The following is a 56,934-nucleotide window of genomic DNA, read 5'->3' as shown; positions in this document are numbered from 1 at the left end:
TGAATAAGGAAGCGTAAAATGTGGTGTGAGTCAGATCTTGCTCACAAGATACTATTTTGTGACTTTTCGGGCTTATGTTTAGATACTTCGATGTATCTGGTTTCTATTGACTGCTTGAATAGCCTATAATGACACTGTATATAAAAACAGTTGATGTGGGTTGTTACTTACAGATTGGCGAGGGTAGAGGAAATAAGTGTCCAGCGTAGAGATCGAACAGCGTAAAATTATTCATGTTGATATGGACTGTTTTTATGCAGCCGTTGAAATGCGTGATAACCCTGCCTTGAAGAATATCCCTATTGCGATTGGTGGTCGTTCAGAGCAACGAGGTGTGATCAGTACATGTAATTACTTGGCGCGTAAATACGGTGTGCGTTCAGCCATGCCTTCGGGGCAAGCCATGAAGCTATGTCCTCACCTTACTCTCGTTCCGGGACGTATGTCGGTCTACAAGGAAGTCTCGCAGCATATTCGCGCCATCTTTCAACGCTATACCGATAAGATTGAGCCATTATCGTTAGATGAAGCCTATTTAGATGTGACTGAGTGTGAAATGTTTTACGGCTCAGCAACACTCATAGCACAAGATATTCGGCGAGCAATTCAAGATGAACTGAATTTGACGGCGTCTGCAGGCATAGCGCCAGTAAAATTTATCGCTAAAGTGGCGTCAGATTTAAACAAGCCCAATGGTCAATATGTTGTAACACCCAATGAGGTGGCCGATTTTGTCGCTAACCTAAAGTTAGAAAAAATCCCAGGAGTAGGGAAGGTCACCATTCAAAAGCTTCACGAAAAAGGATTATTCGTCGGGCGTGACGTACAGGCTTATGATCAACATTTACTATTGCAGCAGTTCGGAAAATTAGGCCAATCTTTGTGGTCGAGAGCACAAGGTATCGATAACCGAGAAGTCGTTGTCGAACGTTTACGTAAATCTGTGGGAGTAGAAACAACGTTCTCGCAGAATATTTGTGAGTATGACGAATGCTGGCAAGTCATTGAAAAGTTATACCCTGAACTTGAACGAAGATTGAAGAAAGAACGTCCGGCACTGAATATATCGAAACAAGGCGTTAAAGTTAAGTTTGCCGATTTTCAACAAACAACGGTTGAGCATACATTAGGCGTATTAGATAAAACACAGTTTGTTGGATTACTCAAAGAAGCTCTTACCCGTCAAAAGGGGAGAGAAATTCGTTTGATAGGCATCAGTGTTGGGCTTGATCATGGGATGAAAGCGCAGCAATTAACGTTTGAGGGTTTTTAGTTTTAAGAGCGGTATATGGCCAAGAGATCTTATGGATAAGCGAAGAGCTTGATTTTTATGCTAGTTAGAAAAACTGGCCTGCAGAACTTAGGTACAAAAAGGCGAGTCCCAATGAACTCGCCTCTCGCATCTTTTTACTCGTTATTTCTTAACTGGAATGTTCTTCAGGATAGCAACCATTTGCTCCCAGAATAGATCAACAGTCGCGATCTGTACTTTCTCATCAGGTGAGTGAGGGAATTTAATGGTTGGGCCAAAAGAAATCATATCCATAGTTGGGTATGGTTCTTTGAATAGACCACACTCAAGGCCCGCGTGAATAACCATGATATTAGGTGTATTACCGTAGATATTCTTGTAGGTTTCACGGAATAGACGCATTACTTCAGAATCCGCATCGGGCTTCCAGCCTGGGTATGCGCCAGAGAATTCACACTGTGCACCTGCTAGATCAGCAATGGCTTTCAACATGCCTTCAACATTGCTTCGACCAGAATCCATCAACGAACGTATCAGACATAAGATAGTCACACTGCTAGATTCTGTAGTGATAACACCTACGTTCAGTGAGGTTTCAACCACACCTTCGATGTCATCACTCATGCGGATAACACCATTAGGGCACGCATTTAGTACAGCATTAAAACGGGTCTGTGTTGCTGCGGCGAATACATCTACAGGCAGCTCAGCAGGCTCAATAAACAGATTGATATCAGTTTCAACTTTACCTAGCTCTGCCACTAAAATTGAGTGGTAGTACGAGAATAGCTCGTTTAGCTTGTCAACGTTGGCTGCTGGTAATGTTGCGATGGCAAATGCTTCACGAGGAATCGCATTACGAAGGCTACCACCGGTAAATGTTGCTAGGCGAAGACCCAGTTCTTGAGCATGAGCGAACAAGAAGCGACCCAGTAGCTTATTGGCATTACCACGACCAGTGTGAATATCACAGCCAGAGTGTCCGCCTTTCAGGCCTTTAACAACTAGCTTAACGGCGGCGTGCCCTGCTGGAACAGCTTCGCGCTCAAGTTCTAGTGTGATTGCGCTATCTACGCCGCCAGCACAACCCATGTACACTTCACCTTCTTGTTCAGAATCCGTGTTTAATAGGATGTCGCCTTCAAGCCAGCCTTCTTGAAGACCGAAAGCACCAGTCATGCCAGCTTCTTCGTCGATAGTCAGTAAGACTTCAAGTGGACCATGCTCAACGTCTTTTGCTGCTAAAACAGCAAGACATGCAGCCATACCCATACCGTTATCGGCACCTAGGGTTGTTCCTTTTGCTGTAACCCATTCGCCATCAATAAACGGCTGAATAGGATCTTTTGTGAAGTCATGGTCAGTATCTTCATTTTTCTGCGGCACCATATCAATGTGCGCTTGCAGAACAACGCCTTTACGGTCTTCCATTCCTGGTGTTGCTGGCTTTTTAATGAATACATTGCCAACATCATCACGACGAACTTCTAATCCTTCGCTTTCAGCGAATTTGATGATGTGTAGAGCCAATGGCTCTTCGTGCTTTGATGGATGAGGAATAGAACAGATTTGATCGAAGAATTGCCACACAGGTTGTGGTGATAGTTGACTAATCTCAGACACAGCAGACTCCCTTTATACAATCTTGGGCTAAGGTTGTTATCCAGTATAATTGATGGATAAACGACCAAAATGATAGCAGAATTAACTATCATGGTTAACTCAAGCATACCATTGTGCAATTGGGTGAGGTAGCTAAATCTTAAAATGTGAAATGTGGGTATTCAGACTGTGACCACTCGCAAGAAGCTGTTCACTGGTAGCTGCAATATGCTCGCCTTGTTGCATGGTATTTAGGCTGTTCGTCTTTATCTTTACATGATAAACGTTGTGTTAGGTTCGCTTTTATCTTCATGACTGCCTTTATTCGTTATTTAATATAGAAGCGCCTAAAGGTGGCAACAAATTAACAATGCCAGCGTTACGATTTGGTCGCGTGCCAGTAACCTTTGGGATGCTTGTGCTGTAATAAACTTTCAATATAAGGTGATCCACAAGAGCTTTTGTCGAAAAGTGTGACGAGCTTAAAGAAAATGCTTGTAATTAAATTACGATGAGTTTATAGTTTGTTCATCTTCTAGAGAAGACAAATAAAACACACTAACTGCTCAGGATGAGCCCGATATATTGCCTCCAAGGAACCGAGATTAAGTGAGACCAACGACGGTCTAAATGCTCCAAGGAATTGAGCCATGCTAACTGTTGCATGTGTTTGGACTAACTTATGATTAAGGTAATTAAAATGAAAGCTTTTGACTCTATTGCATACTTCTGGAATAACCGCTCTGTTTACACGAGTAATTTCAGCTACCCGAGCTCTTTCGGTTATTAATTTTGCCGAGTAGTGTTGCCGACACTACTTAGCCGAACATATTGTTCACCCCAAATATTAAGAATATTTAAATAATCAAATCTGGTTATTTGCCCAAATTCTGCCGCCATCTCTTTTTGAGATGGCGTTTTTTTTGCCTCACGTTTAGGGGCCCCTCTGGATAATAGTAAGTAACTGATTAATCTGCATTCATCTCATTTATTTAATATTTCCCATGTAATGGCCGTATTTTTTGTTGTTAATATGATGAAAATATACCGAAGAGTGTGTATTCGATTACATATTGTCGTGAAGCGTTATTTTAACAAAAATGTTAGGGATATTAACGTTTGCCTATCGATAATAATTTTATATTGATGAAAAAGTGCACTTCGAAGCTAGTGCTTAAGTCTTTGGTTTTATATGATTTTATTTTTAGCTAGGAACTGTTGGGTGCTTTTTTGCTCGTTTGGTTAGTTTATTTACTGATGATTTGGTTATTTTCTGGAAATTGTGTTTTGAGAAGCATATAATCGCCCCCAAAATCGGACACGCAAACGTTTCCTATTTTAAAAACTTTTTTGAACTGCTGCGTACTATCTCCAAGGAATTGAGAGCAATGCTTGAGAAACTATTCAAACTGAAAGAGCACGGTACGGATGTTCGTACTGAATTGTTAGCCGGTCTGACGACTTTTCTAACGATGGCTTACATTATCTTTGTTAACCCAACGATGTTATCCAACGCGGGCATGGATCACGGCGCAGTTTTTGTTGCGACTTGTTTAGCGGCAATGGTTGGCTGTTTCATCATGGGGTTTGTTGCTAACTATCCTGTTGCTCAAGCGCCAGGCATGGGATTGAACGCATTCTTTACCTATACCGTTGTATTAGGCATGGGGCATACGTGGCAAGTTGCTTTGGCTGCTGTGTTTATTTCAGGCCTATGTTTTATCGTGCTTAGTTTATTGAAAGTACGTGAATGGATCATTAATGCGATTCCTTTAGCACTACGTACCGGCATTTCTGCGGGTATCGGTTTATTTTTGGCATTTATTGCACTACAAAGCTCTGGCATTGTTGTCGATAACCCAGCAACGCTAGTACATATCGGCGATTTAACCAGTTTCCCTGCAGCAATGGCAGCATTGGGTTTCTTCTTAACGATTGCACTGGTTCACCGTGGTTATAAAGCGGCTGTCTTAATTGCGATTATAGCGGTGACTGTACTGAGCGTGTTATTTGGTGAAGTGTCATACAATGGCATCATGTCAATGCCACCAAGCATTGCACCTACTTTCTTGCAACTGGATTTTTCTGGTGCAATGGAAGTTGGTCTTATTTCAATTGTTTTTGCTTTCTTGTTTGTCGATCTTTTTGATACGGCAGGAACGTTAGTCGGTGTGGCAACGAAAGCCAACTTAATCGATAAAGATGGTAAGCTACCTCGCCTAAATCGCGCTCTTTTAGCGGATAGCACAGCAACATCGATTGGTGCATTATTAGGTACATCAAATACCACATCTTTTGTCGAAAGTGTTTCTGGTGTGGCTGTTGGTGGACGTACTGGTTTAACGGCTGTTACTGTCGGCGTACTATTTTTATTAGCTTTATTTTTTGCACCGTTAGCGGGTATGGTTCCACCGTATGCGACTGCGGGTGCATTGTTCTATGTTGCTATTCTGATGATGTCGGGTTTAGTTAGCATTGATTGGCGCGACTTAACAGAAGCTGCGCCAGTGGTTGTTGTTTGTTTGCTTATGCCGCTAACATATTCAATTGCAGAAGGTATTGGCTTAGGTTTTATCACTTATGCTGCAGTAAAAGTAATGAGTGGCAAGGGACGTGATGTGAATATCAGTGTATGGGTGATTTCTGCTCTTTTCCTTGCTAAAATTATTTTTTTATAACAGTTTATAAACGTTTTTGGCGATAAATTCGCTGAATTTAGAGGTTCATTGGATATGAGTAATAAGTTCGTTATCACATGGGATAACATGCAAATGTATACACGTCAGCTAGCTGAAAAATTGCTACCAGCTGATCAGTGGAAAGGTATCATTGCTGTTAGTCGCGGTGGGCTAGTACCTGCAGCGATTCTTGCACGTGAGCTTAACATTCGTCATGTTGATACAGTGTGTATTTCAAGCTACGACCACGATCATCAGCGTGAAATGAAAGTACTTAAACAAGCAGACGGCGATGGTGAAGGTTTCATCGTAATCGATGATCTTGTTGATACTGGTGGTACTGCTGAACTGATCCGTGCAATGTACCCTAAAGCAAAGTTTGTAACTGTATGTGCTAAGCCTGCTGGTAAGCACCTTATTGATGACTACGTTGTTGATATTGCACAGGACACATGGATCGAGCAACCTTGGGATATGGCTGTTACGTTTGTTGAGCCTATCTCAAAAAAATAATTATTGATTAGCTGATTACAGTTAATTTCGCTAAAAAAGGTACCAGTGATGGTGCCTTTTTTTTTATCTGTTTTTTTGCAATATTGGTATTACAGATTGCTATCAAAGTAATGAAGGATTGAGTGATATACTATAAATTATATGCTGATCCTACGTGTTTTCATCGGCAGTCTTAAACCTATCATGACGGTAGTGTCTTGTTTTGTTTTTGCTGGCTTTAATGCGTAGCTTGATTTTAAATATCGGAGTCCATTGTGTCTGATACATCAAAAACAAATTTATCCGAACAGTTATTTGCACCTCGAATGAATACCCAAGAAACATCAAATTTGGTGAAAATAGCGAACTTAAAATCGGCCTCGGTGCATAATGCATTAGATGGAGATAGTGAGAAGGGGTGGTATCGTGTTTTACGCCGGCCTCAATGGATTTGGCAAGGTATTGATCCTATTGAGATGGAAGCGATTCTATCACGGATGGCGAGTTCAACAGCAACACGTACTAGCGATGAATTATTGGATACAGTTATTGGATATAAACCGGGTAACTGGACCTATGAATGGACGCAAGTAGGGGCAAAGCTACAAAAAAAAGCCCGTGCTTACGTTGAAGTGGGTCAGAAAGAAAAAGCAGCTGATACATTATTAAAAGCCAGTATGTATTACAGTGTTGCAGCATATCCACACCTTAAGGGCGATACGCTAGCAGCTCAAGCTGAGATCCAAGCAAATCAATCTTATCGCGAATCCATGGCGTTAACGCCACATCAAATACGTACTATTGATGTGAAGTATGAAGGTAAAACATTCCAAGCTTTTATTCATTTACCGCGTACTGATAAGTTGCTGCCTACCGTTATTGTAAGTGGTGGATTAGATTCTTTGCAATCGGACTTGTGGCGTTTATACCGCGATTACTTTGGCCCGGCTGGCTTTGCCATGGTGACATTGGATATGCCTTCTGTTGGTCATAGCTCTCGTTGGGCATTAACCGAAGATACTAGTCGTCTTCATCAGGCATTGGTACAGCAAATTCGCGATGTGCCTTGGGTTGATAATACCAAAGTGGCGATGCTGGGCTTACGTTTTGGTGGCAATGCCGCGATACGACTGGGCTTTATGGAACCGACACGATTAAAAACGTGTATCAGCCTAGGTGGTGCGATTCATAGCGTGCTTACTCAGCCTCAAATGCTGGATGCTATGCCACGTATGTATTTGGATGTGATTGCCTCTCGTATGGGGAAACACGGTGTATCAAAATCGAGTTTGACCTCGCATTTACCCGCGTGGTCGTTGAAAAATCAAGGCTTATTAGGTCGGCGAAAAGTAGATATCCCAATGTTAGGAATCAGCTTAAAAAATGATCCTGTTTGCCGCGAAATAGACAATCAATTAATAGAAATGTCGAGTCGTGGTGGTAAAGCAATAACATTGCCAGACACACCGCTACATGATGGTTATCATCGCTCAATGGTCACTGTTATTGAATGGCTGAAAGATAAATTAGCATAAGGGAAGTGACGAGAACTGGTCTGATGATGTAAATAAAATGTTGCCAATACGTGTCTATTATGGCTTTAATGGTTTTATAACTGACTTAGACCATACCTAAGTGGCTGAGTATTTTATGTATGACATTACATACATATACTATGGATGGGGATATGCGATGACTACTGATACTATTTTTCCGCCACATGGTCGTTTAATGACGAAACTGACGGCGCTTGGACCTTATTTACGCAAACAGCAATCCAAAGAAGGTGAGTTTTTCTTTGACTGCTTAGCAAGCTGTATTAGTGCCAATAAATCTCCTGAAGAGCGCGAATTTTGGGGGTGGTGGTTAGTCTTAACGGCAACTGATATCGGCTTTGAATACCGTTACGATTTTGGTCGCTATGATGCGAAAGGTAACTGGATTAAAGGTTCGTTACCGGCAAAACATGCTGAAGCTGTGCTAAAAACACTAGATGATTTTTATGTTAAATTGACTAAATTTGTCAAAGAAGATTGTCAATTGGATATACAAGCAAGCGCTGAGTTAGAAGAAGCGGTACTTGGTTCTGCGTAATAAATAACAAACAAACGATCTTAAAAGGCTTCATTGTTAGCGGTTAGCGACAAAGAGGTCTTTATCATTTTAACGGTACTTTAGGCTGTTTCGTTCTATTTTTAGCTGAATCCCATTTTATTTTATTAATTCTTCATATGATTGCTGCATTTCTCTTGTGATCTTGCAATGGGATTGATAAAACAAATGCACACTTATTATCTACTTTTTGTTTATTCCCATGGCTGATACTAAACACCTAAATGTTAATGCACTAAAGCTTGAAGGCGATCTTTCGAATGTTGAAAAACACGTAGGGTCTATGACACCGCCTTTATCGGATAAACAAACGCTCCCCCCCAAGCAAACCATTGTTGTAAAGCTTGGTACCAGTGTATTAACGGGTGGTACTTTGAAGCTAGATCGTGCTCATATGGTTGAGTTGGTTCGCCAATGTGCTTATCTTCGACGCCATGGTCATAAAGTAATTATTGTGACATCAGGTGCGATTGCAGCTGGTCGAGAGCATTTAGGTTATCCTGAACTGCCTAAAACAATGGCAAGCAAACAGTTACTTGCTGCTGTAGGTCAAAGCCGTTTGATTCAAGAGTGGGAAAGCTTGTTTGGCATTTATGGTCTTCATGTCGGTCAGATGCTGCTAACACGTGCCGATCTTGATGATCGTGAACGTTACTTGAATGCACGAGATATGCTTATTGCCTTATTAGATAACGGCATTATTCCAGTTGTAAATGAAAACGATGCGGTTGCTACCACTGAAATAAAAGTAGGCGATAATGATAATTTATCTGCTTTGGTGGGTATTTTAGGTGGTGCAGATAAACTGCTGCTATTAACCGATCAACCCGGTTTATTTACGGCGGATCCTCGTAATAACCCAGATGCAGAGCTTATTCGCGAAGTGCATACCATTGATGAAACACTGCGCAAATTGGCGGGCGGCAGCGTAGGTGGTTTAGGTACTGGCGGTATGGCAACTAAACTACAAGCCGCAGATGTTGCTCGTCGTGCGGGTATTGAAGTGATTATTGCAGCGGGTAGTCGCCCCGATGTGATTTCTGATTTAGCCAGTGGTGAGTCGGTAGGAACACGCTTTCTTCCGTTAGATACACCACTAGAAAGTCGTAAGCGTTGGATTTTAGCAGGCCCCCCACCAGCTGGTGATATTGTGATTGATACTGGTGCCGCTAAGGCCGTACTGGAAAGAGGTAGTAGCTTACTATCGAAAGGTATTAGCGAAGTAAAAGGGGCATTTGAACGTGGCGAAGTAGCACGAATTTTCGATACCAACGGTGTTTTGTTAGCCCGCGGTATTTGTCGCTATTCAAGCCGCGATATGGCAATGATTGTAGGTAAGCACAGCCAAGAAATTTATAAAGTGCTGGGTTATGAATATGGTCCTGTTGCTATTCACCGTGATGATCTAGTGGTTATTTAAAGTCATCATTTAAAGTGGTTATTTACAGTAGTAATGTAATTAAACCAACGTAACGTATATTGATGACTTGGCATGAAAGAGGAAATATTGTGAATCTTGAACATATGGGCAAAGCGGCTCAAGAAGCGGCTTTCGAATTAGCAACAGTGGCAACAGCACAAAAAAACCAAGCATTAGCGATCATTGCTGATGAGCTAGAAGCAAACAAAGATGCGATTTTGGCGGCCAACGCTAAAGATATTAATGCCGCACGTGAATCAGGCATGACAGATGCGTTGATTGATCGCCTTTTGCTGAATGAAGAAAGGCTAACCGGCATTGCCAATGACGTACGTAACGTGATCAGTTTAAATGATCCTGTAGGTGCCGAGCTCGATAGCCGAGTATTAGAGAACGGTATGCGTTTAAGCCGCCGCCGTGTGCCTTTGGGGGTTGTTGGTGTTATTTATGAAGCCCGCCCAAATGTAACGATTGATATTGCTGCACTGTGTTTGAAAACGGGTAATGCAAGTATTCTACGTGGTGGACGCGAGACATTTCATTCCAATGTGGAATTAGTGAAAGTCATTCAAGTCGCACTGAAAAAAGCAGACTTACCAGCCGCATCGGTTCAGTACATCGACAAACCGGATCGTGAGTTAGTATCGCAGTTACTGCGCCTTGATCAGTACGTTGATATGATTATTCCACGTGGTGGTGCTGGCTTGCATAAAATGTGTAAAGAAAACAGCACCATTCCTGTGATTATCGGTGGCTTTGGTATTAGCCATGTTTACGTTGATCATTCTGCGGATATATCTCGTTCAATTGATGTGGTTGAAAATGCCAAAGCGCAGCGCCCATCAGCGTGTAATGCATTGGATACGTTGTTGGTGAGCGAAAAAGTGGCAGAGACTTTTTTACCCCGCTTAGCTGAGCGTTTAAACAAAAGTAACGTTGAATTTGTTGCTGACGATGCGGCGTATTCTTTCCTTGAAGGAAAAGCGGCGGCATTACGTCATGTTGCAGACGGTGATTTTGATACTGAATGGCTAAGTTTCACGTTAGGCGTAAAAGTGGTTGCCGATGTTGCAGAAGCGATTGCTCATATGCGTAAACATAACGCGAGCCACTCTGATGCGATTTTGACTAACGATATTCAATCTGCTGAACGTTTCGTTAATGCGGCAGGCTCTGCTGCTGTGTATGTGAATGCATCTACACGCTTTACAGACGGTGCGCAGTTTGGTTTAGGTGCCGAGGTTGCAGTATCTACTCAGAAGCTGCATGCACGTGGCCCTATGGGCTTAGAAGAGCTAACAAGTTACAAGTGGGTAGGTCAGGCTGACTACTTAGTACGCCCATAAGTGTGATGCTTATACCAAGCTAGAATAATGGTATTGCTCATCAAAAAAGTTGCCATTGGCTGGCTATTGTATAGAAATCCTCAGTGTAAAAGCTGGGGATTTTTTTGAGCTTCATATCAACCTATGATCCTTTGTGATTAAACCAAAGGTAGGTATTGCCAGTGATTTAAGGTGTTGTTTATTAACACAAAAAATTACTTTTATAAGGTACACGTTAGTTATCCTTTTCTCAATCTTTCTTAGATAAAAAAAGGTGATGTATATCACAAATACTATATGCCAGCTGTTTGATAATGAAATCCCCACGAACCAATACGACACGTGGGGATTGAAACCTAGCCAATTTTACAGCCAGCATGATATTTTTATTTGCTGGCTTTTTTCCCTAAAACTGCTGGCGAAAATATTACTGTTTTATTACCGTCACTTATATGAAAAATTCTTTTGCTTATGTGTTTAGGTATTCTTAAATTATCAATGACTTTGCTCAAATAGCAGGGTTTACCCAAAGCCTTTTCAACTTCTTCCACTGATATGGGGGTGTCCTGATTCTCGAATAGGTAAGATAATAACCTCTGATTACCAGACCCTAACCTAACCGTAACAACAATTTCACCACCAATCCGCATATGATTACCATCAAATGATATTACATTAATAGATTTCAGATTAATTATCATTATTGACAAAAGAAACATTACTTCAATTATGCATACAATAAAAAACAATGTTAATCTTGCTTCGATGGTAAGCATTTTTTAATTTCCTGACACTGAGATCTAATATGAATATTGCTATTTAATATTGGCAATTTACAGTATTTATCAACCAGATAAAATTGACCCGTCCACTTAATATCCTTCCCTGATTTTTTGCTACACTTTGAAACTACGGCATCAACTTCCTTACTCAAGATATCGACGATTATGACTTGTTGAGCTTTGTTTTCATCAATGAGAGCCTTAACTTCTTGTCCTTTATCTTGGTAATCAGAAAATACTATCCCTACAGCCAAAATCCAACCAAGAATACCCAAAATAGAAAGGCCTATCGTTGTAAGTTTTCGAACATCCATTTGTTATAATCCATAAAATAAGCCGCGCACAATACACCGCTAAGAATTTAATAAAGCTCTAAAATACCTAAAAATTATATCAATCTTGTTGCTTAGCGAGGGTTATATCGAAAAGTAATGAAGAAGTACAAACTTACTGATTTTTAAATATAATTCGGTTTAGAATGCGTCAAATATATCCCAAAAAGATAAATGTTAAGAGAGGGGGGGGCATTTTTAATCATCGGCTGTCGCTTCACGTCAGCGAGTGTGCTCCTTGCTCTACGTTCCCGATATAATTAATGGATTTGGTATAAAGTGGAATGAGAATGAATCCTCCAATGTTGAGGAGCAGAAATATACATAATGATCGTTTTTGGTTTAATAACAAAAGATCAGGTTGTGATATTGAAACGACGTTAAAAAATCCCCAGTGTTTTAAACTGGGGATTTGTGTATAAGAGACAGGATTATTGGCCACCTTTTTTGTGAGGCTAGTTGCTAGTCTTGTTACTGCTATTTTTATTATCTTCTTTTTGCAGTGCTTGTTCTTTGTCGTGTTTTTCTTTGAGGTATTTAATTTTGTCACGATCACCGAACTTCATGTTGGCCGTGTATTTCAACGCCATAATGTTGCTAACAACGACACTTAGTATGACAACGGTAATCACCCAAGGGTTAAGTAACCATTCCATTTAGACCTCACAGGTATTAGTGATGAACCTTGTATAAAGACTATCAAGGTTTTTCAGGATCTGCGACTTTCCTGCTACGTCATTTTCACTAAGTGTGTGGTAAAGCAGATCAAGCGTAAGCTGTTGCTGTAAGGTCTGGCTTATTGGGTGATAACTAATGTGCCAAGGCTCTAGGGCAACGCCACCTTTATCTTCAGCATAAGGTAAGTAAAATCCATACTTACCCATATGTGCACTTAGCCATTGATTAAATTCAGCTTGATGTCCGTTGGTTTGGTATTCCCATGGTTCTAGCTGTAGTGAGGTGTTTGCAGGTAAACAGTTTTTAGCATAGACATCGACATCAGTTCCCCAGTGGTGTCGGCTTGCACCAGGTAATGCAGACCAGCGTAAAATAGCTTCAACCTTTTCTAATTCAGATAACGTGCTCGCATCTAATGGCTGGCTGTTGCTATCAAGCAAAGGTCTTAAGCCATTAAATTTATTATTCCATATGATTAATTGACGTTCAAAAGGGCGAAAAGCACTAGCTAGTTGCAAATCAAATCCAGCGAGCTGTGCGGCCTGTTGTAAGGCCGCAAAAGCTGGCTGCATATCTTTATGCAGAAGATGTTGTTGATGGCTCACTAAGTGATCAGTATTTTGACCAGTGAGTTGCCCAGCAGTTAGCTGCTGGGCGGATGTTGTGATCATGTTAGTGATTTTTCTAAGACCTTTTGGTACATATCCGTGAGCTTTTCCAGATCGGCAGCTTTCACACACTCATTCACTTTATGAATTGTCGCGTTAACAGGGCCCAGCTCGACAACCTGTGCGCCTGTTCTAGCAATAAAGCGACCGTCAGAGGTGCCACCTGTCGTCAGCAGTGCTGGTTTGGTGTGATTCACGTCTTCAACCGCAGCAACGACAGCTTCAACCAATGTGCCTTCATCCGTTAAAAATGGATGACCGCTGAGTGTCCATTTCAGATCATAGTTTAGACCGTGTGCATCTAGAATAGAGTGAACGCGGCGTTTTATTTCACCATCGGTTAATTCTGTGCTGAAACGAAAATTAAACTGCACATCAAACTCACCAGGAATCACATTAGATGCCCCAGTACCTGACGCTAAGTTAGCAATTTGAAAGCTGGTGGCTGGGAAGTAAGTATTGCCGTTATCCCACGTGGTAGCAGCCAGTTCAGCTAATGCGGGTAACGCTTTGTGAACAGGGTTATCTGCAAGGTGTGGGTAAGCAACGTGCCCTTGAATGCCTTTAACCGTAAGATCGCCAGTGATTGAGCCTCGACGACCATTTTTAACCACATCACCTACTGCATGTGTGCTTGAAGGTTCACCCACAATACACATATCGATTTTTTCATTACGCGCTTCAAGGGTATCAATAACACGGGTTGTACCGTTAATGAATGGCCCTTCTTCATCTGAGGTAATCAACAGGGCTATTGAACCTGTATGATCGGGATGCTCGGCAAGAAAACGCTCGATAGAGACGATCATGCAAGCCAACGATCCTTTCATGTCTGCTGCACCACGACCGTGTAAATAGCCATCAATGATCGTTGGTTCAAACGGTGGGGTGTGCCACTGTTCTAATGAACCAGCAGGAACCACATCAGTATGACCTGCAAAGACAAACAGTGGTGCTTGTGTACCACGGCGTGCCCATAGGTTAGTTGTATCATCGAAGACCATCGTTTCAATGACAAAACCGAGTTTTTCTAGACGTGCAATCATCACGTCTTGGCAACCAGCATCTTCTGGTGTTACGGAATTGCGGCTCATAAGGTCTTTCGCTAATGCGATTACCGGGCTGTCTGACATCCTTGTTTCCTTTATTACTTAGAGAGTGGTTGCTGGAAAATTTCTTGATATTGCGCTGGTTTGAAACCGAGGTGATAGCTATCGTTATGAACAAGTAACGGGCGTTTGATCATTGCTGGTGATTCCAACATTAAGCAAATCGCTGTTTCTTGGTTTAGGTTGGCTTTTTGTTCGTCAGTTAACTGGCGGAAAGTCGTGCCACGTTTATTGACCATGGCTTCCCAACCTAATTGAGATTCAAATTTTTCTAACATTGCTTGATCTAGACCATCAACTCGGTAGTCATGGAAAGTGTAATCAATACTTTCTGCTTCTAGCCATTTTTTCATTTTCTTAATGGTGTCGCAGTTTTTAATGCCGTAGGCGATTGTGCTCATAATGATGCTGACTTTATTTTGTTATTTGTTAGCTTTCCTTTATAGCGAGAATAGCTAACCTTCGCAATGGGTGATGGTGGTCACTTTTTAAAACAGACTTATTTTGATTCGTTTAACCATTCATCATTCGCGTCTTGGCGAAATTCTTGATAAAAGGTCTCCACTTTTTTTGCTTCATCATCTGCGAGTGTAAAAGGCGTAAAGCTATCCCCATTGATGACAGAATTCAGAGTGACTGGCTGAGCGATAATGGCGTTATTTTTTATTGTGACGAGACAACGCGTTTCATCGAAATAAGTAAAAAGGCTGATTGCATTATTTTCGTTTTGCCATGAATAGACAGACAACACACCGTTTGTCAGTGTTAGTTCATCTTCAATTAAGCGCTGCGGGGCTTGAAAAATGATCAATAACGATGCGGCATTGAGTTCCAGCGGTGTTCCATTAGTAAAGGCTTGATGAACACTTTGTCTTTCTTTTTCAGTTAATACATCAAGTAATACGGGTTTCTGTTTGATCGCATCTTGTGTGGCCTTAAGTAATTTTTGTGCACCGCTCATCATATGACCTTATTTATAGGTATAAAAAAGCACAGATATTACTACTGATACTGCTTGGCTGCTACTTATCAACCCAAGGCTACGGCCATTTTAATTAGCCAGCCACACGCAATGATATTGGTGAAAAAGATTAACGACCGCCAAGGGCTCAACTTGAAAGCATAACAAAGAATATAGAGTAGGCGAGTTGCGAGAAATAGGTAAGCGGGCAGGGCGGCTTGCTCTTCGGGTACTCCAGCTAAGTGGGCAATAAAAATACAAATGGCAAAAACAGGAATGATTTCCCAGCCGTTCGCTTGGGCTGATTTTATTCGAGCTGCGGCTCCCGTCAAAGCACGTTCTTGAACTCGAGGTTGATTAATATCAAATCTACCCGTTTGTTTTATCGTTAACCAGCCTCCTAGTCCTGCCAAAAGGTAGTTAACAATTATCAAGATAATAATGCACCAGAAAGCAGGTGTCATAACGACTCCGTTGAACAAAAATAAGCAGAATTTTAAAGTGTTGTAGTCAAACTTTAGACTATCAAGCCAATGAAATTACATTTGTTTCTTCGATGTTAAGTCCAGAATAATGATTGTTGTTTAATTAACCATTTTATTTTTGTGGTTAATTAAGTTCAAAAAGACAGAAGTAACGTTAAAAAGAGGCCTAGCTTACACGCTAATTATGTGACACAGAGTACCTATTAAGGGTGAGAGAAGTACAACTTTAGGATCGGGAGCGTGTTGTCGTTAAATATGGTTTTAAGTTATTGATCTGAATCAAAAGTTATTTATTATAGTGAATTTTTATAAATTGATTTCAATCAATAACAGGGTGTTTCAAAATGGTTACATTCTGCTCCGTTCCAACATGAAGCCCCAAATTAGCCTGAATACGATAAATTCAGCTCAAAAGGAATGGAGATAATAATAATGAAAAAGACCCTTTGTACACTAGCAGTAATAGCCAGTATCACAGCCGCTCCCCAAGCTTTAGCGCATAAGAAAGGTGATTTTCTTGTACGTGCAGGTATTGCATCGGTTGTACCTAATGAAAGCAGTGATGATGTGCTTAATTTAGGTGAGTTTAAGATCGACTCAAATACCCAGCTAGGTCTGACGTTTGGTTATATGATCACTGATAACATCAGTTTTGAAGTGCTAGCGGCAACCCCTTTCAAACACAAAATCTCTTTAGGCTCACTAGGTGAAATCGCAGAAGTAGAGCAGTTGCCACCGACGTTCATGCTGCAGTATTACTTTATGGATAGTGGCAGTAAACTGCGTCCATACGTAGGTGCAGGTATCAACTACACCACGTTCTTTAATGAAGAGTTTAATACTGCTGGTAAAGATGCAGGTCTGAGCGGTTTGAAACTGGAAGATTCATGGGGGTTGGCTGCCAATGCGGGTCTTGATTATATGATCAACGATGATTGGTTTGTCGGGGCATCGGTATGGTACGCCGATATTAGCACTGATGTGAAATTCAAAGCGGGTGCTGATGATGTGACTATTAAAACTGATATTGACCCTTGGGTATTTATGATTTCTGGTGGTTATAAGTTTTAAACATCGTTAAACAGGAGAGATCTTTAAAAATGGCATGTCTGATGTCTGACGTGGCACTTTTTTACTTTTTTTATGTGCTAGTGAGACCTAAGTCGCACTTTTGACTTTGTATAGGGTGAAAACTAAATAGCTAATTGATCAAACTCAACATGCCAGTTGTGGATCTCGGAATAATGAAGCCTCTGTATTATGGAGGTCTCAATGGAACTGAATCCAGTTTTTGCTCGCCGTCTTTATTTGGCATTACTTGTTGAGCATACCGAACGCCCAAATGTACCAAGGTTGATTGAACAAACTGGTTGGCCACGCCGTACGATTCAAGATGTATTGAAAGCTTTGCCGGGTATCGGTATCGAACTTACGTTTATTCAAGATGGTAAACGACACAATGATGGCTATTATAAGCTAAGTGATTGGGGGCCTTTCGATCTGCAATGGGTTGAAAACCGAGAAAAGGATCTCATTACCTCTGTTGCTTGCTAAAAGAAAACCGCAGTTACTGCGGTTTTTATTTACAACGTAATAATAAAAAAGTGAGCATTATGCTTTAGGGCATAAGTAAGCATTTGCAGTTATCGTGACGGATGTGCCAAAGGTTTGTGGGGCGTATAGATGGATAGTATTTGCACCCAGTTTCCCTGCTTTATTTCTGAGATTATTCAACACAGCTTCTGTCAAATCACCATCGTTCAATAACCAGTAGTTGTACCACGTACCTTGAGAGGCCACTATGGTGCCTTTGGGTTCACATTCACTCATATGCAGAGTGTCATTCCATGTCACCTGAACTGGCTTACCATCGTGGTGTAAGGCGGTTGTTTCGCAACCCACTAATAAAAAAGAAAGTAAGCCAATAAAGTATATTTTCTTCATTATTGCCCTTGTGCTTCTAAATACAAAACAGTGGCTGCTGTACGTGATTTTACTTGTAGCTTTTTCAGTAAACTTTTCATATGTACTTTAACGGTCGCTTCTGAAATAAACAGTGCATCTGCAATTTGTTTATTACGGTAGCCTTTAGCAACTTCTTGTAATATTTGAGTTTCTCTATCAGTAAGTGAGCTTAATAGGCAATCTTGCTCTGTATTACTTTCTAAGTGTTCTCGAACGATATTACTGTAGGCTTTACCCCCACATAATGCTTGCTTCAGCAGGCTAATTAATTCATCGGGTTCAGTATCTTTCAATAAGTACCCATCAGCACCTGCAGCGACCAGCGCTTTCACATCAGAGCGACTATCTGAAACCGTTAGTACTACGATGCTGGCAAGAATACCTTCAGCACGCATTACATTTAACGTATCAAGACCAGACATGCCTTTCATATTCAAATCAAGCAAAATAAGATCGGGATTTTTTTCATGTGCCATAGCAACAGCATCTGTTCCGTTGCTTGCTTCGCCAATCATTTCAAAATCTGGTTCAAAGCTTAATAATTGACCAATACCACGTCGCATAAGTGGATGATCGTCCACTATCATTATTTTCCAACACGTCATACTTTGTCCTCAAATTTCAAGCGAAAAGGTTAAGTTAACTTCACAACCATCGCCTAGCATTGTTGTAATCTTAATATTGCCATGTAAGCGCGAAGCCCTTTCAGCCATTATGGCTAAGCCGTAATGGTTCAGTTTTTCATTTTTAGGGTCGAAGCCTAATCCATCATCGGAAATTTTGATATCAACCTGTTCATCTTTTTGACTACAAGTGACAATTATCTCGTCAGCTTGAGCATGTTTTATCGCATTCAACACTGCTTCTCGAATGACTTGAAGAACATGTATTTGATGATGTGCATCTAGGCTCAACGACGACAAATGGTTATCAATAACCAGTATGGCATCGGTTTGATTATCGAGTGGTTCTAGCATTTCGACTAATGCTTCACCAAAGTCCGCCTCTTTAATGGTTAAGCGGAACGTGCTCAATAATTCACGTAATTGAGTATAAGCACCGGATAAGCCGCTATCTATATCTGTCACAATGTTATTGGTATTATCACAGCCATTATCTTTTTCTTTTAACTGACGTTTCAATAGCGTCATTTGAATCTTAAGGTATGACAATGATTGAGCTAATGAATCATGTAACTCTCGTGCAATTGTTGCACGCTCTTCTAAGAGTAGTAACTGCTCACTTTGCTTTTGCGCGCGGTTATAATAAATTCCCCGAGCCAAAATGTTTGAAATATTGTCTATAAGGGTTTGATCGGGGCAGGGTAGTGTATATTGCCAGCATAATTGCCCTAAATTTTGCCCATCAATGTTGAGATCTTGATAATGCCAGCGCTGGTCTATTTCTGTTCCGACCACGATCTCGGTATTGCCAACCTTGGTTTCATCTATGATGAGTTTAGCAGCCGTAAGCCCTTCTATCGCAACTAATGTTTCAAGCATTGTTGAAAAATTTTGCGAGGTCAGCCGGCTAACCGATAACTCTTGTGAGCAGTTATAGAGCACCTGTAATGATTCGTTAGCATGGCGTAATCGACGGGTTTTCTCATCGACTTTCTCTTCCAAGCCACGGTATAACTTTCCTAGTTCAGACGACATTTTACTGAAGTTGTCAGCTAAAATACCAATCTCGTTATCACTTTTAATATCAATGTTTATATCAAAATGACCGCTTTGTACTTTTCCGCTTGCAGCGACTAATTGGTTTAACGGCGACACAATTTTTCGCTGCGTAAAGTGAATGGTAAATAGCGCCACAATTAAGATAAGGCTTAAGCCGATCCCTCCAGCTACAGATAACACTTGTAGCTTGATAACCGAGAACTCTTGCAGCTCGAAAACAAAGCGATCGATGAGGTGAACAAACTCAGCCACTTCTTGCAGGTATTGATCTTGTTTGGGGGTATGCATTAACGGGTGTAAATTTTCCCAGCGATCGATCAATCCGTAATAATGTTTTTTGATGTTCGTGGGAACAGTCCAATGCTCTAGTGCTGCCATCGAGGGAGAAAAGAGGGATTGTTCAAATTGGTCTAGATGGTGAGTTAATTCGGGTGAATTCGTATTGATATCATAAGCTAATCGATAGCTCTGCATACGCAATGAACCTGAAACATTAATGGCTTCTGCATCGTTTAAACTTGAGGCTAATGTTAAAAGCGCAAAGCTGGTCGTCGCGACGGATAATAGCAATATAACCAGCATTGCACGGGCAATTGTGGATGTGACTGGTTTGAGTGGTCGGTTTTGCACAGTCTTTCCTTTTTGGGTGAAAGGCAATGTAATCATTAAGAATAGTTGGGTAATGTTTTGTATTACACCATACTTGATGCTGTACCCCGTAGATGAATAGTGTGAGGGTTGACGTTTTATTTTATTGATCCAAAACAATTAACCCCGCAAATTAGCCCTAAGTGGGTATTTAAGCATTTGTGACTATATTTACACTTACTATGTAAAAAAATGACGGGTTATGAACAGTATTTTAAGGTGTTTACCGTCGATACACACATTTACAGTCCGTAGTATATATTTTTATTCATATTACTTTACGAAAGGTATTAGCAAATGTTCGATCGTTCCCGCCGGAATCTACTCTCTCGGCGTCGTACTCCAGAATTGCCGCGAATGCCATGGGTTGTAGATGAAGATACATTTGTAGACAGTTGTACCCGCTGCAACAAGTGTATAAATGTGTGTGAAACACAGATTATTGTAAAGGGCGATGGTGGGTTCCCCATTATCGACTTTAATCGTGGTGAGTGTACTTTTTGTACACAATGTGCTGAAGCATGCCCTGAGAGATTGTTCCGCCCTACAACGGAGCTACCTTGGGATTTAAAGGCGCAGATTACCTCCAACTGTTTTGCTCATAACAAAATAGAGTGCAGGAGCTGCGGTGATATGTGTGAAGTACAGGCGATTCGTTTCAAACTACAAGCTGGTGGTGTGGCATTACCAGAATTGGATACGGACGTTTGTAATGGTTGTGGCGCTTGCTTATCAGTTTGCCCTGCATCTGCCATCAGTATGACCATGAAAAATTAGAAGAGAAATAGCTTATGGCGCAAGAAGAAGTACACATATCAAGCCTAGTTGTTCATGTAAAACCTGAATATTTAGAAGAGGTAAAAGCTCAGATTCTGGAAATGCCGAATACTGAAATACCTGGCGACAGTCCTGAGGGAAAAGTCATTGTAGTTTTGGAAACCGAAAATCAAGGCTATGTGACTGATACTATAGATAAAATAAATAATTTAGAACATGTTTTAATAACTTTTTTAGTGTATCACCAAATTGAACACTTTGATTCGCAATCTGAGGATGATTCATGAAAATGACAAGACGTGCGTTTGTGAAAGCAAACGCGGCAGCATCGGCAGCAGCTGTTGCGGGTATTACCCTGCCAGCATCTGCGGCTAATTTAATTGTTAGCTCTGATGAAACAAAAATTAAGTGGGATAAAGCGCCTTGTCGTTTTTGTGGCACAGGTTGTTCAGTGCTCGTTGGTACACAGAATGGTCGTGTAGTGGCAACGCAGGGTGATCCTGAAGCTCCGGTAAATAAAGGCCTTAACTGTATCAAAGGTTATTTCCTTTCTAAGATCATGTACGGCAAAGATCGTCTGCAAACGCCAATGTTGCGTATGAAAAATGGCGAATATAATAAAGAAGGCGATTTCGCCCCTGTTTCTTGGGACCAAGCATTTGATGTGATGGCCGAGAAATTCAAAACAGCACTGAAAGAGAAAGGACCAACAAGCGTTGGTATGTTCGGTTCTGGTCAGTGGACTGTTATGGAAGGCTACGCAGCATCAAAAATGATGAAAGCGGGTTTCCGTTCAAATAACATCGATCCTAACGCTCGTCACTGTATGGCTTCGGCTGTAGGTGGATTTATGCGTTCTTTCGGTATTGATGAGCCAATGGGTTGTTACGATGACTTCGAGCACGCAGATTCATTCGTACTGTGGGGCTCTAACATGGCTGAAATGCACCCAGTATTGTGGACACGTATTACTGACCGTCGTTTAAGTCACCCCCATGTTAAAGTAAACGTGTTATCAACCTATTATCACCGTTCGTTTGAACTGGCTGATAACGGTATGATTTTTGAACCTCAAACCGATCTAGCCATTGCTAACTTTATCGCAAACTACATCATCCAAAACGATGCAGTTAACTGGGATTTCGTTACAAAACATACCCACTTTAAACGTGCTGAAACAGACATTGGTTATGGTCTACGTGATGATAACCCTCTTCAGATGAAAGCAAAGCATCCTAACTCTGGTGCGCTTCACCCAATGGATTTCGAACAGTACAAGGCATCTGTTGCTGAGTACACTGTTGAGAAAGCATCGCAGATGTCAGGTGTGTCTGAAGAAAAACTATTAGAAATGGCGAAGCAATACGCGGATCCAAAAGTGAAAGTAATGTCACTTTGGACTATGGGTATGAACCAACATACTCGTGGCGTTTGGATGAACAGCCTGGTTTATAACATTCACTTGTTAACGGGTAAAATTTCTCAGCCTGGTAATAGCCCATTCTCATTAACAGGTCAGCCATCAGCTTGTGGTACAGCACGTGAAGTGGGTACATTCTCACACCGTCTGCCTGCCGATATGGTTGTAGCAAACCCTAAGCACCGTGCTATTGCAGAAAAAATCTGGAAACTGCCTGACGGTACGATTCCACCAAAACCTGGCTATCATGCCGTTGTTCAAGATCGCATGTTGAAAGACGGTAAGCTAAATGCCTACTGGGTAATGTGTAATAACAATATGCAGGCTGGTCCAAACATTAACGAAGAACGTTTACCGGGTTACCGTAACCCAGAGAACTTCATCGTATGTTCAGACCCGTACCCAACTGCAACGGCACAAGCATCTGATTTGATTTTACCAACAGCAATGTGGGTAGAAAAAGAAGGTGCTTACGGTAATGCAGAACGTCGTACTCAAGCTTGGTATCAGCAAGTTGAATCACAAGGTGATTCAAAGTCTGATTTATGGCAGTTAATGGAATTCTCTAAGCGCTTCAAGATTGAAGAAGTATGGGGTGAAGACCTATTAGCACAAATGCCTGAGTACCGTGGTAAAACAATGTACGAAGTACTGTTCCGTAATGGTCAGGTTGATAAGTTCCCGCTTTCAGAAGCACAAGAGCTTAACGATGATGCTAAAGCACAAGGCTTCTACTTACAGAAAGGTTTGTTTGAAGAGTACGCAGCATTTGGTCGCGGCCATGGTCACGATTTAGCACCGTACGATGTTTACCATCAAGTACGTGGTCTACGTTGGCCGGTTGTTGATGGTAAAGAAACACTTTGGCGTTTTGTTGAAGGCTCTGATCCATATGTACCGGAAGGTGAAGGTTTCCGTTTCTACGGTAAGCCAGATGGTAAAGCGAATATCATTTTTGCTCCGTTTGAACCAGCACCAGAAGAACCTGATCAAGAATATGATATGTGGCTATGTACAGGTCGTGTGCTTGAACATTGGCACACAGGTACAATGACACGTCGTGTTCCTGAGTTGTATAAAGCAGTGCCTGATGCACTTTGCTTTATCCACCCTGATGATGCGCAAAAACGCGGTTTACGCCGTGGTGATGAAGTGCTATTGGAATCTCGTCGTGGTGAAGTTCGTTGTCGAGTAGAAACGCGAGGTCGTAACCGTCCACCTGCTGGATTGGTATTTGTACCGTTCTTCGATGCTCGTGTTTTGGTTAATAAACTGATTTTGGATGCTACTGACCCACTGTCGAAACAGACAGATTTCAAAAAGTGCCCAATTAAAATCACCAAAGTTTAAATAATCGGATGATATTAGTAGCTGATTGCCTGTAACCCATATAGGTAATCATCTGCTTGACTCGAATTTAGCCATTAGGCGGAGAAAGCAATGAAACGATTAGTTTTAGCAGTTATGACTGTTGGCATGTTGTTAGCTGGAGCGGTGCAAAGTGCTGAAGAAACTAGCGCACCAGCAACAGAAAATCACAAAGTTTTAGACCAAATCACGATGAACCCAGGCGGTATTGGTGGTGTTGAATCATTACGTGGTGCAAGCGAGCTAGAAACAACGCGCCCTGCAGATGCATTTAAACGTTACCCACGTGATCAAGGTACAATTGATAGCGATTACGTTTATCAGCCACCTTTGATTCCGCACACTATTCGCAATTACGAAGTGTCATTAAACGCCAATAAATGTTTAGCTTGCCACAGTTGGAAAAATGCGAAAGAAATGGGCGCAACCAAAATCAGTGTAACGCACTATGAAACACGTGAAGGCCAAGTGCTTTCAGATGTATCACCACGCCGTTACTTCTGTCAGCAATGTCACGTACCTCAAGCTGATGCTAAACCATTAGTCGGTAATGATTTCCAACGTGTTGACGCGCTGCGCTAGTTATAGCCGCAATCATAAGAGAGGCTATATATGAACATTATAAAAGCGTTCTGGAAAAGGTTGAGATCACCGAGTAAAGTGGCCGTTGGCGTTGTTTTACTTATGGGGTTCATGGGTGGCTTATTATTCTGGGGTGCATTTAACACCGGAATGGAAGCAACCAATACCGAGGAATTCTGTTCAGGTTGTCACGCACCTATCGTTAAAGAGATCCGTGAAACAGTTCACTTCTCTAACCGTTCTGGTGTACGAGCTATTTGTTCAGATTGTCACGTACCTCATAACTGGACAGATAAAATTGTACGTAAAGTTCAAGCATCAAAAGAATTGTTTGCTCATTATGTAACGAAGACGATTGATACAGAAGAGAAGTTCAAAGAGCGTCGAGGTCATTTAGCGGAACGAGAATGGCATCGAATGAAAGAGAATAACTCTCAAGAATGTCGTAATTGTCATAACTTCGAGTACATGGATTTCTCTGAGCAAGGTCCACGCAGCGTGAAACAGCACTCAACGGCGTTAGCATCGGGTGATAAAACCTGTGTAGATTGTCACAAGGGTATTGCACACAAACTGCCTGACATGCAAGGTGTGGAAGGCTGGTAATAACTAAGGTAAGTAGAGTATGAGTACATTAGAATCAGTGATTTGGCATGTATTAGGTTATGCCGCAATGCCCGTTATTATCTTGTCTGGCTTTGCTGCTGTAGCTGCCGTTTCAATTTGGCTTTTATCGTTAGGTAAAGACAAAAACGTGTAAATAGATCATATCGTTATTCAAAAACGGTTATAAAGTCAAAGCCACGTCGATAAGACGTGGCTTTTTTTAATGCGTGCTGTTTGACTGGGAGGTGCGTTGAAATAAGCCGATTAGCATCATCACTGTCCAGGCAATATAGAGTGGAAGCCATTCGATGAAGAAAGGTACACCGATTAGTGCCGTGCCCTCTAACCATACTTCACCAAGGTGGAGTGCCACCATACTGATTAAGCCAATAAAGCTGATGACTAAAAAAGAAGGTCTATCCATCTGGTTGCTCCTTATTCATTAGTGAATAAGGTAATCTAAATGATAATTATTATCAAGTGTGTTTTTTGAATTAAACCTCTAACTTTACTCTGATGTGAGGTAGTGGCTTTCTAATAACATAGTGCGGAATGCTTCTGCTCGTTCTCGGTTTACACCAAAATCAGAATAGCCTGTTCGCGATTCAGATCGAACAATGATTTCATTGCCTTGAAGGCGTAATTCAAAATCATCGACAAAACCAAAGACAGCACTACGGCATTCAATATGAAGGTAATTAGTGGCTTTTTTAGCTAGGCTAGCACCCGATAAAGACAGTGCGATCTGCTCTATATCTGCCCAGTGGGCGAGACCAGTTTCATTGAGCGTGAATTTAGCAAGCTGGAAATCATCGCGTTTATCGCGTGTTGATACACAGTTTGGCTTGTCATCACAAGTTTGTAGTGACCGGTCGGCAACCATGGCATTTTCACTATCAGCGTTTGAACAGCCAGCCATAGCCATGGTGGTGGTTATTGCAAGTAGCAACAAACGAGAGTTCATGTTCAATCCTTGTTCATATGAATTACCAACGAATGTAGAAGCAATCTATTTATAACGCAATATACGCAGCAAAACCTACCCATGATGCAATAACTAACACCCAAGGCAACCAATGTTGCTTGTGTACGATAATCTGCTCTGAACGCGTTTCAGGTGCTTCTACTGGTTCTATCGTTTGTTGTTTTTCTTTAAGATCTTTTTTTCTGATCTTGTCACGCTCACGTGATTTTACTTTTTGTTGTTTTTTATATAACTCAATCCCTTTTTGGATCCCTTGTGCCACTAAACGCGTTTGTTCTTTAGTTTGGCCGGGTTTTTGAGTTGCTTTGGCTATTTGCATTGCTTCGGCTTGCGTTTCTGCTGATGGAGCATTACTTGTTTTTTGAATATTCATTCTAATTCCACCTAAAGGGCAATCGTTTGGTTCCTTGATTGTTTAAGCGACATTATACCTTGTCTGTATCTTGTGTGTGAGTGTATCTGAACAAACAGAATGGATAGATATGTAGTAATATTTCAACAAGTAATAAATAGCCATATCGCTGGGCTTAACTTTAAAGTTCCAATTTAAACTCTTGATTTTGAATTGTTTTAAGTGGTTTTTATATTGATTTATCTAGCTTGGGAAATACGTGTGACAACCTGTTTGTTGCCTGAATAAAAGATGAAGTTATAGTTTTTCTTACAAAAAATGTGATCAAAACGGCAAGATTAAAAATTGAACAGTGCGGTGCGCCACAGAATTTATCACTGCTAAGTTCTTAAATCCGTAATTTAGATTATTGTGAGCGGGTAATTAATACGTTGTGCATTTCACACTTTGGTTGAATTTAAGGCCGTTCGGCACCATTGCTCAGTAAGAGAGAGTGTGTGAGGAATTGTTTTGCTTTATCCAATAGATGCTTATGACAAGCACGGTACATTGAAGCCATCGAAAATGTTATGGCTGACACTGACGTTTAGTGCCAAAGCATGGTTTGTTTTTGTGATGGCAGGTGCCAGTCGCGAGCAAGGTGCACAAATATTGACAATATTCTATCCATATAGAGATAGTTTATATATCGGAATGGCAATGGGGTTCCCCGCAATATTATTGATGTGGTTATCGGGCCAACGATATAAAAATAAAAAAATAATGAATATATTATGGCAGCATGGAAAAAAATTATTACTCGCTGCCTATTTAACTGATTGTTTATTGCAACTGTATCACCTGTCGCTCACACATGGTGCATTCAGCTGGACGAGGGCAATTATCATGTTATTAACGCTATGGTTTAGCGTATACCTGATAAGAAGCACAAGAGTTCAGAATACATTTGCAGATAAGCCTGTAGAGAGGTAAACCAAATGAATGAATGGAGTAAAGGTTTAGTACTATTTAGTGCACTTTTAAGCCCGCTAGCAATGGCCGATTGGCTGTTGGATGTTAACTTTGAGTTGACTAGCGAAAATACAAAACAAAGCGTCAATACATCACTGTCTTTACTTCCTGGTGAAGAGACCATTATTTTTGGTACGGCTTCAGATGAAGGGAATAGTAGTCGTGAATTGGTCGGTAGTGCAGAGCTATTAGAATACTCTGCAGAAGAAGTAAAAATCGCATTTACTGTCAAAGAACGTTTAGATGATGGTGCATGGCGCACGATTATTTCACCAATTCTATCGACAGGTCTTAATGGACCAACATCGTTTGTGAGTACGAATGATGCTTCGAAAGAACAAGTAAAGTTACAAGTTGAAGTGACCTCTGTGTAACGTAATTCACGCTCACTATTTATATAACGCTCCATAAATGGGGCGTTTTTTATACCCATTATTTACCCTACTTACCTATATCAATTCCATTAATTATCTGCCCATTCAGAATACCACTGGGAGTCGAGTTCAAGGATAGTGTTTGATAGAAGAGTGGTTCTCTTTTGAAATCGCTAGACACAGAAGTTGGCTTCCCTTTGGGCGAGTTTAAAATACTTTTATACTGCGTTAATAAATCTCAATTTAGAGCCACTAGATCCTCAATTTATCTCCTTGCCTAAAAGCATTTTAACTCTCGCTGAACTGATCAGATAATTAATGGGTTTGGTATTAGATAAGTCGCTGTTCACTCTTCAGGTTAAAATTAGTCGACTACCTTGAGGTAACTTGGGTATATAATCGATAGTCGATTAATTAGATTCGTCATACTTTGTATTTAGGAGAACTTAATGGCTACCTCACAACCTGCAATCTTGCCAGACGCTGGCCCTTTTTCCCTTTATGTTGTTATGAAGGTTGTAGGAAATAAAGATACAGTTATTGAGCAATGTAAATCATTGCATCAAACCTTAGCTGTATTAAACGAACAACAACCGGGTGCCGAACTTCGTGCGAGCATTGCTTTTGGTCAATCATTTTGGTCGTCGCTAGAAAAAGGCTCTCCTGCTGAATTTTCTGATTTTCGTGAATTAGGCAAAGGGGATATTACTGCACCAGCAACGGGTGGTGATGTTCTTTTGCATGTCAATTCTAGCCGTCATGATTTGAATTTTTATTTGCTTCGCCGTTTTATTGAGCCTATGGCAAAAGAGATAGAAGTACTGGATGAAACGTATGGTTTCAAATATCTAGATTCACGTGATATGACGGAATTTGTTGATGGTACTGAGAATCCAAAAACAGTTGAAGCGCGCAGTGATGTGGCCTTAATTAAAGAAGGTGATTTTGCTGGTGGTAGCTTTGTTATGGTTCAGCGTTTCATCCATAACCTTCCAGCATGGAACCGCTTAAGTATTCAAGCGCAAGAAAAAGTTATTGGTCGAACTAAACCTGATTCGATCGAACTTGATGATGTACCAGCAGCGTCACATGTTGGTCGTGTTGATATTAAAGAAGAAGGTAAAGGGTTAAAGATTGTTCGTCATAGCCTGCCATATGGTTCTGTAACGGGTGAGCATGGTTTACTTTTCATTGCCTATTGCTCTGGTCAACATAACTTCAATGTGATGTTAGAGAGCATGTACGGTGAATCTGACGGTAAGTCAGATCAAATGTTGCGTTTTACTAAAGCTGTAACAGGCGCCTACTTCTTTGCACCATCAGTCGAGATGTTAGATAGCTTATAAAGCGGATAAAAAGATAACGATGCGTTATTTCTTATGAATTTCCAATAAGAGAAGTACGCGAATCGGTATAGGCGAGAGGTGAATACTTCTCGCTTTTTTTATTGTCACAAACAAAAAACGCCACCCGAAGGCAGCGTTTTTTTAAGCGTCAAACAATCTTACTTTTTGATGCGTAGTACTGGAGATTCACCCACAGTTACAGCGCCAGAAAGCTTGTTTAGCTCTTTGATCTCGTCCATGTTAGAGATAACAACTGGAGTCAGAGTTGACTTAGCTTTCTCTTCAAGAAGTGCAAGATCGAATTCGATTACAGTGTCGCCAACTTTAACAGTTTGACCTTCTTCTGCGATACGAGTGAAGCCTTCACCTTTAAGCTCAACAGTGTCGATACCAAAGTGAACGAAAAGCTCAATACCATCGTCAGACTCGATAGAGAAAGCGTGGTTAGTTTCAAAAATCTTGCCAATTGTACCGTTTACAGGTGCAACCATTTTGTTGCCAGAAGGCTTGATAGCAATACCGTCACCAACAATTTTCTCTGCAAAAACAACATCTGGCACATCTTCGATGTTTACGATTTCGCCAGAAATTGGTGCGATGATTTCAATAGCACCAGCTTCGCTGCTGTCGTCAGAAACCAGCTTCTTTAATTTGTCAAACAAACCCATGTCATTGCTCCTAAGCGTTATTATTCTATCTGAAGCTATATTAGCAGATAGTTTTTTCTGCGATGAATTTTTCTACGTGTGCTTCGATTTCAGCTGCTGTTGGCATAGCAAGTGCTTGCTCGGCCATAGCTTTAACATCAGCAAAGTTAGCGTTACGGATAACTTTTTTAATACGTGGAATTGAAATTCCGCTCATGCTGAACTCGTCCAGACCCATACCTAATAGTAATAGGGTAGCACGTTCGTCACCAGCTAACTCGCCACACATACCAGTCCACTTACCTTCTTTGTGAGAAGCATCGATAACTTGCTTGATCACTAACAGTACTGCTGGAGATAGCGGGTTATATAGATGAGAAATAAGCTCATTTCCGCGGTCAACTGCAAGAGTATACTGGGTTAAGTCGTTTGTACCAATGCTAAAAAATGATACTTCTTTAGCAAGGTGGTGTGCGATAGCTGCTGCAGCAGGCGTCTCAACCATTACACCGATTTCGATTTGCTCGTCAAAAGCTAAACCTTCAGTGCGTAATTCAGCTTTGTATTCTTCAATCGCCGCTTTCAGTTCACGAATTTCTTCAACAGAGATAATCATCGGGAACATGATACGAATCTTGCCATGCGCCGAAGCTCGTAGAATACCACGTAGTTGATCACGAAGAATTTCACGACGATCTAAGCTGATGCGAATTGCACGCCAGCCTAAGAACGGGTTCATTTCTTTAGGAAGATCTAAGTAAGGAAGATCTTTGTCGCCACCGATATCCATTGTACGGATAATGACGGTTTCGCCGTGCATTGCTTCTGCTACATCTTTGTAAGCTTTGTACTGTTCTTCTTCTGTTGGCAGTGCGTCACGATCCATAAATAGGAATTCTGTACGGTACAGACCAACACCTTCACCGCCGTTACGGTTGATACCGTCGCAGTCTTTAACAGTACCGATGTTACCGCAGACTTCTACTTGCTTACCATCAAGGGTAATTGCAGGAAGATCTTTCAGCTTCGCAAGTTCTTCAACTTCAGCTTGGTGCTTGTCACGGATAGCTTTGAATTTAGCTAGCTCGCCTTCAGTTGGGTTAACCACGACTTGGTTATTGATTGCATCAAGAACCAGCATGTCACCGTTTTGAACACGAGTTGTAATATCATTGGTACCAACGATAGCAGGTAACTCTAGAGAACGAGCCATGATAGAGGTGTGTGATGTACGACCACCAATATCAGTAATGAAGCCAAGTACGTAATCTAGGTTGATTTGTGCTGTTTCAGAAGGCGTAAGGTCGTTAGCAACCAAAATCACTTCTTCGCTGATAGCACTAAGATTAACGATACTAATGCCAAGTGCATTTTTAACAAAACGGTTGCAGATATCGCGGATATCAGTAGCACGTTCTTTCAAGTATTCGTCATCTAATGACTCTAGCGTCATTGCTTGTTCTTCAATAATTGAATGAATAGCAAGAGCAGCTGTCGCTTTATTGTCTTTAATGAAAGCTATGATTTCCTCTTCAAGCTCTTCATCTTCAAGCAACATGATGTGACCTTCAAAGATCGCTTCCTTCTCTTCACCGAAGGTGATACGTGCTTTTTCTTTGATTACTTCTAGTTGCTCGGCAGATTTCTTTCGAGCATCGAAAAAACACTGAATTTCGTTGTCGATCTGATCTGCTGAGATTGGAGTTTTGCTAAGAACAATCTCTTCTTCTTGCAATAGTAGTGCTTTACCAAAAGCAATACCCGGAGATGCCAGGATACCTGAAATCATAGCCTTACCTTACATTAACTAAAAACTAGGGGAAGTAATAAACAAACTACGTATTAGTGTAGTGTGTCCATTAGAGCAACTAGGTGATCTACAGCAGCTTGAGCCTGAGCGCCTTCTGCAGAGATAGTTACTAGTGTACCTTTAACAAGACCTAGAGTTTGTAGTTTGAATAGGCTCTTTGCGCTAGCGCTTTTACCGTTAGAAGTAACAGTAATGTCTGCGTCAAATGCTTTTGCTTCTTTTACGAACTGAGCTGCTGGACGAGTGTGTAGGCCGTTTTCTGCAGTGATCTCAACTTGTTTCTGATACATTTTTTCACCCCGATTATCGATATAATAATTATTTAATAACGTTGTAACTGAAAGTTAGTTTAACGTGAGCTACATTAGCTTGCTAATCTAGGAGTATAAACTACCCAACAGTTCGTTGTCTTAGCTTAATCCAAGTCAATTTTTCATGAAATATTTTGACTTGGGTCGCACTAATGTAGGTCTAAAGACCCTTTTATTTCGATGCTTAAAATAAAGCGCTTCGGTTTTATAATCAAGCTGGGAACAAAATGCAACAAAAAAGCCCCTTGAAGGAGCTTTTTTGAACGTCAACTTGGTATAGATCACATTAAAATGTGATCACTGTTGGTTTTCTTTTTCTGTGAAGATGCCTGCAAAAAGAGCTGTTGATAGGTACCTTTCACCTGAGCTAGGTAACACTACGACAATTTTTTTGCCTGCAAACTCAGGTCGTGCAGCTATTTTATTTGCAGCAACAACAGCAGCACCAGAGGAAATACCGGCAAGAATACCTTCTTCTTCCATTAAGCGGCGTGTCATCGCGATAGCTTCTTCTGAACTAACTAATTCGACTTCATCAATTAATGCTAAGTCTAGGTTTCCAGGAATGAAGCCTGCACCAATACCTTGAATTTTGTGTGGTGCTGGTTTTACGTCATCGCCATTAAGTGTTTGAGTGATAACTGGTGATTCAGATGGCTCTACTGCAATCGTTGTAATTGCTTTACCTTTCTGATGTTTAATGAAGCGGCTTACACCCGTTAGTGTACCACCAGTACCTACACCAGAAACAAAGACATCGATCTCGCCATCAGTTGCGTCCCAAATTTCAGGTCCTGTGGTTTTCTCGTGAATTTCAGGGTTTGCAGGGTTATTAAACTGTTGTAGAAGTAGATATTTACTTGGGTCTGATGCAACAATTTCTTCTGCTTTTTCTATTGCGCCTTTCATACCTTTAGGTGCTTCGGTTAATACCAAGTTGGCACCAAGGGCTTTAAGTAGTTTACGACGCTCTAAGCTCATGCTTTCTGGCATCGTTAACGTTAATTTATATCCGCGTGCTGCTGCTACGAAGGCCAAGGCAATACCGGTATTACCACTGGTTGGCTCTACAAGTTCAACGCCTTCTTTAAGTGTACCTTTCTTTTCAGCATCCCAAATCATGTTTGAACCAATACGGCACTTTACGCTGAAGCTAGGGTTACGAGCTTCAATTTTTGCCAGTACATTACCGTTACTAACACGGTTAAGACGTACTAAGGGAGTGTTGCCAATCGTTAGTGAATTATCTTCGTAAATCTTGCTCATACTTTTCGTTCCTTCGCTACGCGTTATAACCTAAGACCAATTAAGCATATACACGAATAGCATTTTGGAAAGTAATTAATGGTTATATCTTATTGTTATAAAGAGAAGAAAAAGTGTTTGGAAATGAGAATAACGCCGAACTAGGTGAGCAATGAAGCGACGTTATGCTGAAGAGTGGGTGTTTGACGCTAGGGAAAAGGCGAGGAGAGAGCCCTCCTCGTCAGAATGATAATACTTAGTTTAACTTGTATTGATCACGGTAATGATCGACCCACATTGCGGTAGCACCACAGACGGCAATGGGCATAACAAATAAATTTAGAATGGGTGTCATGGTGAAAAGCATCACTAAGCTACCAAAGCTTAATGATTTACCACGTTTTACTTTTAATGCATCGCGCATTGTTGGAAAGGGTACTTTGTGGTTATCGAATGGATAATCGGCATATTGGATCGTCATCATCCATGCGCTGAATAAAAACCATAATACAGGGCCTACCGTTTGACCAATTGCTGGGATCCAAAGCAATATCAATAGCCCTAATGCTTTAGGTAGGTAATATTTTAGCTTTATCCATTCACGGTTCATGATACGGGGAAGATCTTTAATAATATCTTTTAATCCGGTATCTGGTGCTGGTTCTCCGGTTAACTTGGCTTCTAGATGTTCTGCCAATAAACCATTAAAAGGGGCGGCTATCCAGTTAGCTATTGTGCTGAATAGGTATGAAAAGATGACTAAGGTGGCAATTGCCAACAATGGCCACAGTAGATATGACAGCCAATCTAACCAAGATGGTAGTGCTGCTATCCAGCCATTAATCCAATCCCCAAGCTGGCTTAAAACAAATCCAAACGCACTCCCAAATAAAAGAATGTTGATAAATAGTGGGAAAATAACAAAGCGACGGGTTCCCGGTTGTATTGCTAACGACATTCCACGGAAAAAATATCCTGCTCCACCTGCTGGAGACGGAGTTATTTGTGGTTGTGGCATTCATTTCTCCTTACTAAAGACATCATTCAAAACACCACATTATTGTTGTTTTGATCGTATGGTTATGTGACATGTTAACGGGCAGTACGGCATGGAATCAAATACCAAACACGTTGTCAGAAAAAGAAGAGAAGGAAAACGAAGCATTTTTAGCTTATTTTTCACCCGATTCTGTGCTCAGCCGCACTATCTTGCATGAATCACAACATTCGTGTTCTCATTATTAATTGAGTTTTGGTACATTAGTAGTATTCAGCTATAAATCAGCAATGTTGATTTTGTAAGCTCTGGTAGATTTTACTATCATTAACCCCGTCAGGGATAACGAGTTAATTTAGAGTATTCATATGCAGGAATTGCGTTTGGTCCTTATTATTGTTGGTGCACTAGCTATTTCTGCGCTTCTTTTGCACGGATTGTGGACCAGTAGAAAAGAAAAACCCGCTAAATTTGGTGAAAAGCCACTCGGTAAGTTAGATGATTCTAACCGTGATACCGAAGGTTTCGATCATGATGGTGTGGGGTCTGTTCGCATTATAAATAATGCACCTGAAAAGGAAGTGGCAGCACATACTCCACAAAGAAAAGAACCAGAACTTCATTTTGGTGAAAAAATTCAGGCAGATCCTTTAATGGATACCCCTGCACCAGTTCAAGTGATCGATGATATAGCTGATTTACCTAAAATGTCAGCCACATCTGAAAAAGTCGAACCGAAATTTAGCAGCGATAGTGTTGTACCAGCTCCTGTTGCTATCGAAGAAGAGCCCGTTCGTGTTGCGGCTGAACAATCTATTCACGTTGAGCAACCTATTCAATCTGAGCCTGCTTCGGTGGTGGCTGATTACACGGAAGTGCTCAATACCCCTATTTCTGATATTCCAGAAGTATCAGAACAAGAGGTGAAACCTGAAGAGAGTAAAGTTCTAGAGCCTGAACCTGTTATCACGAATGTTGTGCCAGAGCCAGAGCCAGAGCCAGAGCCAGAGCCAGTTTTAGCACCAAGTTATATCGCACTAAGCGTACATGCTCGTAATGGTGAGATGTTGCAAGGAGCGAAACTATTCCAATGCCTTGAACAACATAATCTTATTTTTGGTGAAAACGCCGTATATCACCGACATGCCGATTTAGCTGGAACAGAGCCTGTATTGTTTTCTGCAACAAACATGGTTCAACCTGGTAATTTCCCTGAAGATGGTGGATATAATTTTGAGACCCCTGGTGTGTCTTTCTATTTGATGCTGCCATGCTACGGTAGTGCAGCGAGTAACTTCAACTTGATGTTACAAACCGTGCAGCGTATTGCAGATGATTTGAATGCAGATGTACTCGATCATGAGCGTGCGATGGTAACACCTAATCGTATTGCCCAATATCGAGATAAAGCGAAGCTGTATTCTCAAGCGTAATGCTTAATCGACAAATAATGTAATGAGGCTCCTTCTGAGGGGCCTTATTTTTTTGTGTTTGCTGGTTCAGAAATGGTAAACCCGAAAGATCAATTTTAACAAAGACAGTTTTGGTAGGTAGTGAAATGAGTACCGATATTCAGCAGCAACTTGATACCTTGCGTGAACAACTTGCCTATCATGGGCATCGTTATTATGTCGAAGATAACCCTGAAATACCTGATGCTGAATATGATCGTATGATGCAGCAGTTATTGGCATTAGAAGCTGAACACCCAGAATTGATGAGCGTAGATTCACCTAGCCAACGTGTGGGCGGTACGCCATTAGACAGCTTTACGCAGGTAAAACATGAACTGCCAATGTTGTCTTTAGATAATGCATTTAATGATGAAGAGTTAAATGCATTTGAAAAGCGCCTGTTAGATCGTCTAATGACTGCGGGTAATGTGTCTTACTGTTGTGAGCCTAAATTAGATGGGTTAGCTGTTAGCTTAATGTATGAAAATGGTGTACTGGTTCAAGCTGCTACCCGTGGCGATGGTGCTACAGGGGAAAATATCACGACCAATGTACGTACCATTCGTTCGATCCCACTGAAGCTTCAAGCTGAAGGCTGGCCTGTACGGTTAGAAGTACGTGGTGAAGTCTTTATGCCAAAGAAAGGCTTTGATGAACTGAATGCACGCGCTTTGAAAAAAGGCGATAAGGCATTTGCTAACCCACGTAATGCTGCTGCGGGTAGCTTACGTCAGCTTGATTCAAAAATTGCTGCAACGCGCCCTCTGAGTTTTTATGCATACTCTGTTGGTGTTGTAGAGGGAATGGATCTAGCTGATAGCCAATATGATCGCTTAGTTCAGCTTAAAGGCTGGGGCATTCCAATGTGTCCTGAGATCCGCCAGTTAGAAACAATTAACGATGTTATTGCTTATTACCAAGATATTGGTGAGCGTCGTCAATCACTATCTTATGAAATCGATGGTGTTGTGATTAAAGTGGACGATGTTGAAACCCAAGAACAATTGGGGTTTGTCGCTCGTGCTCCTCGTTGGGCAATAGCGTATAAGTTCCCTGCACAAGAAGAAATGACCTTACTTAACAATGTCGAGTTTCAAGTGGGTCGTACAGGGGCTATTACACCAGTCGCGAAACTTGAGCCGATTTTTGTTGGTGGGGTTACAGTGAGTAATGCCACACTACATAATGCTGATGAAGTCGCTCGCTTAGGCGTTATGATTGGCGATACAGTGATAATCCGCCGTGCTGGCGATGTGATTCCACAAATCGTGTCTGTTGTTGAATCTCGCCGACCAGATAACGCACAGGCAATCACTTTCCCAATAACGTGTCCTGTGTGTGAATCTAACGTTGAGCGTGTCGAAGGCGAAGCTGTTGCGCGCTGTACAGGGGGGTTATTCTGCCAAGCACAACGCAAAGAAGCATTGAAGCACTTTGTTTCACGTAAAGCGTTAGATGTTGATGGTTGTGGTGAAAAAGTCATCGAGCAATTGGTTGATCGTGAAATGGTCACAACACCTGCGGGGTTATTCAAATTATCAGCTGGTGTTGTGACTGTACTCGATCGTATGGGGCCCAAATCGGCTCAGAAACTGGTTGACTCACTCGCCAACTCAAAAGAAACCACCTTGCCACGCTTTATCTATTCATTGGGTATTCGTGAAGTCGGTGAAGCAACTGCGGCTAATTTAGCTAATCATTTCGAGACACTGGAAGCAATCACAGCAGCATCGAAAGAACAGTTACTGGTTGTGCCTGATGTGGGCGAGGTTGTTGCCAATAACTTACTTAACTTCTTCCGTGAAGCACACAATATGGATGTAGTGGAAGATTTAATTGCAGTCGGCATTCATTGGCCGGCAATTGATAAACCAGAAGAAGGGGTAGAGTTACCCCTTGATGGTAAAGTTGTTGTGTTAACCGGGTCGTTATCACAACTGACTCGTTCTGATGCTAAAGCGGCACTTCAAGCCCTTGGTGCGAAAGTGACAGGCAGTGTTTCAAAGAAGACTGATTTATTGGTTGCCGGTGAAGCGGCAGGCTCTAAATTAACCAAAGCACAAGAACTTGATATTGAAATTTGGGATGAGCAAGCACTTGTTGATCTTATTAATCGTTAATTAAGTTTGTATCAAACCTGCTTATTTTTGAAAAATAGGCAGGTATTCTTTTATATTTCCCTCTTAATATCGTTAAATTTACCCCTCTCGGCATTATTCTTACCTCAAAATAGTTCAATTTTCTTTTTTTAAACGCCTAAAAAAATTTATAAGAATAAAAACAGAATCGATTCTTTTCTCGTGTTACATCACATTTAAACTTTTTAGCTTTCTTTTAAGGTATTGTTTTTATTTTAATTTATCTTTATTTATAAAATCATTGCTAGAGAGTTTGAACTTGATCACTGTTGTGTAATAAATTTGCACTGTGTCATATTTTTCACACAATTAATTAAGTTGTTATTGATGTTTTGCGCAGCGAAAGTAGTCTTGTACCTGAAGTAACACAGCGGTTCATAAAGAACTAAAAAATTATGATTTAGCTTGATTTAGATTATTGAGCTGACATATAGGAGAGTTACTTGATGTCTTCGGCGGCCAACCTTTAAGACACAAGTAAACAGCTAGTATTTTTAGGAGTTATTCCATGGAAAACATGTTCAAGCGTTCAATTTTAGGTGCAGCAGTAGCGACAGCAGCAATGGCTTCAATGTCAGTAAGTGCTTACGAAATCGGTCAAAATAACGATTTTAGCGTTGAAGTTTACGGTGTCGCAGCAATCTCTATTGTTAACTATGATGGTGATAAAACGGATAAAGCAACAGGCGCTAAGACAGATACTTACACAGGTTACGATTACGAGAATGAATCACGTATCGGTTTCCGTGCTGGTAAAGAAATGTTTGAAAACGTAGAAGTTTTCATGCAAGTAGAGTCTGGTTATGTGGGTGAAGATGGAACGGGTGCTACGCTTGGTAACCGTGACACATTCATCGGTCTTGGTGGCGATTGGGGTAAAGTACGTTTCGGTCGCATGCTAACACCTATGTATGAAGTAATTGACTGGCCATACGCTAACCCAGGTTTAGGTGCTTCTTGGGACTGGGGCGGTGATGTGAAATTTAACCGTGACCGTCACGGTGACATGGCTCGCTATGATTCACCTGCATTTGGTGACTTCACTTTCAACCTTGCTACTGGTCGTGGTGATAAGGCTGTTGATGGTAACAACTTCTATGGTGGTGCTGCGCACTACCGTTTAGCTGATATGGTGACTTTCCACGCAGCATTCGAAACAGAAACAGACCGTAAAGTTGAAGATGCAAAAGATGCAACAGACGGCTCATGGAGCTATAACCCTGACGGTACACAAAAAGAGTGGACAGCACCATCTGATGCTGTAGCGGCACAATATGCAGATACATTCGGTTATTTAGTTGGCTTTGAAGCGTCATTACCTGCTGGATTCGGTCTTGCTGGTGCATGGAAATCAGGTGAGAGCGACGTGAAAGGTGGCGCTAAATCTGAACAGGATTCTTACGTTATTATCGGTCAGTACTGGAACGGCCCATGGGGCGTTAAAGTCGGTTACACAGAGAACTTTGAATCTGAAGTTGCTGGTGTGAAGCAAGACGATGAAGATAGCGTTGTATCTGGTCAGCTAATGTATGTTCACAATGGTTTTGTACCTTACCTACGTGTAGCTCAGCGTGATATTAAAGATGATAAAGCACAAACTGAAACATTCGTAGTACGTGTTGGTATCGAATACGGTTTCTAAGTTAATGTTATAAAACTGCCTTATATTTCGGGAGCCTATATTTAGGCTCCCGTTTTTTATACATATTTTTTATTGTAATAATGATTATGTTTGGTGTTCGATTTGTACGGTATAAGATTATGAGGTTACCGATAAAAGGTATCGAGGGAATATATACAGATGAAAAAAAAGAAGGGTTATCCCTTCTTTTTTAACAGAATTTTATCACTATAGATTTTGTACTGCCCAACTAACAAATTCTTTACGCGTTTCTTTATCTGCTTGTTCAAACCAATATTTCAGATTATCGCCCGCAAGGTTAGCTTCAGTTTTACTTGTTTGTGTTGTCGTTGCTGTTTTTTCTACTGATGCACTTTCAGGTAAGGCTTGCTTTGTAACAGGTAATGAAGACGTTGTAATTGCTAGCCCTGTTAATGCGGCGATACCACCTTTTTTATTATATTCTTTTGTGTATTTTTCATAATCATGATTGATAGATATACCATCAAACGCTAAGTTATCATGCTTGAATGGGTAGGTTTTCTTTTGTTTATCAGTTAGTTGTGGTGTTGGCTTTTTAGTATATTGCTGTGCTTTTTCAATGTCATTAAAGTTAGGAATGATAAAGCTTAAATTTTGATCGGATGCTGTAAAGCTTAAAACAAATGGGGTTGAACGATACCGTTCACTTTGACTATCACCTTTATAGAAATAATGATCAACTTGGTAAACTATTTGGTTTTGACCATTCTTTAATGTAACTGAATCATCACTGGCCTTTAAAAATCCACTCCAGCCTTTATTCACTTCTTGTTCATTAACGACAAGTAAGCGCACATTCTCAGGTAATTCAACAGTTACGTCTGCGAATACCTGAAATGATAAGGGCGATAGTAGTGCAGCTAAGGCAAGTTTTTTAAGTTTCATATTCTTTCCCTGTCAGCTACAAACGGTAGCCAGTCCAAAAGTAAAAAAGATAATTTCCCTCTCGATTTTACTGCTGATACAGCGAACAAAAAAGTTTATTCGACCTATCAATAATGGTTATCAGAGGTCAATCACAACAGCGTGAATTAGTCGCAGTTACAACAGAACATTACTTGATTTGTAAGAATTGTATCTTGTTGTTTTAATTGCTTACTAGTTATAAAGAGGGGGGAATTTCTAGTGCTTATTTGATTTAATAATTAATGCTAAATATGTATTAAGTAAAAACGTCAATTCTAGAAAGTAGCGGGTTAATTAATTCAATGTTTCTATTTCAACTTGCGAGGTAGATCATTGTTTTGTCCTCAATAAACGTAAGGCAAAATATATATTTATAAATGAACGGGCAATGTGGCTGCTTTTAGTCTTATAAATTTGGCTTTATGTGAGTTGATTCACAGTCAGTATAGTGTTTTAACGTTTATGTTTCCTGATGTTTTATTTGCAACTTATTGATTTTACGGTTTTAATTTATTTTTATATTTGTGTGGTTTGAACACGGTCATAAATTCTCCTGCGTTAACTTCCTGAAATAAAAAAAGCTTGTAACCTCTCTCCCTATTGAAACAACGTTATATAAATAACTTGTATGTAGACCTTCGGCGGCCAACTTAAGGATGCATATAAATACAGCTACTTATTAGGAGTTTTCCATGGAATTTAAAAAAACGATCTTAGGTTTAGCAGTCTCTTCTTTAGTGTTATCAGCTTCTGTTTTTGCAGCTGATGGCGATGGGGTTGATAGCCAACAATTACAAGATTCAGCATCATATGAAGTTTACGGTATTATCGCACTTCAGGCGGCGTATCGTGATTATGATTACAATAAAAACCATTCTGACTATTCGTCAACAAAAAATGATGAGATGAGCGGCACTCAATTAAATAATGAGTCACGTATTGGTTTCCGTGGCTCAAAGCAATTTAAAAACTTCGGTCCTAAATTTATTTGGCAGATCGAAGGTGGTTATGTCGACCCTAGCTTTGGTGGCGAGGGGGCTGGTCTTGGTGAGCGTGACACTTTTGTTGGTTTTGAGAGTGATAGTTTAGGTCAAGTTCGTTTAGGGCGTGTATTAACACCTATTTATGAGTTGATTGATTGGCCAGCATCGAATCCTGGTTTAGGTGATGTGTATGATTGGGGCGGTTCAATTGGTGGCGCTAAATACCAAGATCGTCAATCTAATACCATTCGTTGGGATTCTCCAACTTATGCGGGCGGGCTAAGTTTTGATGTAGCTGTCGGTGCAGGTGATTCTGCAAGTACTGGGTCTGGCGATGATTATTGGGGCGGTCTTGCCGCGCACTATAACATAGGCTTTTTGCAGTTTGATGCCGCGTATGAAGGTAACCGTAATATTGAATCGGAAGGTCAAGATTGGGGAAACGACACGTATTTGCTAGGTCTTCAAGGTTGGTTTGATAACGGTATTTCATTCTTCGCTCAGTACAAATACATGGAAGCATCTACGAAATTAGGGCGTGATGAGAAGCAAGACGCTATTTCTACTGGTCTGATGTACACAACTGGTGATTGGCAGTTTAAAGCGGCATATGCAGCCAATTTTGAGTTAGAAGTTGATGGGAAAACCATAAAGAATACAGATGATGATGTCATCTCAGTTCAAGCCATGTACTTCGTTGACCCATCAGCTGTGCTGTATGCGCGTGCGCGTACCAATGACTTTGGTGATCAAGCTGTGGGCGCTGATGGTAAAGAGCGCTGGAAATCAGGTTCATTTGATGAGTTATCTGTAGGTGTTGAATACTACTTCTAATTTGTAGGTTCAACCATTAACCCAAGGGCGAAGACGTTCGCCCTTTCTTGTTGTATTACAGGGTAAATATTATGAAAATGAAATCACTCGGCGTTGCGATCTTATTGATATTTGGAAGTGGGCAAGCTGTTGCAGATACAGTATTAACACTTCAACCAGAAATTAACCCAATAATAGTGAACGGTGGCAAAGCTGGTAATGGTATTTTTTCTTCAGAACAACAAGTTGGTGTTCAAAAAGGTGAAAATCAAATTCTAATTACGGTCGGACAAATTGTTTTTGAAGATGCGAAGCGCCGTAAATATAATTCTCCATCGTATATATTGAAATTTAACGCTAACGATCAGCCGTTATCGCTTACTTACGATAAAATGCGCACGATTCAAGAAGCTAAGGCCTTTGAGAAATCGCCATCCTTTGTTTTTACGGATGTTAATGGCAAAAATATTAATTACAAAATTGATGTATTAAATGCTAGTGGGATGCAATCTTTCCGCGATTATCAGCAAGAGTTACAGGCTTATAATCAAGGGCAAGAAGGGCGTGCCGCAGTGTCTATTAGTACGGCTAGTGTAGGTTACACTGCAATTGATCCTCAATCGGTAGCACCGAATCCGGCAGCCAAAATGACGTTTTTGCATAATACGTTTCGTGATTTATCTGCAGATGAGCAGCAACAGTTCATGCAGTGGGCTATGAAAAACTTAAAATAATGAAGTAGATATCTCTATAATTACTATTTATCAGCCCGCGAATATCCATCATTACTTATTGCACCTCATCGATTGTGAATATGGTGGGGTGACTCACTCTTTCTTTGTTCTTATCACTGGTGATTGTAGATTTACTTCACAGTGTTAAAATACCCCGCAATAATCTTAATGCAGTGGCCCTCACTGCCTGATCCTGTATTCATAAGGTACATTTACATGACGGTTAAAACTCGCTTTGCACCAAGCCCAACAGGCTTTCTGCACGTAGGTGGTGCTCGTACAGCACTGTATTCATGGTTATTTGCTAAGCACATGGGCGGCGAATTTGTACTTCGTATCGAAGATACTGACCTTGAACGCTCTACACAAGAAGCGATCGATGCCATTCTTGAAGGTATGGAATGGTTAGGAATGGATTGGGATGAAGGTCCTTATTACCAGACTAAGCGTTTTGATCGTTATAATCAGTTAGTCGATCAACTATTAGCTGAAGACAAAGCGTATAAGTGCTATTGCCCGAAAGCGTTATTAGACGAACTTCGTGAAGAGCAAATGGCAGCTGGTGTTAAGCCTCGTTACGATGCTAATCATCCAAAAATTGTAGCAGCAAATGCAGCAGCAACAGAAGATAGCGCATTCTGTATTCGATTCCGTAACCCGAAAGAAGGTACGGTTGTATTTGAAGATAAAGTACGTGGTCGCATCGAAATTGCCAATAGCGAGCTTGATGATCTAATTATTCGTCGTACTGATGGCAGTCCAACATATAACTTCTGTGTTGTAATTGATGATTGGGATATGGGTATTACTCAGGTTGTTCGTGGTGAAGATCACATTAACAATACCCCTCGTCAGATCAATATTTATGAAGCACTCGGTGCACCAGTACCAGAATTCGCACACTGTGCGATGATCCTTGGTGATGATGGCGCTAAATTGTCTAAGCGCCATGGTGCGGTTAGCGTGATGCAGTATCGTGATGAAGGTTATTTACCTCAGGCATTACTTAATTACTTAATCCGTTTAGGTTGGTCTCATGGTGATCAAGAGATCTTCTCTATGGAAGAGATGATTAACTTATTTAGTCTTGAATCAATCAGTAAATCAGCGTCTGCATTCAACACAGATAAGCTACTGTGGTTGAATAACCATTACATTAAGACTGCTGAACCTGAGTATGTTGCAAAGTACCTGCAATGGCACCTCGATCAAAAAGAAATTGATACAGCAAATGGCCCTAAAATTACCGATGTCATTGGATTAGTTGGCGAGCGTTGTAATACGTTAATCGAACTAGCTGATCAATCGCGCTACTTCTACCAAGATTTTAGCGAGTTTGAAGCTGGCGCTGCGAAGAAGCATTTACGCCCTGTCGCAAAAGATGCATTAGCTTTAGTGTTATCTAAAGTAGAAGCACTTGAAGACTGGAATACCGAAAACCTGCATGCAGTAATTGCAGATACATGTACCGAACTTGAAGTTGGTATGGGTAAAGTAGGTATGCCTTTACGTGTTGCTGTTACCGGTCAAGGCCAATCGCCTTCGGTTGATGCAACCATGATGTTGATTGGTAAAGAGCGTGTTGTTAATCGTATTACTATGGCACTAGCATTCATTGCTGAGCGTGAAGCAAACGCATAATAATTGTGTTGTTAAACGTTCATTTAAAGGAAGAGGGTTAATCTCTTCCTTTTTTTAATTATTTTTTATGCATCTGTTTGTAATTATTAATACAAACAATGAAGTTTTTAGCTGTTGCACACTCTTTAACCGCTTCTTCGGGTAAATCTGCCTCTTGACCTGCGAGTATAAAAGCTGAAGTACTAAAACTTGCTGACAACATTATCGCGGTACAGATAGTCGCTAGCTTTTTCATAATATTCACTCCATTATTTAGTGTCCATGTCTCATAAATTTTGTCTGCTTGGCTTTGCTTACATACTTAGAGTAGAACAAAATCATATTTTACAAATATTAATAAGCGTAGCCTTGCTTACTCAAAATATAAGACCTTATAGAATTAGATTGAATTTCAAAAATTGGAGATGTTTGATCAAATTCACAGAATTTGATTCTATATTTTGTACTTACATTGATTCTATTGACATGAAATGATTAAGTTTTTATGATTGGTAAACAATTTGGGGCTATAGCTCAGCTGGGAGAGCGCTTCGCTGGCAGCGAAGAGGTCTGCGGTTCGATCCCGCATAGCTCCACCAAATTAATTATCTATTTTTCTTATAATTGAGAAATGGATGAGTATGAAAACAATAAACCTCGTTTGAAGATAAATACTTCGGCGAGGTTTTTTTGTATCTACATTTTGTGATAACCAATATTTCCGCTAAATTACATCGCCACAACCAGATTCATATGTGAGGTGGATGTTACTCATTGGCGTACATCGTTGCCTGATTGTTACTCTGATGTTTTCTTGTGAAAAAACATAAAAAAATATCAATTGCCAGCAGACGTCTAGAGTTCTATATGTCTTTGTGGCAACATTCGAAATACATACACAATATCAAAGAATATTTAACAACAATGAAAAAAGCATTATTACCTGTATTCATATCTGCAGCTCTTCTATCTGGACAAGCTTTTGCACAGGTTATTTATCAGGATGACACTAATAAACTGGAGCTAGGCGGCGTAGCCGTTCTTGATTTAGCTGAACCTATGTGGGCTGATGAAGCTGACTTAAGTTTGGGTCGTAGTATCTTCAATATTGCCGCTGAACGAAAAATGGCTAATGACTGGAGCATTGATTTCAAACTTGAGTGGGATCAGTTTGTTAATTCACCAAATTCGGGTAGTAGCAATTTCCGAAATCGTCTTAGCTATATAACTATTAATAATGAAGATTTAGGTAATCTGCGTTTTGGCAAGCAGTGGTCTGCTTATCATGATGTTGCGCGTTACATGGATAATATGGTCATTATCGATCCTGATGCGACACCTATTTATTCAGAAGGTGCTGATGGTGGGTTTGCGGCAACGGGTCGTGGTGACGAGTTGATTGCTTACCGTTACAGCCAGAATGGCTTGAATGTTTCGGCGCATTACGGTCTATCAACGGATGGCTATAATGCAGAGTTAACTGATCAAGACGCGAAGTTAACTGGTGAAAAAGTCAGCCGTGATTATAACTACGCAGCTGCTGTAAGTTACGATTTCGATTTTGGTCTTAGCCTTGGTACGACTTACCTTGAGAACAAAGTAAAAGTGGAATCGGGTTCAAGTAACATTGGCCTAAACGACGGTGATAGCCAGAAGGCATTAACGTTTGCGGGTCATTATGAAGTTGATGGCCTTAAAGTTGCCGCTGCTTATACTCAAGGTACCAAAATTCATAAAGCTGGCTTATTTGGTCCTGACGGAAAGTGGGCTGATGCCAACGCGTTTGATATTTACACTAGTTACCTAATGGACTTTGGTATTAAGCCATTTGCTTATTACTCAAGCATTGATTTCGATGACAACAGTGTAGGGGCGACAGGTAAGCGAGATATTATTGCTGGCGGTGTTTCTTATGCATTTGCAGCAGGTGTTATTGCTTCGGTAGAACTTCATAGCTATGAGTTGAGTGAGTTTGGTGGTGCTAAATCTACAGAAAACGGCGGCGGATTTAACTTAATTTATGCATTCTAATGATTAATATCCTTTTGGATAAGTAAATGGTCAGGTGCTTGTCTAGGTTGGTATAAGTTGAAAGCATTCTTTTAACTCATGGTAAGATAAATGAAAAAGGCTTAGCAACGTAAATTGCTAAGCCTTTAAAGTTTCTGGTGCCCTAACCGGAATAATTGAAGGCACAGTAGTCTGCTGCATATTTATTATCACACTCGCTTATTAATTTGAGTTAGGGGTTTATTCGAATTGCCTCCCAATATCAGCTTTTTCTACGATTGAATAATCGATGTTCTAATATTAGTTTTTGTTTTTAATCATAAAATGATAAGGCAGCTTCATTTAGCTTTCTTGAGATATTCTTCATATGAATTAATCCTTCTAGACCTTCCTATTATTTACGCTCCTGAGTACGTTTGTAATTCCATTTAAAACGGCGTTTTTATTGTGTTTAGACATGTTTTAAAACAAAGCATACTGTTAACTACTCTACTTAGCTTTTCTGTTATTGGTGCGGTTGAAGATTCCCAATCTTTTATGGGGGTTGGGATTACGGATGGGACGAAATACTATGCACCATTGGAGTTTGAGCCGATATTTCGCTTAGGAGTTATATTTGATGAGCAGCATCGCGTAGTTGCTAATTACTCCCATGGTTTTTCTTCAGGGGTAACCAGCATCCATTTGGCTTATGACTATCTTTACCCATTATCAGAGACTCGTCGTTGGCAGGCATTTGCTGGCGGTAGTGTGGGATATAAGTTCGGTTTGTATGATGTGAATGATTGGACATTTGGCGGTCAGACTGGTATCCGTTATCAGATCAATGACACCATGAGTGCTGATTTTGGCTACCGGGTATTTGATACACTTGATGAATGGAAAGAACATGAGCTGGGGCAATTAGGTAATATTTATATAAGTATTGATTTCGAGATGTAAGCAGTAAGGTTTGTTACCTAGCTCAATCAAAGGCATAAGCTTACAAGATGAAAGGTTTTGTAAGCCTATGTTTGAAATGGTGCCCCCTACAAGAGTCGAACTTGTGGCCTTCCCCTTAGGAGGGGGACGCTCTATCCAGCTGAGCTAAGGGGGCACTTGGCCACCATTATACTCATATTTTTCAACTTTTTAAGTAATTAGTGCTATCGGTCGATTTGCTTGGTCAGTAAATCACCAGGTTGAATGCTGTTCGCAAGATTTGCTTGGTCAACAGACAGTTCTGTTGATTTTTCGTAGATACGTTCAACCGTTAATGTGATGTCTGTTTGTACCATACGATTTCGAGCAATGCCCATTGGATCAATGAACCCAGCACTATGCCATAGCTGAAGCTGGTCACCACGGTTAACACCATGAATACGGCCAGCATTGATCTGCACAGTATTATTATGAACATTAATAACTTCAGGTAGGCTGGTTCGACAAGACAGTGCTGTTTCAAGATCAAGCATCATGTTACGGGTTATACGTTGTACTGCTTGACCATAAGTTGATTGCCAAAAGCGAGCACTTTTCGTGTCTACCTGGCTTGTTTTGGCAAAAGGCCATTCTGCAATCTCTCGGTAATTATTTTGGAATAAAATATCCCCCGTTTTACCATCTATAACTTGCAACGTTGCTGCAAACTGCCGATTGACTTGATCATCTTTAATAAATTTCTGATCGAGTGTCGAGGTAAGATCGGTAATTTGTCCATTCACTATATATTGTGCGTCGTTGTCTTCCGCTAGCATCGTCATTACTGTTGGTTGCCCTGGTCGTATGGGCACTTGCGTGACGCCCGATACGACAAAGCTCTGTGATTTTCTTTGGATCTGGCGTTGTAATAAGGATGTGAAATCATCACCAATCTGATAAATACTGCCCATAGAAGCATGCTGTGGTGATATTAGGTCAAACTCTCCTAGCAGTATTCCTTTCTTGTATTGATTCTTGTGGCAACTATTTGCCGATGGATACACATCAATACGTGCCGTAACGTACATATTGCCGCTTTTTTTATTCTGCTTTAATACCATGACATGACGAATTGAATTACCACTGAATTGGTATTCTTCTTTTTCAGTCGCTAAATAAGGCCTTATGTGATTAAAGCTAGCAATGTCAGCACCGGAATACAGCATGGCTTGATAGGTAGCATCTTCTAATGCATTGATACGCGCGGTACTGTCGCTTTCTAGGATAGGGGCTTTCCCTGTGACTTCTAACCAAGCGGCATTCGCTTGAAATGCCATTAGTAAACACAAGCCACTTAAGCACTTAATTGTATTTTTTTTCATGTCTCACTCAACTTGGGTATGAAATTTGCTTGTTAGCGATTAACTGAAGATAAAACTTACCGTTTTTTATATCAAGTTAATGCTCAACTCTTTTCTATGCTTTCTGTGCTAGGACGATATGCAAAGAGTGTTCCGAAAAGCATTTTTCATAAGATTTAGGAAATAATAGATAAAGTTTTTCTTTAATCGAACGATAACAGGCTACAAGTTTCTTTTCATCCGGAGCTGGCTAGAATGAATAAATGGATCGTCATACTACTATCAGTATTGACCACATCGTGTGCACAAACTCCGATTTATAACGGAAAAGAACTTTATACGGGCAGTCCTTTACTTTTGTCGGAAACCCCACGCCATACCTTGGATTATTTTATCGAAGGGCTAACAGAGCAACTTATTGTTTCTAATCAGTATTTGACGGCAAAGACCCCGCTAGCGGTTACTTCTTTTGTTGATTTACAAGAGATGAATGAAACGAACTGGCTGGGTAACACGGTCAGTGAAAGTTTCATGTATCAGATGCAGCAACGCGGCTTTACGGTGGTTGATTACAAATCGACAGGGGCCATTAAAGTGACGCCTAACGGAGACTTCTCCCTTAGCCGAAACTGGAAAGAACTCGCAGGGCAGCAACCAGTCGATTATGTGCTGACTGGCACTATGTTGCGCCAAGGGGCTGGTTTACTAGTGAATGCACGTATTATAGGTATGCGTTCACGGGTTGTTATTGCTTCTGCTCAAGGTTTCTTACCCGCCGATCGGATTGGTCGTGATTTAGATTCTTTAAACAAAATGCGTATTCAGAATGGCGTTATTATCCGTTCTGAAGCAACAAGTATTGATCGAAATACGATAATATTAAAACCTTAGGAGTTGTCATGCATCGCTGGATTATTTTGAGCTTATTGCTGTTAGTCGGCTGTCAGCCATTAACGCAAATGCGCAAGAATAACGACGTAATCACTGCTGTTGGTTATGCGACGATCAGTGAACAACGAGGTCGTACCAACGAAGAAAAACGCATACGTGCAATGCGTGCATCTAAGATTGATGCTTACCGTGAATTAACCGAACAAGTGTACGGTATGCGTATTAGCGCCAGAGCGGAAATGGATGATCAGCAGTTGGGTGTAGAAAGCACTGATGGGGCTGTTGATGGCATTATTCGAGGTGCGAAGGTAATTAGCAGTTACCCAGTGGGTGATAGCTATGTAACTGAAATGGAACTTGACTTAAGTGTTATGGACCGAATGAAAAAACATGGTGAGGTTTATCATGTCCCTACGAATCAAGAGACAATGTTTTAATTATTCGCTCTCCAATTACGCCTTAATATTCGTGCCTAGTGTGCGAATGTTTTGCGCGACACCTTCACTATTATACGTCATTTGGCTTTTACCGCGGCTCTGCTGAAATAAATTGTTTAGCTTATGAAAGCTAAGTTGAGCGCGTTGTAATGCTTCACCATTAACTTCATTGGCAGCTTTACAGCGTGTAACGATCGTTTTTATTTCCGTTACTTTCTGCATACATTCGGTATTGTCAGTTAGTAATTGGCGTTGAGCATGACTTGCTATAAGGTGATCTTGTTGCTGAATTTTATTGAGTAAGCTGAGCTTATCTTTGGCTATACGATCAATTTCGACGGATTGACGATTAACAATTGCCCCTTTTTCTTGCTCTAATAGGCGAGAAAGGGATATCAATGTAGCGTGTTGCAGCTCTAGAAGTTGCTCAATAGTATCAGGCATAGTGTCACATTATTCTTAATGTCAAAATAAGGCTAAGGGGCAACATTATAGCCCGCGTAGCTCATCTTCAAACTTCATCATATTAGATGCGAGTTTATCTGCATCAACGACATAAGCGCCACTTGAAATGGCTTCTTTAATTGCCGAGACTTTTGCACTATCAAAGCTAGGTTCAGTGGCTAGTTGTTGGTGGATTTGACCAACAGCTTTACCTTGTGAACTTAACGAAACAGCATCTTGTCGCCCCTGACTTGGTGCCGCAGTAGGTTGACTGCCTGACGATGATGTCGTTACTTTACTCTGATTATTCCGAGCGGTTGTCATCGGTTGACTGTTGCGCAGATGATCAATACTTGCCATAAATTAAGCCTTTGAACAATAAACTGAATACGCTAACACTATCGGCTGCATATAGAGTAACTTTAGCACTTTTTACACATTCTATGCAGTTTATACCGTCGTAGTGTAAAAAGTGATTTCTAGTGATAGAAATACGCAGGTTTCGAGTGATTAATAGTTAACGGTTACTTCGCCTACAGCACTAACTGTACCGTCTACAATCCGTTTAGACTTAGTATTTTGTACTCGGATCTGTTCACCAAGAGCGCCATCAGATAAAGCTGTTCCATTGGTGATAATATTTAATCCACCGTTACCTGCTTTTATCATTACGGCATCATTACGGCATACTAAGCAGATGTCGTTGCCTTGCACGGCTTCGCCCATATTGACGGTACGTTTTACTTTAGAGCCAATAATTTCTGCAGGCTCTTCAAAAACAATGCCACGCTGGAAACGACTTTCTACGAGCTTTACACTAAGATGTGATGCATTCAAAACAAGCCCACGGGCTAGGGGTGTTGCGGCCACAACACGTGGTAGTAGCAATTGAACGCGAACCGGCACATAAACTTGCCAATTTTCAGGTGAACAACGGATAAGTACCGTTACGTTCCCTGTTAATGATTGCTTACCAGGTATGGTACTGTTTAAAGGCTCTGTACACTCTGAAAGTCTTAATCGAGAATCTAATGATGCGGCCGTTAGCTTAAGCTCCCCCCGCTCTGGTACACTGATTAATTGTTCGACATGCCTTTCAGCTGTATGCTGTACTGTATCGAGCGTGATTTGCTTTGAAGCCCAAATATTAGTGCTAAAGAAAATCGATATAAAGCCGATAAAAATTACGAAGAGTTTTAAATGTGTTCTTTGGGTCACGATTCTGGCTCTTTGGTTATAGTTACGAAGGCTACGCTTGTTAGTCTTAGGATCATAATATGTGATTACAGGCGAGATTACTCGTATTCACTTTCCAAATAGAAAAATATATAACATGGAGTCACCTTTATGACGGGGATACTTGATTCAGTCAATCAGCGCACCCAACTTGTTGGTCAAAACCGATTAGAGCTTTTGACATTTAGGCTGAATAGACGCCAACGTTACGGGATTAACGTTTTTAAGGTGAAAGAGGTACTTCAGTGTCCAAAGCTGACGACCATGCCAAATTTGCATCCGTTGGTTAAAGGGATTGCACATATTCGCGGTCAAACTATTTCTGTTATCGATATGAGCCTAGCAACGGGGGGGCGCCCTATTGATGATTTAGATAATTGTTTTGTGATCATTTCTGAGTTCAACCGCTCAATTCAAGGTTTCTTGGTTTCTTCTGTTGAACGAATCATTAATATGAATTGGGAATCAATTTTGCCACCGCCACAGGGGGCTGGGCGAGCGAACTATTTGACAGCGGTCACCGAGATTGATGGTGAACTTGTTGAAATTTTGGACGTTGAAAAAATTCTTGATGAAATTTCGCCTGTTAATACGGATATTACCGGCTCAGTGCTTGAAGAATTAATTGATTCATTACCTGAAATTCGCCGTGTATTAGTGGCTGATGATTCAAGTGTCGCACGTAAGCAGGTTCAACGTGCGATTGAAGCCATTGGTTGTGAATGTATCTTAGTTAAAGATGGTAAAGAAGCCATTATTAAACTAAAAGAAATGGCTAAAGAAGGCAGTATTTACGATCAATTGGCATTGGTTATTTCAGATATTGAAATGCCAGAAATGGATGGTTATACGTTGACTGCCGAAATTCGTAATAATCCTAATTTAAAAGATTTACATGTTATTCTGCACACTTCACTGAGTGGCGTTTTTAACCAAGCGATGGTTGAGCGCGTAGGTGCAAATGCATTTATACCTAAATTTAACCCAGATGAATTGGGTACTGCTGTTAAGGCTGCAATGCCTTCTAAGCAATAATAACAATATCAAACAAGAAGCAATAATTATAAAGAGTAGTAGATGACAGCTATAACAATAAAAGATCAAGAGTATCGGGATTTCTGCCGTTTCCTAGAAGCTCAATGCGGGATTGTACTTGGCGATAGTAAACAGTACTTAGTGCGTAGTCGCTTAAGTCCATTAGTCAGCAGATTTTCGCTTTCATCTCTATCAGAATTACTCCAAGTTGTGATTAGTGGTCGTAATCGTGAATTACGTGTTGCTGCCGTTGATGCGATGACAACCAATGAGACATTATGGTTTCGTGATACTTATCCGTACACAGTGCTTGCCGATAAGATTCTACCGGAAATGGCTGCCAGTAAACGACCACTTAAAATTTGGTCTTCTGCTAGCTCATCAGGTCAAGAACCTTATTCTATTGCGATGACGATATTGGAGCTGCAAAATCGTCGACCAGGGATGTTGGCATCGGGTGTTCAGATTACAGCTACAGATATATCACAAACGATGTTGGATACTTGTCGGGCTGGCGCGTATGACAATTTAGCGTTAAGCCGTGGTTTATCGCCTGAGCGTCGCCGTTTCTTTTTTGAGAACAATGGCGATGGCCGAATGAAGGTGAATGACAAAGTAAAGCGTATGGTGAATTTCCGTCCGCAGAACTTAAAAGACAGTTATGCATTACTCGGAAAGTTTGACATCATTTTTTGTCGTAATGTATTGATTTACTTTGCGCCAGATATGAAAGCAAAAGTCTTGAATCAAATGGCGGCAAGCTTGAACCCTGGTGGCTATTTATTGTTAGGCGCGTCAGAATCCTTGACTGGGCTAACCGATAAGTTTGAAATGGTTCGATGCAACCCTGGTATCATCTACAAATTGAAGTAATGACAGATTCAAATCATTAATAAATAAAAAGCGGCTTTGGCCGCTTTTTGTTTATCTGTCTATTCGCCTGTTTATTTGCCATTTAAAAACTTGGCATCCTATTTGCTTTATATACATTAAGTTATTGTGGAGGCAACTATGTCTATTTCTTTTGATAAAGCGTTGGGTATACATCAATACTCAGTTGGTGTGCGTGGTAAGCGTGCTGAAACCCTTGCCAGCAACATTGCTAACGCTAATACGCCTGGTTATAAGGCTAAAGATATGGATTTCGATCGCGCATTAAAAGCGGCAACATCAGGGGCAAGCATTGGTCTGAGCCGAACTAATGGGCGGCATATTTCTGCCTCTGCAAATGTAATGGGTGAACAAATGTACCGTGTTCCTACTCAACCAGACACTGGTGATGGCAATACGGTTGATGCTCAGCTGGAGCAGAACTTGTTCATGCAGAATTCACTGGAATATCAAGCATCGTTAGATTTCTTGGGTGCTAAGTTTAAGAATTTAAGCAAAGCCTTGAGAGGGGATTAATAAATGAGTTTATTTAATGTATTTAATGTAACCGGATCTGCTATGAGCGCAGAATCAGTCCGTTTGAATACCACCTCAAGTAACCTTGCTAACGCCAATAGCGTCAGTAGTTCTGCAGAAGAAACCTATAAAGCGCGTCATCCAATTTTTGCCGCGGCATTAAACAGTGCAAGCTATCAGCGTGCTGAAAGTGTGCCTGTTCAGGTTAAAGGTATTGTTGAAAGCCAGAAGCCATTACGCGCGGAATACAACCCGCAGCATCCATTAGCGAATGATGAAGGCTATATTTATAAGCCGAATGTTAACGTTATGGAAGAAATGGCCAACATGATTTCAGCGTCGCGTTCTTATCAAAGTAATGTGCAAGTAGCAGATGCCAGTAAGCAAATGCTAATGAAAACATTGCAGATGGGTAAATAAGGTAAGGAGTCACTGTTATGGCTGGTATTACAGGCGCAGGTCAAAGCAACTTGTCTTATCTTGATCAACTCAAGGGAATGCAAGAGAAAAAGCTACAAGAAACGCAATCAAAAGTAACGGGTCAAAATGAATTAAAACAAGATGACTTTTTATCATTGCTGACAAAACAACTTGCCCAGCAAGACCCGTTTAAACCAGTTGGCAACGATCAGATGATTGCCCAAATGGCATCGTTTGCAACGGTAGATGGCATCAACCAAATGAATGAACAATTTGGTAGCTTGAATTCAGCCATGACATCAAGCCAAGCATTGCAAGCCTCATCGCTTGTGGGGCGTGATGTGTTAATCCCTGGTGCTACTGGTGTTAAAAAAGCAGAAGGTGGTATCACAGGGATGGTTAAGCTACCACAAGCCCTTGATAACATGATGGTACGTATTGAAAACGAACAAGGGCAGTTAATCAAAACCTTCGATCTTGGCGCGAAACCTCCAGGTGAACACCGCCTAGAATGGGATGGTACCGATGAAGAAGGCAAACCTTTGCCAGAAGGCCGCTACCAAGTGAAAGCGTCAGGTATGGTGGGCGGTGAAAACCGTGATTTTGAAGTATCTACTTATGCCAACGTTAACAGTGTATTGCTGGGTAAAGGTGACGGTAACGTTATGTTAAATCTAGCGGGTCACAATTCGCCATTCAAGCTGGCAGAAGTGCTTGAAGTTGGTAAGGCATAAGCTGTTAACAGCACATAGAATAAACAAATTAATGCGAAATTAATGCACAAGTATTAGGAGAGTCAGAACATGGGATTCAATATTTCGCTTAGTGGTATCGGCGCATCTCAAAAAGACCTAAACACCACAAGTAATAACATTGCTAACTCCAATACCTACGGTTTTAAAGAGTCTCGTGCTGAATTTGGTGATGTATATTCAAGTTCGATCTTTTCTAATGCAAAAACCACAACAGGTGGCGGTGTGCAAACATCGGTTGTTGCTCAGCAATTCCATGAAGGGTCGAGTATTTATACTAATAACCCGATGGATCTGCGTATTTCAGGCAGTGGATTTTTTGCTGTTACTGACGATAAGCTACAACCACAGAATAATAACCTGACTCGTAACGGTGCATTCCATCTAAATAAAGACAATCAGATCGTTAACTCAGAAGGTCAGTACTTATTGGGTTATGGTGTTGATCAAGAAACAGATCAAGTGACGTCTTATGAACCACAAGCGATGAAAGTACCTGATCAGTTCGGTCAACCTCGCGCATCAACCAGTATTGATATTGGGGTGAACCTGCCAGCCTCTGCTGATGCAAAAGATGCAACATTGTTCGATTTCAATGATAGTAACAGCTACGATAAATCAACGTCTGTCAGTATGTATGATTCATTGGGGCAGCCATACAAGTTATCGACGTATTACGTAAAAGATAACTCAGCGCCGAACCGCTGGTCTGTTTATTATACAGGCACAGATGCAACAGGTGAAAAACCGATTAATATCACTAACGGTGGTACAACTGCAGTCAATGGACATCAAGGTAGTACGCTTGATTTCAATACTGATGGTTCTGTTGCTCAAATCAATAACGGGCAGCCAATTATATCTGAAGCATTAGGCGATGGTGGAGCTGGCCTTGATCTAAATGGTGCAGATGAAGCTCAGACATTAACCATGAATTTTGATTCGCCAACGCAGTATGCTGCGCCGTTTGAAATTCGTAAGTTCAGTGAAAATGGTGCGACAACTGGTTATTTGTCAAAAGTTGATATTGATGCTAAAGGGTCAATCGTTGGTACGTACAGTAATGGCGAAAACGTCACACTAGGCCGTGTTGGTATGGTACGTGTTGCGAATGAGCAAGGCTTAGTATCAAAAGGTGGTACTCAGTGGGCAACGGGTCAAGATTCTGGTGCTGCTATTTGGGGTGAAGCAAGCCAAGGTGCATTTGGTTCTGTGAAAAGCGGTACGCTGGAGCAGTCAAACATCGATATGACACAAGAACTGGTTGATCTAATTACTGCGCAACGTAACTTCCAAGCTAACTCACGAGCGTTAGAAGTCGATAACCAGCTACAACAAACTATTCTACAGATTCGATAAGATTCTTTCTTTAGTCAATCTGTATCAGCTTTATTGCCAATATTGCCGCTTGTCTTTTAAGCGGCAATATTTGTCTTAACCTGCCAAAAAAATGTCTCCTCGCTTCCTCCTTATTCTTTAAGTTCACGCTTTAATTAACCAACATGCTGATTTATAAGTAACTTATTGCATTGGCATACTTATTGCTTCAAACCATTCAGATGAGATGGGAGAGCAATAATGGATCGTGCGCTTTATTTAGCTATGAGTGGTGCAAAGCAAGATATGTATGGTATGCAAACACATGCCAACAACCTCGCTAACGTAAGAACGACCGGTTTCCGAGCTGACTTGGAACAAGCGCGCAGTA

At 40.9% G+C, this 56,934-nt stretch carries 62 protein-coding genes and 2 tRNA genes (1 of these 64 cut by a window edge); 37 read left to right on the top strand and 27 right to left on the bottom strand.

What is annotated here, in order from left to right; all coding sequences use genetic code 11:
• Positions 1–196: 196 nt before the first annotated feature.
• On the top strand, positions 197–1,273 hold the full coding sequence (gene dinB, locus C9J47_RS09850) for a DNA polymerase IV (RefSeq protein WP_107253348.1): 1,077 nt from the start codon (positions 197–199) through the stop codon (positions 1,271–1,273).
• Between the two features lie 141 nt (positions 1,274–1,414).
• Here dinB and C9J47_RS09845 read toward each other — a convergent pair whose 3' ends face one another.
• Positions 1,415–2,875, bottom strand: coding sequence for an aminoacyl-histidine dipeptidase (locus tag C9J47_RS09845; protein ID WP_107253347.1), 1,461 nt, complete (start codon positions 2,873–2,875; stop codon positions 1,415–1,417).
• Between the two features lie 661 nt (positions 2,876–3,536).
• Between C9J47_RS09845 and vcdP the strand changes: the two genes are divergently transcribed.
• The 7 genes from vcdP (at position 3,537) to C9J47_RS09815 (ending at position 10,902) form a co-directional block, all read left to right on the top strand.
• Complete coding sequence (gene vcdP, locus C9J47_RS27635) at positions 3,537–3,644, top strand: small protein VcdP (protein ID WP_483875170.1); 108 nt, start codon at positions 3,537–3,539, stop codon at positions 3,642–3,644.
• A 598-nt stretch (positions 3,645–4,242) separates the two neighbouring features.
• Positions 4,243–5,532: an NCS2 family permease gene (locus tag C9J47_RS09840; RefSeq protein ID WP_107241190.1), complete on the top strand. Its 1,290-nt coding sequence runs from the start codon at positions 4,243–4,245 to the stop codon at positions 5,530–5,532.
• Between the two features lie 54 nt (positions 5,533–5,586).
• Positions 5,587–6,045 (top strand): xanthine phosphoribosyltransferase, encoded by a 459-nt coding sequence (gene gpt, locus C9J47_RS09835; protein WP_006230876.1) that lies wholly within the window; start codon positions 5,587–5,589, stop codon positions 6,043–6,045.
• A gap of 254 nt (positions 6,046–6,299) precedes the next feature.
• Positions 6,300–7,559, top strand: a complete 1,260-nt coding sequence (frsA, locus tag C9J47_RS09830) for an esterase FrsA (protein ID WP_107253346.1) — start codon at positions 6,300–6,302, stop codon at positions 7,557–7,559.
• Positions 7,560–7,716: 157 nt separating this feature from the next.
• Positions 7,717–8,118, top strand: a complete 402-nt coding sequence (gene crl / locus C9J47_RS09825) for a sigma factor-binding protein Crl (protein ID WP_006230878.1) — start codon at positions 7,717–7,719, stop codon at positions 8,116–8,118.
• A 301-nt stretch (positions 8,119–8,419) separates the two neighbouring features.
• Positions 8,420–9,556, top strand: coding sequence for a glutamate 5-kinase (proB, locus tag C9J47_RS09820; protein ID WP_107253475.1), 1,137 nt, complete (start codon positions 8,420–8,422; stop codon positions 9,554–9,556).
• Between the two features lie 89 nt (positions 9,557–9,645).
• On the top strand, positions 9,646–10,902 hold the full coding sequence (locus C9J47_RS09815; RefSeq protein WP_107253345.1) for a glutamate-5-semialdehyde dehydrogenase: 1,257 nt from the start codon (positions 9,646–9,648) through the stop codon (positions 10,900–10,902).
• 365 nt (positions 10,903–11,267) lie between these two features.
• Here the strand turns inward: C9J47_RS09815 and C9J47_RS09810 are convergent, their stop codons facing one another.
• The 8 genes from C9J47_RS09810 to C9J47_RS09775 all read right to left on the bottom strand — a co-directional run bounded on the left by C9J47_RS09810 (position 11,268) and on the right by C9J47_RS09775 (position 15,875).
• Complete coding sequence (locus C9J47_RS09810) at positions 11,268–11,657, bottom strand: hypothetical protein (protein ID WP_107253344.1); 390 nt, start codon at positions 11,655–11,657, stop codon at positions 11,268–11,270.
• Entirely contained in the window at positions 11,633–11,977 is a 345-nt protein-coding gene (locus tag C9J47_RS09805; RefSeq protein ID WP_107253343.1) for a DUF2608 domain-containing protein, read from the bottom strand. Before C9J47_RS09805 ends, C9J47_RS09810 begins: the two co-directional genes overlap by 25 nt.
• Positions 11,978–12,450: 473 nt before the next feature.
• Positions 12,451–12,651: a DUF2897 family protein gene (locus tag C9J47_RS09800; RefSeq protein WP_107253342.1), complete on the bottom strand. Its 201-nt coding sequence runs from the start codon at positions 12,649–12,651 to the stop codon at positions 12,451–12,453.
• Entirely contained in the window at positions 12,652–13,344 is a 693-nt protein-coding gene (locus C9J47_RS09795) for a M15 family metallopeptidase (protein WP_107253341.1), read from the bottom strand.
• Complete coding sequence (dapE, locus tag C9J47_RS09790) at positions 13,341–14,474, bottom strand: succinyl-diaminopimelate desuccinylase (RefSeq protein WP_107253340.1); 1,134 nt, start codon at positions 14,472–14,474, stop codon at positions 13,341–13,343. Before dapE ends, C9J47_RS09795 begins: the two co-directional genes overlap by 4 nt.
• A gap of 14 nt (positions 14,475–14,488) precedes the next feature.
• On the bottom strand, positions 14,489–14,851 hold the full coding sequence (locus C9J47_RS09785) for an ArsC family reductase (RefSeq protein WP_107253339.1): 363 nt from the start codon (positions 14,849–14,851) through the stop codon (positions 14,489–14,491).
• Between the two features lie 98 nt (positions 14,852–14,949).
• A complete protein-coding gene (locus C9J47_RS09780) occupies positions 14,950–15,414 on the bottom strand; it encodes a hypothetical protein (protein WP_245903399.1) in 465 nt (154 codons plus the stop codon).
• Between the two features lie 65 nt (positions 15,415–15,479).
• Positions 15,480–15,875, bottom strand: a complete 396-nt coding sequence (locus C9J47_RS09775) for an MAPEG family protein (protein WP_107253337.1) — start codon at positions 15,873–15,875, stop codon at positions 15,480–15,482.
• A 453-nt stretch (positions 15,876–16,328) separates the two neighbouring features.
• Between C9J47_RS09775 and ompW the strand changes: the two genes are divergently transcribed.
• Positions 16,329–16,967, top strand: a complete 639-nt coding sequence (gene ompW, locus C9J47_RS09770; RefSeq protein WP_107253336.1) for an outer membrane protein OmpW — start codon at positions 16,329–16,331, stop codon at positions 16,965–16,967.
• A gap of 201 nt (positions 16,968–17,168) precedes the next feature.
• Positions 17,169–17,450 (top strand): winged helix-turn-helix domain-containing protein, encoded by a 282-nt coding sequence (locus C9J47_RS09765; protein ID WP_006230906.1) that lies wholly within the window; start codon positions 17,169–17,171, stop codon positions 17,448–17,450.
• Positions 17,451–17,507: 57 nt separating this feature from the next.
• Here C9J47_RS09765 and C9J47_RS09760 read toward each other — a convergent pair whose 3' ends face one another.
• Genes C9J47_RS09760 through narQ form a run of 3 tightly spaced genes read right to left on the bottom strand, consistent with a single transcriptional unit; the run spans position 17,508 to position 20,173 of the window.
• Positions 17,508–17,840 (bottom strand): DUF4156 domain-containing protein, encoded by a 333-nt coding sequence (locus tag C9J47_RS09760; RefSeq protein WP_107253335.1) that lies wholly within the window; start codon positions 17,838–17,840, stop codon positions 17,508–17,510.
• Positions 17,840–18,466 (bottom strand): response regulator, encoded by a 627-nt coding sequence (locus C9J47_RS09755; RefSeq protein WP_036803293.1) that lies wholly within the window; start codon positions 18,464–18,466, stop codon positions 17,840–17,842. The genes C9J47_RS09760 and C9J47_RS09755 overlap by 1 nt, the downstream gene beginning before the upstream one ends.
• 9 nt (positions 18,467–18,475) lie before the next feature.
• Entirely contained in the window at positions 18,476–20,173 is a 1,698-nt protein-coding gene (narQ, locus tag C9J47_RS09750) for a nitrate/nitrite two-component system sensor histidine kinase NarQ (protein WP_107253334.1), read from the bottom strand.
• A 315-nt stretch (positions 20,174–20,488) separates the two neighbouring features.
• Between narQ and napF the strand changes: the two genes are divergently transcribed.
• From napF to C9J47_RS09720, 6 genes are all read left to right on the top strand, one after another.
• Positions 20,489–20,968 carry a ferredoxin-type protein NapF gene (napF, locus tag C9J47_RS09745; protein ID WP_107253333.1) on the top strand — a complete coding sequence of 160 codons (480 nt, stop codon included), beginning with the start codon at positions 20,489–20,491 and terminating at the stop codon, positions 20,966–20,968.
• Positions 20,969–20,982: 14 nt separating this feature from the next.
• Positions 20,983–21,255, top strand: a complete 273-nt coding sequence (locus tag C9J47_RS09740; protein ID WP_006230912.1) for a chaperone NapD — start codon at positions 20,983–20,985, stop codon at positions 21,253–21,255.
• Positions 21,252–23,738, top strand: a complete 2,487-nt coding sequence (napA, locus tag C9J47_RS09735) for a periplasmic nitrate reductase subunit alpha (RefSeq protein WP_107253332.1) — start codon at positions 21,252–21,254, stop codon at positions 23,736–23,738. Before C9J47_RS09740 ends, napA begins: the two co-directional genes overlap by 4 nt.
• Positions 23,739–23,828: 90 nt before the next feature.
• Complete coding sequence (locus C9J47_RS09730; protein ID WP_006230914.1) at positions 23,829–24,338, top strand: nitrate reductase cytochrome c-type subunit; 510 nt, start codon at positions 23,829–23,831, stop codon at positions 24,336–24,338.
• A 30-nt stretch (positions 24,339–24,368) separates the two neighbouring features.
• A complete protein-coding gene (locus tag C9J47_RS09725; protein ID WP_006230915.1) occupies positions 24,369–24,944 on the top strand; it encodes a NapC/NirT family cytochrome c in 576 nt (191 codons plus the stop codon).
• 19 nt (positions 24,945–24,963) lie between these two features.
• Positions 24,964–25,098, top strand: a complete 135-nt coding sequence (locus C9J47_RS09720; protein WP_006230916.1) for a TIGR02808 family protein — start codon at positions 24,964–24,966, stop codon at positions 25,096–25,098.
• Positions 25,099–25,164: 66 nt separating this feature from the next.
• Here C9J47_RS09720 and C9J47_RS09715 read toward each other — a convergent pair whose 3' ends face one another.
• The 3 genes from C9J47_RS09715 to C9J47_RS09705 all read right to left on the bottom strand — a co-directional run bounded on the left by C9J47_RS09715 (position 25,165) and on the right by C9J47_RS09705 (position 26,302).
• On the bottom strand, positions 25,165–25,368 hold the full coding sequence (locus C9J47_RS09715; protein ID WP_107253331.1) for a hypothetical protein: 204 nt from the start codon (positions 25,366–25,368) through the stop codon (positions 25,165–25,167).
• 84 nt (positions 25,369–25,452) lie between these two features.
• On the bottom strand, positions 25,453–25,908 hold the full coding sequence (locus C9J47_RS09710) for a DUF1499 domain-containing protein (protein ID WP_107253330.1): 456 nt from the start codon (positions 25,906–25,908) through the stop codon (positions 25,453–25,455).
• Positions 25,909–25,957: 49 nt separating this feature from the next.
• Positions 25,958–26,302 carry a DUF2956 domain-containing protein gene (locus tag C9J47_RS09705; RefSeq protein ID WP_107253329.1) on the bottom strand — a complete coding sequence of 115 codons (345 nt, stop codon included), beginning with the start codon at positions 26,300–26,302 and terminating at the stop codon, positions 25,958–25,960.
• Between the two features lie 489 nt (positions 26,303–26,791).
• Here C9J47_RS09705 and C9J47_RS09700 point away from each other — a divergent pair, with 489 nt between their 5' ends.
• From C9J47_RS09700 to C9J47_RS09690, 3 genes are all read left to right on the top strand, one after another.
• Complete coding sequence (locus C9J47_RS09700; RefSeq protein ID WP_107253328.1) at positions 26,792–27,253, top strand: DUF2919 domain-containing protein; 462 nt, start codon at positions 26,792–26,794, stop codon at positions 27,251–27,253.
• A 5-nt stretch (positions 27,254–27,258) separates the two neighbouring features.
• Positions 27,259–27,666: a hypothetical protein gene (locus tag C9J47_RS09695; protein ID WP_107253327.1), complete on the top strand. Its 408-nt coding sequence runs from the start codon at positions 27,259–27,261 to the stop codon at positions 27,664–27,666.
• Positions 27,667–28,115: 449 nt separating this feature from the next.
• Entirely contained in the window at positions 28,116–29,012 is an 897-nt protein-coding gene (locus C9J47_RS09690; protein ID WP_107253326.1) for a Dyp-type peroxidase, read from the top strand.
• Between the two features lie 158 nt (positions 29,013–29,170).
• Here the strand turns inward: C9J47_RS09690 and crr are convergent, their stop codons facing one another.
• From crr to cysZ, 5 genes are all read right to left on the bottom strand, one after another.
• Positions 29,171–29,680: a PTS glucose transporter subunit IIA gene (gene crr, locus C9J47_RS09685; protein ID WP_107241165.1), complete on the bottom strand. Its 510-nt coding sequence runs from the start codon at positions 29,678–29,680 to the stop codon at positions 29,171–29,173.
• Positions 29,681–29,720: 40 nt separating this feature from the next.
• Positions 29,721–31,448, bottom strand: coding sequence for a phosphoenolpyruvate-protein phosphotransferase PtsI (gene ptsI, locus C9J47_RS09680; protein WP_006230924.1), 1,728 nt, complete (start codon positions 31,446–31,448; stop codon positions 29,721–29,723).
• A gap of 53 nt (positions 31,449–31,501) precedes the next feature.
• Complete coding sequence (locus tag C9J47_RS09675) at positions 31,502–31,759, bottom strand: HPr family phosphocarrier protein (RefSeq protein WP_006230925.1); 258 nt, start codon at positions 31,757–31,759, stop codon at positions 31,502–31,504.
• Between the two features lie 318 nt (positions 31,760–32,077).
• Positions 32,078–33,046: a cysteine synthase A gene (gene cysK, locus C9J47_RS09670; RefSeq protein WP_107253325.1), complete on the bottom strand. Its 969-nt coding sequence runs from the start codon at positions 33,044–33,046 to the stop codon at positions 32,078–32,080.
• 235 nt (positions 33,047–33,281) lie between these two features.
• Entirely contained in the window at positions 33,282–34,043 is a 762-nt protein-coding gene (gene cysZ, locus C9J47_RS09665; protein ID WP_107253324.1) for a sulfate transporter CysZ, read from the bottom strand.
• A gap of 347 nt (positions 34,044–34,390) precedes the next feature.
• Between cysZ and zipA the strand changes: the two genes are divergently transcribed.
• The 3 genes from zipA (at position 34,391) to C9J47_RS09650 (ending at position 39,256) form a co-directional block, all read left to right on the top strand.
• Entirely contained in the window at positions 34,391–35,455 is a 1,065-nt protein-coding gene (zipA, locus tag C9J47_RS09660; RefSeq protein WP_107253323.1) for a cell division protein ZipA, read from the top strand.
• Positions 35,456–35,580: 125 nt separating this feature from the next.
• The gene (gene ligA / locus C9J47_RS09655; protein ID WP_107253322.1) at positions 35,581–37,596 is read left to right on the top strand and encodes an NAD-dependent DNA ligase LigA; all 2,016 of its coding nucleotides are present in this window, start codon (positions 35,581–35,583) and stop codon (positions 37,594–37,596) included.
• Between the two features lie 526 nt (positions 37,597–38,122).
• Positions 38,123–39,256 (top strand): porin, encoded by a 1,134-nt coding sequence (locus tag C9J47_RS09650; protein WP_107253321.1) that lies wholly within the window; start codon positions 38,123–38,125, stop codon positions 39,254–39,256.
• Positions 39,257–39,463: 207 nt separating this feature from the next.
• On the opposite strand, the gene C9J47_RS09645 is transcribed toward C9J47_RS09650, so the two are convergent.
• A complete protein-coding gene (locus tag C9J47_RS09645) occupies positions 39,464–40,162 on the bottom strand; it encodes a YccT family protein (RefSeq protein WP_107253320.1) in 699 nt (232 codons plus the stop codon).
• A 713-nt stretch (positions 40,163–40,875) separates the two neighbouring features.
• On the opposite strand from C9J47_RS09645, the gene C9J47_RS09640 reads away from it, so the two are divergent.
• The 3 genes from C9J47_RS09640 to gltX all read left to right on the top strand — a co-directional run bounded on the left by C9J47_RS09640 (position 40,876) and on the right by gltX (position 44,354).
• Positions 40,876–42,000, top strand: a complete 1,125-nt coding sequence (locus C9J47_RS09640; RefSeq protein WP_107253319.1) for a porin — start codon at positions 40,876–40,878, stop codon at positions 41,998–42,000.
• A 71-nt stretch (positions 42,001–42,071) separates the two neighbouring features.
• Positions 42,072–42,713: a YccT family protein gene (locus C9J47_RS09635; RefSeq protein WP_107253318.1), complete on the top strand. Its 642-nt coding sequence runs from the start codon at positions 42,072–42,074 to the stop codon at positions 42,711–42,713.
• 216 nt (positions 42,714–42,929) lie between these two features.
• Positions 42,930–44,354: a glutamate--tRNA ligase gene (gltX, locus tag C9J47_RS09630; protein WP_107253317.1), complete on the top strand. Its 1,425-nt coding sequence runs from the start codon at positions 42,930–42,932 to the stop codon at positions 44,352–44,354.
• A 58-nt stretch (positions 44,355–44,412) separates the two neighbouring features.
• Here gltX and C9J47_RS27055 read toward each other — a convergent pair whose 3' ends face one another.
• Entirely contained in the window at positions 44,413–44,589 is a 177-nt protein-coding gene (locus tag C9J47_RS27055; protein WP_170107479.1) for a hypothetical protein, read from the bottom strand.
• A gap of 267 nt (positions 44,590–44,856) precedes the next feature.
• Here C9J47_RS27055 and C9J47_RS09625 point away from each other — a divergent pair.
• The 3 genes from C9J47_RS09625 to C9J47_RS09615 all read left to right on the top strand — a co-directional run bounded on the left by C9J47_RS09625 (position 44,857) and on the right by C9J47_RS09615 (position 47,285).
• Positions 44,857–44,932, top strand: a tRNA-Ala gene (locus C9J47_RS09625).
• Between the two features lie 325 nt (positions 44,933–45,257).
• Positions 45,258–46,364, top strand: a complete 1,107-nt coding sequence (locus C9J47_RS09620) for a porin (protein ID WP_245903397.1) — start codon at positions 45,258–45,260, stop codon at positions 46,362–46,364.
• A 426-nt stretch (positions 46,365–46,790) separates the two neighbouring features.
• Positions 46,791–47,285 carry a hypothetical protein gene (locus C9J47_RS09615; RefSeq protein ID WP_107253315.1) on the top strand — a complete coding sequence of 165 codons (495 nt, stop codon included), beginning with the start codon at positions 46,791–46,793 and terminating at the stop codon, positions 47,283–47,285.
• 77 nt (positions 47,286–47,362) lie between these two features.
• Here the strand turns inward: C9J47_RS09615 and C9J47_RS09610 are convergent.
• Together C9J47_RS09610 and C9J47_RS09605 are read right to left on the bottom strand one after the other, a co-directional pair.
• A tRNA-Arg gene (locus C9J47_RS09610) sits at positions 47,363–47,439 on the bottom strand.
• 49 nt (positions 47,440–47,488) lie between these two features.
• On the bottom strand, positions 47,489–48,625 hold the full coding sequence (locus C9J47_RS09605) for a flagellar assembly protein FlgT (protein WP_107253314.1): 1,137 nt from the start codon (positions 48,623–48,625) through the stop codon (positions 47,489–47,491).
• 234 nt (positions 48,626–48,859) lie between these two features.
• On the opposite strand from C9J47_RS09605, the gene C9J47_RS09600 reads away from it, so the two are divergent.
• A complete protein-coding gene (locus C9J47_RS09600; protein ID WP_107241152.1) occupies positions 48,860–49,495 on the top strand; it encodes a FlgO family outer membrane protein in 636 nt (211 codons plus the stop codon).
• An 8-nt stretch (positions 49,496–49,503) separates the two neighbouring features.
• Complete coding sequence (locus tag C9J47_RS09595; RefSeq protein WP_107253313.1) at positions 49,504–49,932, top strand: LPP20 family lipoprotein; 429 nt, start codon at positions 49,504–49,506, stop codon at positions 49,930–49,932.
• 15 nt (positions 49,933–49,947) lie between these two features.
• Here the strand turns inward: C9J47_RS09595 and C9J47_RS09590 are convergent, their stop codons facing one another.
• The 3 genes from C9J47_RS09590 to flgA form a co-directional block, all read right to left on the bottom strand.
• Positions 49,948–50,376, bottom strand: a complete 429-nt coding sequence (locus C9J47_RS09590; RefSeq protein ID WP_107253312.1) for a flagella synthesis protein FlgN — start codon at positions 50,374–50,376, stop codon at positions 49,948–49,950.
• A 45-nt stretch (positions 50,377–50,421) separates the two neighbouring features.
• A complete protein-coding gene (gene flgM, locus C9J47_RS09585; RefSeq protein ID WP_107253311.1) occupies positions 50,422–50,736 on the bottom strand; it encodes a flagellar biosynthesis anti-sigma factor FlgM in 315 nt (104 codons plus the stop codon).
• Between the two features lie 150 nt (positions 50,737–50,886).
• Positions 50,887–51,594: a flagellar basal body P-ring formation chaperone FlgA gene (flgA, locus tag C9J47_RS09580; RefSeq protein WP_107253310.1), complete on the bottom strand. Its 708-nt coding sequence runs from the start codon at positions 51,592–51,594 to the stop codon at positions 50,887–50,889.
• 129 nt (positions 51,595–51,723) lie between these two features.
• Between flgA and C9J47_RS09575 the strand changes: the two genes are divergently transcribed.
• The 7 genes from C9J47_RS09575 to flgF form a co-directional block, all read left to right on the top strand.
• A complete protein-coding gene (locus C9J47_RS09575) occupies positions 51,724–52,647 on the top strand; it encodes a chemotaxis protein CheV (RefSeq protein ID WP_107253309.1) in 924 nt (307 codons plus the stop codon).
• Positions 52,648–52,689: 42 nt separating this feature from the next.
• Entirely contained in the window at positions 52,690–53,520 is an 831-nt protein-coding gene (locus C9J47_RS09570; RefSeq protein ID WP_107253308.1) for a protein-glutamate O-methyltransferase, read from the top strand.
• A gap of 138 nt (positions 53,521–53,658) precedes the next feature.
• Complete coding sequence (gene flgB, locus C9J47_RS09565) at positions 53,659–54,054, top strand: flagellar basal body rod protein FlgB (protein WP_107253307.1); 396 nt, start codon at positions 53,659–53,661, stop codon at positions 54,052–54,054.
• A gap of 3 nt (positions 54,055–54,057) precedes the next feature.
• A complete protein-coding gene (gene flgC / locus C9J47_RS09560) occupies positions 54,058–54,474 on the top strand; it encodes a flagellar basal body rod protein FlgC (protein WP_107253306.1) in 417 nt (138 codons plus the stop codon).
• A gap of 17 nt (positions 54,475–54,491) precedes the next feature.
• Complete coding sequence (gene flgD / locus C9J47_RS09555) at positions 54,492–55,208, top strand: flagellar hook assembly protein FlgD (RefSeq protein ID WP_107253305.1); 717 nt, start codon at positions 54,492–54,494, stop codon at positions 55,206–55,208.
• Positions 55,209–55,277: 69 nt separating this feature from the next.
• The gene (gene flgE / locus C9J47_RS09550; protein WP_107253304.1) at positions 55,278–56,585 is read left to right on the top strand and encodes a flagellar hook protein FlgE; all 1,308 of its coding nucleotides are present in this window, start codon (positions 55,278–55,280) and stop codon (positions 56,583–56,585) included.
• A 219-nt stretch (positions 56,586–56,804) separates the two neighbouring features.
• Positions 56,805–56,934, top strand: partial view of a flagellar basal-body rod protein FlgF gene (flgF, locus tag C9J47_RS09545; protein WP_107241142.1) — the 5' end (the start) only. It continues 620 nt past the right edge of the window; only the first 130 of its 750 coding nucleotides appear in the window; the start codon lies at positions 56,805–56,807; its stop codon lies off the right edge, out of view.

Origin of the sequence: Photobacterium indicum (genome assembly GCF_003026215.1) — a bacterium.
GTDB lineage: Bacteria > Pseudomonadota > Gammaproteobacteria > Enterobacterales > Vibrionaceae > Photobacterium > Photobacterium indicum.
The sequence above is the reverse complement of the archived record's forward strand: the minus strand, read 5'-3'. Positions and strand labels throughout refer to the sequence as shown.

Excerpts from the sequence above, each read along its gene's own strand:
- C9J47_RS09765 (WP_006230906.1), top strand. The coding sequence starts at position 17,169 with ATGGAACTGAATCCAGTTTTTGCTCGCCGTCTTTATTTGGCATTACTT.
- C9J47_RS09605 (WP_107253314.1), bottom strand. The coding sequence starts at position 48,625 with ATGAAAAAAAATACAATTAAGTGCTTAAGTGGCTTGTGTTTACTAATG.
- C9J47_RS09600 (WP_107241152.1), top strand. The coding sequence starts at position 48,860 with ATGAATAAATGGATCGTCATACTACTATCAGTATTGACCACATCGTGT.
- C9J47_RS09805 (WP_107253343.1), bottom strand. The coding sequence starts at position 11,977 with ATGGATGTTCGAAAACTTACAACGATAGGCCTTTCTATTTTGGGTATT.
- C9J47_RS09675 (WP_006230925.1), bottom strand. The coding sequence starts at position 31,759 with ATGTATCAGAAACAAGTTGAGATCACTGCAGAAAACGGCCTACACACT.
- C9J47_RS09695 (WP_107253327.1), top strand. The coding sequence starts at position 27,259 with ATGAATGAATGGAGTAAAGGTTTAGTACTATTTAGTGCACTTTTAAGC.
- C9J47_RS09635 (WP_107253318.1), top strand. The coding sequence starts at position 42,072 with ATGAAAATGAAATCACTCGGCGTTGCGATCTTATTGATATTTGGAAGT.
- ptsI (WP_006230924.1), bottom strand. The coding sequence starts at position 31,448 with ATGATTTCAGGTATCCTGGCATCTCCGGGTATTGCTTTTGGTAAAGCA.
- cysK (WP_107253325.1), bottom strand. The coding sequence starts at position 33,046 with ATGAGCAAGATTTACGAAGATAATTCACTAACGATTGGCAACACTCCC.
- C9J47_RS09780 (WP_245903399.1), bottom strand. The coding sequence starts at position 15,414 with ATGATGAGCGGTGCACAAAAATTACTTAAGGCCACACAAGATGCGATC.
- napA (WP_107253332.1), top strand. The coding sequence starts at position 21,252 with ATGAAAATGACAAGACGTGCGTTTGTGAAAGCAAACGCGGCAGCATCG.
- ligA (WP_107253322.1), top strand. The coding sequence starts at position 35,581 with ATGAGTACCGATATTCAGCAGCAACTTGATACCTTGCGTGAACAACTT.
- C9J47_RS09755 (WP_036803293.1), bottom strand. The coding sequence starts at position 18,466 with ATGACGTGTTGGAAAATAATGATAGTGGACGATCATCCACTTATGCGA.
- dapE (WP_107253340.1), bottom strand. The coding sequence starts at position 14,474 with ATGTCAGACAGCCCGGTAATCGCATTAGCGAAAGACCTTATGAGCCGC.
- C9J47_RS09645 (WP_107253320.1), bottom strand. The coding sequence starts at position 40,162 with ATGAAACTTAAAAAACTTGCCTTAGCTGCACTACTATCGCCCTTATCA.
- C9J47_RS09595 (WP_107253313.1), top strand. The coding sequence starts at position 49,504 with ATGCATCGCTGGATTATTTTGAGCTTATTGCTGTTAGTCGGCTGTCAG.
- C9J47_RS09570 (WP_107253308.1), top strand. The coding sequence starts at position 52,690 with ATGACAGCTATAACAATAAAAGATCAAGAGTATCGGGATTTCTGCCGT.
- C9J47_RS09760 (WP_107253335.1), bottom strand. The coding sequence starts at position 17,840 with ATGAAGAAAATATACTTTATTGGCTTACTTTCTTTTTTATTAGTGGGT.
- flgC (WP_107253306.1), top strand. The coding sequence starts at position 54,058 with ATGAGTTTATTTAATGTATTTAATGTAACCGGATCTGCTATGAGCGCA.
- vcdP (WP_483875170.1), top strand. The coding sequence starts at position 3,537 with ATGATTAAGGTAATTAAAATGAAAGCTTTTGACTCTATTGCATACTTC.
- C9J47_RS09715 (WP_107253331.1), bottom strand. The coding sequence starts at position 25,368 with ATGGATAGACCTTCTTTTTTAGTCATCAGCTTTATTGGCTTAATCAGT.
- C9J47_RS09720 (WP_006230916.1), top strand. The coding sequence starts at position 24,964 with ATGAGTACATTAGAATCAGTGATTTGGCATGTATTAGGTTATGCCGCA.
- C9J47_RS09620 (WP_245903397.1), top strand. The coding sequence starts at position 45,258 with ATGAAAAAAGCATTATTACCTGTATTCATATCTGCAGCTCTTCTATCT.
- crl (WP_006230878.1), top strand. The coding sequence starts at position 7,717 with ATGACTACTGATACTATTTTTCCGCCACATGGTCGTTTAATGACGAAA.
- C9J47_RS09650 (WP_107253321.1), top strand. The coding sequence starts at position 38,123 with ATGGAAAACATGTTCAAGCGTTCAATTTTAGGTGCAGCAGTAGCGACA.
- flgD (WP_107253305.1), top strand. The coding sequence starts at position 54,492 with ATGGCTGGTATTACAGGCGCAGGTCAAAGCAACTTGTCTTATCTTGAT.
- C9J47_RS09725 (WP_006230915.1), top strand. The coding sequence starts at position 24,369 with ATGAACATTATAAAAGCGTTCTGGAAAAGGTTGAGATCACCGAGTAAA.
- flgM (WP_107253311.1), bottom strand. The coding sequence starts at position 50,736 with ATGGCAAGTATTGATCATCTGCGCAACAGTCAACCGATGACAACCGCT.
- cysZ (WP_107253324.1), bottom strand. The coding sequence starts at position 34,043 with ATGCCACAACCACAAATAACTCCGTCTCCAGCAGGTGGAGCAGGATAT.
- crr (WP_107241165.1), bottom strand. The coding sequence starts at position 29,680 with ATGGGTTTGTTTGACAAATTAAAGAAGCTGGTTTCTGACGACAGCAGC.
- C9J47_RS09795 (WP_107253341.1), bottom strand. The coding sequence starts at position 13,344 with ATGATCACAACATCCGCCCAGCAGCTAACTGCTGGGCAACTCACTGGT.
- C9J47_RS09710 (WP_107253330.1), bottom strand. The coding sequence starts at position 25,908 with ATGAACTCTCGTTTGTTGCTACTTGCAATAACCACCACCATGGCTATG.
- zipA (WP_107253323.1), top strand. The coding sequence starts at position 34,391 with ATGCAGGAATTGCGTTTGGTCCTTATTATTGTTGGTGCACTAGCTATT.
- C9J47_RS09840 (WP_107241190.1), top strand. The coding sequence starts at position 4,243 with ATGCTTGAGAAACTATTCAAACTGAAAGAGCACGGTACGGATGTTCGT.
- C9J47_RS09590 (WP_107253312.1), bottom strand. The coding sequence starts at position 50,376 with ATGCCTGATACTATTGAGCAACTTCTAGAGCTGCAACACGCTACATTG.
- proB (WP_107253475.1), top strand. The coding sequence starts at position 8,420 with ATGACACCGCCTTTATCGGATAAACAAACGCTCCCCCCCAAGCAAACC.
- C9J47_RS09690 (WP_107253326.1), top strand. The coding sequence starts at position 28,116 with ATGGCTACCTCACAACCTGCAATCTTGCCAGACGCTGGCCCTTTTTCC.
- gltX (WP_107253317.1), top strand. The coding sequence starts at position 42,930 with ATGACGGTTAAAACTCGCTTTGCACCAAGCCCAACAGGCTTTCTGCAC.
- ompW (WP_107253336.1), top strand. The coding sequence starts at position 16,329 with ATGAAAAAGACCCTTTGTACACTAGCAGTAATAGCCAGTATCACAGCC.
- napF (WP_107253333.1), top strand. The coding sequence starts at position 20,489 with ATGTTCGATCGTTCCCGCCGGAATCTACTCTCTCGGCGTCGTACTCCA.
- C9J47_RS09740 (WP_006230912.1), top strand. The coding sequence starts at position 20,983 with ATGGCGCAAGAAGAAGTACACATATCAAGCCTAGTTGTTCATGTAAAA.
- C9J47_RS09785 (WP_107253339.1), bottom strand. The coding sequence starts at position 14,851 with ATGAGCACAATCGCCTACGGCATTAAAAACTGCGACACCATTAAGAAA.
- C9J47_RS09775 (WP_107253337.1), bottom strand. The coding sequence starts at position 15,875 with ATGACACCTGCTTTCTGGTGCATTATTATCTTGATAATTGTTAACTAC.
- C9J47_RS09730 (WP_006230914.1), top strand. The coding sequence starts at position 23,829 with ATGAAACGATTAGTTTTAGCAGTTATGACTGTTGGCATGTTGTTAGCT.
- flgE (WP_107253304.1), top strand. The coding sequence starts at position 55,278 with ATGGGATTCAATATTTCGCTTAGTGGTATCGGCGCATCTCAAAAAGAC.
- C9J47_RS09640 (WP_107253319.1), top strand. The coding sequence starts at position 40,876 with ATGGAATTTAAAAAAACGATCTTAGGTTTAGCAGTCTCTTCTTTAGTG.
- flgB (WP_107253307.1), top strand. The coding sequence starts at position 53,659 with ATGTCTATTTCTTTTGATAAAGCGTTGGGTATACATCAATACTCAGTT.
- gpt (WP_006230876.1), top strand. The coding sequence starts at position 5,587 with ATGAGTAATAAGTTCGTTATCACATGGGATAACATGCAAATGTATACA.
- C9J47_RS09705 (WP_107253329.1), bottom strand. The coding sequence starts at position 26,302 with ATGAATATTCAAAAAACAAGTAATGCTCCATCAGCAGAAACGCAAGCC.
- C9J47_RS09810 (WP_107253344.1), bottom strand. The coding sequence starts at position 11,657 with ATGCTTACCATCGAAGCAAGATTAACATTGTTTTTTATTGTATGCATA.
- C9J47_RS27055 (WP_170107479.1), bottom strand. The coding sequence starts at position 44,589 with ATGAAAAAGCTAGCGACTATCTGTACCGCGATAATGTTGTCAGCAAGT.
- C9J47_RS09800 (WP_107253342.1), bottom strand. The coding sequence starts at position 12,651 with ATGGAATGGTTACTTAACCCTTGGGTGATTACCGTTGTCATACTAAGT.
- C9J47_RS09575 (WP_107253309.1), top strand. The coding sequence starts at position 51,724 with ATGACGGGGATACTTGATTCAGTCAATCAGCGCACCCAACTTGTTGGT.